The following is a 55,218-nucleotide window of genomic DNA, read 5'->3' as shown; positions in this document are numbered from 1 at the left end:
CCGTTCGCCGAAATCATGCGGCAGTGGACGACCCTCCATCCCGAGTTCGCGTTCCTGCCGCGCAAGTTCAAGATCGCGATCACCGGTGCGAGCGAAGACCGCGCCGCGACGGACTGGCATGACGTCGGCCTTCGTCTGCTGCGTAACGAAGCGGGCGAACTGGGATTTCGCGTCACGGTGGGCGGCGGCATGGGCCGCACTCCCGTGATCGGCACCGTGCTGCGCGAGTTTTTGCCGTGGCAGCACATCATGAACTACATCGAAGCAGTGGTGCGCGTCTACAACCAGTACGGACGCCGCGACAACAAGTACAAGGCGCGGATCAAGATTCTGGTGAAGGCGGAAGGCCAACGTTACATCGACGGCGTCGAGGAAGAGTTCCGCCAGATCGTCGAACACGACGGCGGTCCGCATACGATTCCGCTAGCGGAGCTCGAACGCGTCAGCGCGTGCTTCGCTCTACCCTCCAAGCCTTCCGTGGATGCGCCGATCGACCTCGCAGCGATCGCAACGTCGAACGCCGTAGCGCTCGAGACGCCGCAATTCGAACGCTGGCTCCAGCGCAATGTCTCGCCGCATAGGAACCAGCGCTTGCGGATCGTCACGCTCTCGTTCAAACGTCTTCTGCAAGCACCCGGCGATGCATCGGCGGAACAGCTCGATCGCGTGGCCGACCTGGCCGAGCGGTTCTCGGCCGGCGAAGCGCGTGTCACCCACACGCAGAACGTCGTGTTGCCGTGGGTGCATGTCAACGACCTCCTGCCGCTTTGGCAAGCCGCGCGCGAAGCAGGACTCGCGAGCGCCAACGTGAATCTGCTGACCGACATGATCGCCTGCCCGGGTGGCGATTTCTGTGCGCTCGCCAATGCCCGTTCCATTCCGGTTGCCGAGGCGATCACCGAGCGCTATCAGGATCTGGACGAACTCAACGACATCGGCGATATCGATCTGCATATCAGCGGCTGCATCAATTCGTGCGGCCATCATCATAGCGGGCACATCGGCATCCTCGGGGTCGACAAAGATGGCAAGGAATGGTACCAGGTGACGTTGGGCGGTTCGGACGGTTCGCGCGCCAGTGGCCGCGCGCAAGCGGGCAAGGTCATCGGCCCGTCGTTTTCCGCCGTTGAAGTGCCCGAGGTCATCGACGCGCTGCTGTCCGCCTATCTCGACATTCGCGTGACGGTTGGCGAGAAGCGCGAGTCGTTCGTCGAAACCGTTCGACGGGCAGGCATCGAACCGTTCAGGACGGCTGCGGATCGCGTGCGCACGCTGATGGAGACAACGGCATGAACGGCTCGACACGTATCAGGCTGCTCACTCTGGCCGAGCATGCGTCGGACGTATCGGACGCATCCCAACAGGTTGTTTTCCTGACAAACGACGCAGACCCGGCCGAGCAAAAGGAGCTGATCGCGACGGCTGCACGCGTGGAGTTGCACTTCCCCAATTTCACCGATGGACGGGCCTACAGTCAGGCGTATCTCCTGCGCCGCCGGCTCGGCTTCAAAGGCGATTTGCGGGCAACCGGCGACGTGCTCGTCGATCAGTTGGTTCAGATGGAGCGAACCGGATTTTCGAGTGCGGTACTGAAAGACGGTATCGATCCAGAGGACGCGCAACGCCAACTCGACCGCTTCCCTGCGTTCTATCAGGGCGACGTTATTCACGACGCGCCCTTTGCGCGCTCAGAAGTCGGGAATGAGGATGCGTGACGGCACCAGAGACACGCGTGTGGTGTCTACAACTCCGCGAATATCCGCGGACTGCTGCGTAAAGCAGGTTGTACCGCGAGATGGCGGATCGTCGCCAGATGCATTTTCAGGAGCTTGTCCGTCTCGACTCGCTCTCGCACGCCTCGGTCAGAAGTGGACCGTTCTGGCGATGATCGCGTTGCGAGAAAAGCATCTGCGCTTTGCCGAGATCAGGCGTCGCCTGGACGGCGTCTCGGACAAAATGCTTGCTCAGACATTGAGATCGATGGAAAGGGACGGGCTGGTCGAGCGATGCGTCGACGACCGGCATCCGGCGCGTATCGAGTATGGCTTAACCGTACTCGCTCGCACCGCGCTGCCAATGGTCACCGAATTGAAGCAATGGGCCGAACGTTCCATCGACTCCATCGCGGCCAGTAATCACGCATATGACCGAAAGATCGGACGGTCCACGTGTCAGGCCGTTTCTTAGGCGCTGGGATACCACGATCCAGCGCCCGCTACAGCTACTGCACACTGCGCGATTGATTAACGACCGTAATTAACAACCGGCGCCGAGTACGAGCTGTTCGTCGTGTCCGAACGGCTGCCTGCCTGCGACGAACCATTGGTGGCCGAACCGTAACCGCTCGTCTGAGCAGCGCTCTTTTGTGCGGCGACGCGCGCTTCAGCAGCCTGAATGTTGGACGGATAGTCTTCGTCGTTCGCGGTGCCCGGGTTGTAGCCGGCCTTTTCCAGTTGGATCAGTTCGGCGCGCACTTGAGCGCGCGTAACCGGCTGATTCGATTGAGCAAAAGCGGCGAGCGGAGCGGTGATGAGCGCGGCGATAACAACAGCTTCGATCAGGGACTTCATGATACCTACCTCCAGAGATTGTTTTTTGCCATGCTGCGAACCTGTGTTTGCAGCGTATGGGAACAGTCTAGGAGTCAACGTATATAGGGTAAACCCCAAATCGACGAATTCACTGTTGCGATAAACGGGATAACTGGAGTACGGACACAAGGTCTTGCCCCGCCGACGGCTCCAGTTCTCCGGCATTTCGGCCGCCCGTCCCTTGCCGGTCGCTTCTCGGGCTCGCGCCGAAGCGCGCGCGATAGGTCCGTGAAAAATGCGATGGCGACTCGAATCCGCATGCCACGCAAATCGACGTAATCGACATGTCGGTCTGTTGCAGCAATTCGCGCGCACGCGCGAGGCGCAACTGCTGATAGAAATGCGTCGGCGTGTCCTTCAGCGACGCGCAGAACAACCGCTCCAGTTGCCGACGCGTCACGCCGATTTCCTGCGCGAGCCGGTCCGGTGTAAGCGGCTCTTCCATATGCTGTTCCATCACGCCGATCACCTGAATCAGCTTGCGGTTGTGCACACCGTAGCGCGCCGCGATCTCCATGCGCTGATGGTCCGAGCGCTGCCGGATACGGCTCACCACGAATTGCTCCGAGACGGCCGAAGCCAACGCGGCGCCGTGTTCACGGCCGATCAGGTCGAGCATCATGTCGATCGACGCCGTGCCGCCCGCGCACGTAATGCGCCGCGCGCCGATTTCGAACAGCTCCTGGCTCGCATCGAGCGACGGATAGCGTTCGCGGAATGCCGACAGCGCTTCCCAGTGCACGGTCACACTTTCCGAGCCGCCGAGCAGCCCCGCTTCCGCGAGTACGAAACTGCCGGTGTCGATACCGCCGAGCGTCGCGCCCGCGCGCGCGAGGCGCTTCAGACAATCGCCCAGCACGCGCGTGTAGCACGCGAGCGGCTCGAAGCCCGCGACGACGAAGAGCGTCCGCGCCGCATCGACGTTGCCGATGGCGGCATCCGCGTTGATTGAAATGCCGTTGCTGGCGGCCACCGGCGCGCCGTCGAGACTCAGAATGCGCCAGCGGTACAGATCGCCGCGAAAGCGGTTCGCCACGCGCAACGGCTCCACCGCCGACATGAAACCGATCGCCGAAAAGCCCGGCAGCAACAGGAACGACATATCTTCGGGCATCGTGCTCGGACTCGATCGGGAGACAAAAAATACAGGCGGACGCGGGTTCCCGGCGAGCGTAGCAAGCAGGAGCCAAGCCGGCAAGGCACACCAAAAATCGCGCTTAAGCCGATGTTGCGTCGCAATGCGAACCAGACAGGTTTTCCCGCATTGTCGCGTGGGAGCAAGAACGGGTCGCTGACGGTCGCTTTAGCTGCAATATGGGGCATTAACGTTACGTCATTCGTTCATGCAGTTCAGGTATCACACAAGCCGTATCGCATTCCGGGGGCCGCTTTGCCCCATGTCGTTCGCTCAGGCGAAGCGGCCCGGTTCGAAACACGCTGTCATACGAGTCAGAAGAGGGAACTTCATGAAGTCGCGCATCAAAGCCCTGCTTGCCCATCTTGCGTGTCTCGCGGCCGCCGTCGGCGCCGCGGTTACCGCGCTGCCTGCCTTCGCCCAGGACCCCGCTGCCTGTCGCGCGGTGCATTTCGCCGATATCGGTTGGACCGACATCACCTCGACCACCGCGCTCGCCTCGACCGTGTTCGAAGGGCTCGGCTATCAGCCGGTGACGACGGTCGCCTCCGTGCCCATCTCATTCGCGGGTCTGAAGAGCAAACAGCTCGACGTGTCGCTCGGCTACTGGTGGCCGGTGCAGGAAAAAGCAATCGCGCCGTTCGTCGATTCGAAATCGATCCAGGTGCTGCAGCCACCTAACCTGACCGGCGCCAAGGCCACGTTCGCCGTGCCGAGCTACGAATACGACGCCGGCCTGAAGACTTTCGCCGACATCGCCAAACATCGCGATCAGCTCGACGGCAAGATCTACGGCATCGAGCCCGGCAGCAGCGCGAACGCGGCGATCCTGAAGATGATCGCCAACAATCAGTTCGGCCTCGGCGGCTTCAAGCTGATCGAATCGAGCGAAGCGGGCATGCTGGTCTCGGTCGACCGCGCGATCCGCGAGAAGAAATGGGTGGTCTTTCTCGGCTGGGAACCGCATCCGATGAACATCCAGATCGATATGAAATACCTCACCGGCAGCGACGGCGTATTCGGTCCGAACGACGGCGAAGCGCGCGTTTATACGCTGACGTCGCCCGACTTTCTGACGCGTTGCCCGAACGCGGGCAAGCTCGTGAGCAATCTGCGCTTTTCGACGCAGCTCGAAAACGTGGTGATGCAATCGGTGATGAACAAGGAAAAGCCCGCCGACGCCGCCAGGGCATATCTGAAGAAAAACCCGCAGGTACTCGACGCATGGCTTGCCGGCGTGAAGACCTACGACGGCAAGGACGGCTTGCCCGCGGTCAAGGCTTATCTCGGTCTCTGATCACGTCAGTCGCGCATCTCAACCCACAGGAACCCGTTCGCATGAACCATGAAGTCATCGTGACCTGCGCGGTCACCGGCGCAGGCGATACCGTCGGCAAGCACCCGGCCATTCCCGTCACGCCGAAGCAGATTGCCGAGGCCGCCATCGAAGCCGCGAAAGCCGGCGCGACCGTTGCGCACTGCCACGTGCGCGATCCGAAAACCGGACGCGGCAGCCGCGATCCGCAGTTGTATCGCGAGGTGGTCGACCGTATCCGCTCGTCGGGCACGGACGTGATCATCAACCTGACCGCCGGCATGGGCGGCGATCTGGAGATCGGTCCGGGCGAAGATCCGATGCGCTTCGGCGCGAACACGGATCTGGTCGGCGGCCTCACGCGCCTCGCGCATGTGGAGGAATTGCTGCCGGAAATCTGCACACTCGACTGCGGCACGCTCAATTTCGGCGACGGCGACTACATCTATGTGTCGACGCCCGCGCAGTTGCGGGCCGGCGCGCGGCGCATCCAGGAGCTCGGCGTCAAGCCTGAACTGGAGATCTTCGATACCGGGCATTTGTGGTTCGCGAAGCAATTGCTCAAGGAAGGCCTGCTCGACGCGCCGCCGCTGTTTCAGATTTGCCTCGGCATTCCCTGGGGCGCGCCCGCCGACACCACCACCATGAAAGCGATGGCCGACAACCTGCCGCCCGGCGCGCAATGGGCCGGCTTCGGCATCGGCCGCATGCAGATGCCGATGGTCGCGCAGGCGATGCTCCTCGGCGGCCACGTGCGCGTGGGCCTCGAAGACAACATCTGGCTCGACAAAGGCGTGCCCGCAACGAACGGCACGCTGGTGCAACGCGCGGTGGAAATCATCGAGCGGCTCGGCGCACGCGCGCTGACGCCCGCCGAGGGGCGCCGCAAGCTGGGGCTGCCCGCGCGTGGCGAGCGTCAGCTGGAGCGGCGCGCGGCGGGACAGTACGCTTGATTCACCCCGTTTGATTCACCCGCTCGATGCGACTCGCTTCGAAACCGGACAACACACAGGCAAAGGAAACATCAGCAATGGCAGTGATCGTCGATATCAAAACATTCGCGGCAATCGGCGTGGGCGTGATCGGCAGCGGCTGGGTGGCGCGCGCGCTCGCGCACGGACTCGACGTGATCGCGTGGGACCCGGCGCCCGGGGCGGAAAAGCAGTTGCGCGAGAACGTCGCGAACGCGTGGCCGGCGCTGCATCGCGTAGGGCTGGCCGCGGGTGCGTCGCCTGAGCGGCTGCGCTTCGTGGATACGATCGAAGCCTGCGTCGAGCCGGCGGATTTCATTCAGGAAAGCGCGCCGGAGCGCGAGGAATTGAAGCTCTCGCTGCACGAACAGATCAGCCGCGCGGCGAAATCCGATGCGATCATCGCTTCGTCGACGTCGGGCCTCTTGCCGAGCGATTTTTATGCTCGGGCGGTGAATCCGCAGCGTTGCATCGTCGGGCATCCGTTCAATCCGGTGTACCTGTTGCCGCTCGTCGAAGTGCTGGGCGGCGAGGGCACTGCGCCCGCAACCATCGATGCCGCGCTGCAGGTGTATCGCGCGCTGTCGATGCGGCCTCTGCGAGTTCGCAAGGAAGTGCCGGGCTTTATCGCCGACCGCCTGCTCGAAGCACTGTGGCGCGAGGCTTTGCATCTGGTCAACGAAGGCGTCGCGACCACCGGCGAAATCGACGACGCGATCCGCTTCGGCGCGGGCATCCGCTGGTCGTTCATGGGCACGTTCCTGACCTACACGCTGGCGGGCGGCGACGCGGGCATGCGCCACTTCATGCAGCAATTCGGCCCCGCGCTGGAGCTGCCGTGGACTAAACTGGTGGCGCCGAAGCTCACGGATGAACTGATCGACCGGGTTGTGGACGGCACCGCCGAGCAGGTCGGGCCGCGCTCGATCAAACAGCTCGAACGCTACCGGGACGATTGCATTACGAGCGTACTGACGGCGATTGCGGAGGCGAAGGCACGGCATGGAATGCAGCCGGCCGACTGAGGGCGATCACGTGGAGGCCTTCGGAAGAAACGGAGGCCGCCGAAGGCGCAGATGGCGCGCCATCCGGGCCAAGCTCCGGCTGCGCGCGGTTTGACTCATCGACGGTACCGCGTCTATCTCGCGAATCCGGTGCCGATGCGGTGAATCTCGCGTGGCCGTCCTTCGAACATCGCCACGGTCGGCGCGCGGTCAGCGACTTTGATACGAACAACGGAGACAACTTACCGATGCCGCAACCCGCTGCCCTGCCTTGCTATCGCGACACGGTGCGTGCCGAATGGGTCGATTACAACGGCCATCTGCGCGACGCGTTCTATATGCTGATTTTCAGCTTCGCGACCGACGCCCTGATCGACCTGATCGGCTTGCCGGACGCCGTGCGCAAGGAACGCCGGCGCTCGATCTACACGCTCGAAGCGCATATCAACTATCTGCACGAGATCAAGGAAGGCGCGCAGGTGCGCGTCGACATGCGCGTGCTCGGTCACGATGCGAAGCGACTGCATCTGTACCTCGAGATGTTCGCCGGCGATGGCGGCGAACCGGTGGCAGCAGGCGAGCAGATGTTGCTGCACGTGGATACCGGCGGCCCACGCGCCGCCGCGTTCGATCCGGACGTCGCGGAACACGTGCGGACATTGGCCGACGCGCATGCCGCACTGCCGCCCGCCGCGTTTGCCGGGCGAGTGATCGGCTTGCCCGCGAAAACGAAGCCGAGTGGAGGTGGACATGCTTGAGCCAGAGATGGCCGCGTTCATCGAAAGAGCCGCCGCGATTTATCCGGGGCATTCGACTTCATTGACGCCGGCTGAACAGCGCAAAATCTACGACCAGTACGCGGCGGCGGTCACACCCGCATTGCCCGATGACGTCGTGACTCGCGACGCCGAGTTCCACACCGGCGCGGGTCATTCGATCGCGCTGCGGCTGTACCGGAACCGTGCACGGCATCATGAGGCGACGCGTGGTGCCGTGCTGTATTTTCACGGTGGCGGCTTCGTGCTCGGCTCGCTGGACAGCCATCAGCTCGTGACCGCGCGCCTTGCCGCGGACACGGGTCTTGACGTGATCGCGGTCGACTACCGGCTGGCTCCCGAATATCCCGCGCCGGCCGCGCATGACGATTGCATGGAAGTCACGCTCGCCGCCTTGGCAGGGCGCTTGCCGTTCGAGTTGCATGCCGACGCACCGCTGCAGCTGGCGGGCGACAGCGCCGGCGCCACGCTCGCGGCCAGCGTAGCGATGCGGCTGCGCGACGACGCGGTTCAAGGCATAAGCGGCCTCGCGCTGGTTTATCCGATGCTCGGCACCGACCCGCAATTGCCCGCGCGCGACAGCGAAGCACACGCGCCGATGCTCAAGCTAACCGACGTCCATGCGTTCCGCGATTTGTATTGGGGTACCCACCCGCCCTACCCCGCGTGGACGATCCCGCTCGACACGACGCGCTACGACGGCCTGCCGCCGACGCTCGCGATCGGCGTCGAACATGACCCATTGAGGGACGATGCGCGCGTTTTCGCCGAGCGTATTAACGCGGCCGGTGGCGAGGCGCGGCTTCTGATCGGCGCCGGACTCGTACATGGATGCTGGCGCGCCATTGAATCAAGCCCGGGCGTACAGAGGCTCCACGAAGAGGTGTGCCGTTTTTTGTCTGCCCATGCGACGCCGGCGTCGTCCGCGGCCGGTCGCTAGCACGGGCTCAGGGTTCAGCGTTCAGAGTTCAGGCCGCCGGATAGTCAGTGGCAACCGCCATCGCTTTCAACCTGCGGGCCCCTTTCATTGGCCCTGACTCCAGCGAGGCAAACGCGCCGGCGTCTTGCGCAGTGCGCGATCGGCGGGCGTATCGGGCGCCGGCAAGCGCACGGTGAAGGTCGTGTGAATGCCGCGTATCGAACTGCACTCGATGCTCCCACCCAGCAGCTCCGTCGCGCGACGGCAGAACGCGAGTCCCATGCCCGCACCGCTGCCGTGCCGCTTGGTCGTGAAGAACGCGTCGAAGATATAGGGCAGGACGTCGGGCGCGATGCCGGGCCCGGTGTCGCGGAATTGCAGTACGCAGAAGTCCTGATCCTGAACGGCACTGATCGTAATCTCGCCGTCGCCGCCCACGCGAATGGCATGCAACGCGTTTTTCAGCAGGTTGAACAGCACGAAAACCACGACCGTATCCGAGCCCGAAAAAGACATGGCGAGGTCGATGGGCATCACCGTGACACGCTCGCGCTCGTCGCCGCTGAACGGATACCGTTCAAGCGCGGACATCACGCACTGATGCACCGAATGCCGGCTGAAGTCGCCGCGGTCCAGACGATCGAGCGTGAAAGACGCGAGCGCCATCTCGACCATCGCGCTAGTGCCGGACACTTCGCGCCGGATCGCCGTCGCGAGCTGACCGATGCGCTCGGACTGTCCAACCTCGTCGTGATCCTCATACAGCCCGTGCGTAACGGCTGTTCGGTATCCTTTGAACACATGTCCCCACACGCTGGCGATTTCGTCGGCGTGCATGCCGATGGTGGCGAGCGGCGTCGAGATTTCGTGCGCAATGGTCGCCGCCACGGCATACGGGTGAATCAGGTGATAGCGCACGATGGTGATCGCCAGAAGCCCGAGGCTCAGACCGATGAACAGGACGCCCGGCGGGTAGAACCCGAAGCCGTAGTTAACCGCGTAGTCCATCGCGGCAAACGAGTACAGACACAGGCTCGCCAGACACAGATCGAGGCGCCGCCGCGCGTCGCCCTCCGCCTTCTGGCGCGCGGCGAGCAGAAGCTGCGCGCTGCGGCCGGCCAGCAGCACGGTCTGCACCACGTGCAAGGGATGCAGCGGCCCGGCGACCGGATAGTAGCCGAAGAAGAAATGCTGATAGCCCGCCACCACTTCGTTACCGGGAAGCAGTATCGCGAGGACGAAACATAGGCCGTACGACGCCAGCAATATCGGCCGCTCGCGGCGCTGCGCCGCCACCTCCGTCACGAAGTGGTAGAACGTTGTCGGCAGAAAAAGAATGAATAGATAGCCTCCCCTGACCAGCAGGTCCGCGGTGTGCGGGTTGTCCGTCTGGAACAGCAGTGTCCATGCGCCTTGCCACGCGAAGGTCGAGACGCACATCAGGATGAACGGCGTGAACAAACGCGTCGCGCCTTGCGTAATCAGTACGTATAGGCCGAACACCACGAACATCGCGGACACGCAAGCAGTCGGAATGGCGTACATGTGGCTTGACGTCCCGGCAGACTTTAGCGAGTCCGGTCCTTCCGCCATTGCGCGAACGTCAACAGGTCCATGCCCACGTCGGCCTTGTCGATCGGGGTCCAGCAATAGAACACGTCGTCCCAGCCCGGAATGGTGCGCGGGGTCAGCGTCCTGACGGTCATGCCGGAGCGATAGGCCAGGTTCGGCCAGAAGATCGGCATCACCTCGCGCACCGCCATTTGCTTGAGAAGGTCGGCCGGGCCATCCTCGTCCGCGACGATTTCGCCCTGCGAGATCCAGTCGTTCTCGGCCCACGCGACGAAAACGCTCGGGTTGCCGGCGCGATCGAACATCAGAATGGCGTCCTGTTCCGGGCGCCAGTAATACTCGACGATACCGTTCGCGGCCACCACCTCGTCGATCACTTTACGCGTGCGCGGGTCGCAATACGTCAGGCCGTTCTCGCCCAACGCGAGCCAGCCCCCTTCCGAACAGTGCCTCGCCTTGGCATCCTTCAGGAAATGGGCCAGCCGGTTGGCGGAGTCGGTATCCGTCTTTCTCAGGTATAAATCGACGATTCCCGCATTGAAGGCTTTGACCGCGACGGTTTCGTCCGCGACGCCGGTCAGCAGCACTTTCGCGCAGCGCAGGTTGGAGATGGACGAGAGGAATTCCACGCCGTTCATGCCCGGCATGTCGAAATCCACCACCACCGCCGCGACTTCCGCGAAACGGGAGCCGCGGGCCAGAATATCCCGTTCCGCCGCGGTTTCCATGTAGCGCTCAAAACCCGTCTCGCTCACACAGGCCGACGCCGGCGCGAACTCCAGCGAATTCTTGCGAGCGTGCTGACGGATGAAGGCAAGCGCGGTTTGCGGCCGCGTAAAAAACAGATTGGTGGCGCTGTCCGGAAAGAAACGGCGCAGCGCGTCGAGATAGCTGTCGTTGTCATCCACGAAGACAACCGTCGACGGATGGAAAACAGGTGGTCGAATAAAATTGTTCATATTTTCACGTGGTTCGTCACGCCCCCGCTGGAGGACAACCGCGGCAGACCGCCAGCCGCAGGTCACAGCAACCCGCACGGCACGATGCGGCGCGGTGGCCCTCGAGCATACAGACCCGCTGCCTTCGCCATCGGCCGCATGGCCGCGCCATACTTTGCCGCTTCCGGGCCCGCATGTTCGCATATGGAACATGCAGCTGCGCCTCGCACTTGCTTATAGGCAGGATTCTCTCACGCCGGTCGCCAAGGCGGTTTTCCGCTGAACAATATAGTACAGGGCCTTGGCTTCGATCGCGCGAAGTCGCCGCGGCGATCAACGGCGGCGCTTATGCGTACCGGGCAATCCGCGATCAAGGACCGCGTTTCACGGCCGCGACGCCACCTCGTCCAGATGATCCAGCAGATCCGCCGGATCGTCGTAAACCCGCAGCGCGCCGGCGCGCTCGAGTTCCTCTGTGCCGTATCCGCCCGACAGCAAACCCACGCCCAGCGCCCGGCACCGCCGTGCCGCGAGCATGTCCCAGATGCTGTCGCCGACCACCACCGTGTGTTCGACCGGTACGCCGAGCCGCCCGGCGGCAGCGATGAACAAATCCGGATCCGGCTTTGCGTATTTGACGTCGTCGCGCGTGACGACCACGGCCTTCGCCGGATCGACCCCGAGGGCCTCCAGATTGAGCGCCGCCGTTTCCATGCGGCCGCTCGTCGCCACGGCCCAGGGCGTTCCGGCTTGCGTCAGCGCGTCGAGCAGCGCCCGCGCGCCCGGCAGCGGACACACCTGCGCGCGCAACCGCTGATAGGCCGCGGCGTGAGCTTGGCGAAGACGCTCGACCCGGTCGGCGCTGATTTCGCCGTGCGTTTCCCGAAGAAGTTGATTGGTGAAGAGCCCGCCGCTCATGCCGATCTTGCGGTGAATTCGCCAGACCGACAAGGGAATGCCTTCGCTGTCGAGCGCTTCTTTCCAGGCCAGCACGTGCTGGTAGACGCTGTCGACCAGCGTCCCGTCGAGATCGAAGAGGAAAGAGGTCTGGATTCGCATGGTGTGCTCCTGTTGATGACTGGCTTCGCCAATATGCCATGTCCGGAATGCGCGGGTCGCGCGAATGCCGCCTCGATTTCCACTGACCCTCACGTACCGTTGGAATTTATGGCCGGCGGATGGGTCGATGAAACGTTACTGGCGTTCATCCGCGAACGTAGCGCAGCCGCTTTGCTGCGGAGTGCCCGGACGCGATTTTCGAGCTGCGCTGTTCATGCTAGCCTCTTCGCTTCCTAAAACAGGATGTCGCATGAACACACCTCGATTGCGCCTTCATGGCCTGACCCGGCGACGCATGATCGCGATGCTCGCCGCAGCTTTTGGATTGTCGACGGGCGTGAATCACGCTGCCATCGCGCAGTCTGAAAGCACGAGCAGCGTGGATTATTCTGGCACGGTCGGTGAAGCGAAGGTCGGTATGACGCTCGTTTTGCACGGGAATGCGATAGGCAAAGGGCATTACTTCTACTACCGCTACCTCAAGGACATTGCACTGACCGGTCAGCGATCAGGCAGCGATGTGACGCTGCAGGAAGCGAATGGCAGGTTTAATCTGCACTTCGTCGGCAATGGATCGAACGGCGCCCAGCCGCTCGATTTTTCCAATAGCGTGGGACTTGCCGGCAGTTGGAACGGCGGCGGGAAGACTTTGCCGGTTAGATTCAACCTCGAAGGCATGTCGTTCGCGGACGCGAACACGGGACACCGCTACGGGATGATCACCAACGAAACGGACGACGCGTTTGAAGCACGCGCTCAAGGCTTCTATTTCGCCGCACTGAAGGGCGACGCGAAGCAGGCCGCGCGTTTTGTTCACTTTCCGTTGCGGGTGAACTGGAGCGCGACGCATCACGAAATGATAGGTTCGGCGAGTCAGCTTGCTGTCAACTGGAATCGCATCTTCTCGCCGAAGTATCTTGCGGCGCTACGCGATGTCGTTCCGCATGATATGCCGGTGATCAAGAGCCAATACGCAATGCTCGGCGCAGGCCTCGCGTTCTTTACGGATAAGGGTGTCGAGGTTTTGAACGCGCAACGGTAGGGCGTTGCGAACGGTAGAGGACGTCGCGGTGCGGGCCGCTCTCCTCGCCTTTACGCGCCGCGAGTGCGGGCGGATTTCATGCATGCGATCGACGTCGGCACACATTGCGCCACAACGTACCGATACCGACATGACCATGAATGCGTAATCGACGCGCCGCCTGTCATATCGGTGGCGCGTCGATCTTTTTCAGCGGTGGTTGAACCGCCTATCGAGCCAATTACTGGCCGGTGTAACCGAGCGGAACAGTCGCATTGGCCTTGGCAACTGTAGCGTTGTTCGACACGATGTACTGCGGCACTTCACTGAGCGTCAGCGCGACCTGACCGTTGGTGTACGCCACCGTGCTGACATTGCCGTAACCGTCGATCTTCGTCACATTGCCCGACGTGCCGGCGTTGTCGACCTGAAGCGAATAGCTGGTGGAATAGGTCTGGCTATACGTGCCGTTGCTCGCCGGCCACTGCGCATTGCTGTGCGTCCACGCGGCGGTCACGACCTTGCCGTTGCCCAGTTGCTGGAACCCATACGCAAAAACTCCCGCGGGCGCGCTTTTGATCCGGCCCAGCGTATTCGTGCCGTCGAGAACCCGCGTCATCGTTGCGAAGGCCATCGCTTCAGGCTTCGGCGACAGGTTCGATGCACCGAATGCGCCTTGTGCGTCGTTCAGGTCGAAGAACGAGCCGTATCCCACTTCGCCCGGATAGTCCGGACCGTAGAACAGCGTCGTGACCTGAGCACCGCCGCCAAGCACGATGATGTGCGCTCGCACGCCGACTGCCGCATGCGCGAACAACTGGTTCTGCGACGGCACATTCGGACCGTAGTTGAGGCCCGGGTCGTAGCTCACGCCGGCTTCCGTGAAGAAGAGCTTCATGTTCGGCTTGCCGGCCTGCATGACCGAACGCAGTTGCGCCATCTGGTTGTCGAGCGCGTTGGCCTGGTTCGCCGTGCTCGGATCGGAATCCTGCAGTTCAGGTGGATGAGCCGGGTACGTGCCCGCATTCCAGTAGCCGTGCGTCGCCACCGCATCGATGTAGTTCCACAGGCCGAGCGCGCCGAACTTCTGCAGATAGCCGGTCGTGCAGGTATCGCAATTGGAAGCGAACGGATTGCCTGTGCCCATCACGACCGCATTCGGATCGGTCGAGTGAATGCCCTCGTAGGCAGCCTTGTACATGGCGACGAAGTTCGCGTCGCTATCCGCCCAACCGAGGCTCGGTTCCCACGTTACCTGATAGTAGTTCTTTTGCTGATTCGGGTAGTTGGCGGCGCGAATCAGGCTCGTATCGGTGCCGACCTTGCTCATGAAGGTCTGGAACTCAGGCATGTTCGACGGCGCGTAATAGCTGTCGTTGAACTGACCAGTCTTCGAGTCCCACGCCGGCAGTCCGTCCAGACGCACGATACGCATCTGATCAGGATTGGCCTTGTAGAACGGATCGAGGTCGTTCACGTTCGGCGTGTACGTATTGGGACCGTTGGGTTCCATGGCCGATACCTGACGATCGTCGATCGTCCACGAGATACCCAGCGCGTGCAGCGCGGCGATGTTGCCGTTGAAGCCCTGCATACCGAAACGGTGCTGATCCTGGTGCGCATACGTCACGGTGCCCAGCACCGAACTGAGATTCGGCAACACACCGAACGTCGCGATGCCGACCGGACGCGTGCCGCTTCTCGGCAGCGTGCCGCCATTCGAACGCAGAGTGGCGGTGAGCGCACCATAGCCGGACCACGTCGACGTACACGGAATCGTGCTGGTTTGTACGCCGGCCTTAACTGCAAAACTGCCTTGCGTCTTGATCGCGCCATTGGAATCCGCAACGGACCAGACGACGGTATCCGCGCTCGGCGCGTTCGTCGTAATGGCCAGTTTGAACGGGGCGTTGTTCTGGAAAACGCGCAGGCCGTCGGTGGTCGGCGTGTCGGCGCTGATCACGCCGTTCGCGCTTCCGCCTGCCGTTTGCGTCGGTGTGCTGCACGACATGGTCGAGCTGCCCGGCGTGGGGGACGGAGTCGGGCTCGGCGTTGGCGTTGGCGTTGGCGTTGGCGTTGGCGTTGGCGTTGGCGTTGGCGTTGGCGTTGGCGTCGGAGTGGGTGTCGGCGTCGGAGTGGGTGTCGGCATCGGAGTGGGTGTCGGGGTCGGCGTTGCGGCAACCGCTTTAACCCAACAGGACTTGCCGTACCCATACGCGGGGTCCGACTGCGAGACTGCGCCGACATAACAGCCGACGCCGTTGCTAAACGTACGCGGCGCGGTCAACATCACCGACGGCGACGTGGGCGGAACCGCACCGAACACCACCGAGCCCGTTCCGAGGAATGAGCACTTGCCATTCTCCTGCGCGCACAACTTGTATTGCTGTCCTGAGACCGTGATGGTGCTTGCCTGGGCCTGCGCGCTTTCGGCGGCAAACGATGCCAACACTGTTGCTGATGCAACGCCCAATAGTTTCAAGTATCTCGTCATTGTCCGTATGTTTCGCTAAAGCAGGTTGTCCCCGAAAATTCAGCAAGATCGATCAGTCGTCCCGCCTTGACGTTATTGAGTCCAGAGAGAGGTGAACCTGAGAACGCGTTGACCGCGTTCATTGCTGATGAAGCTTTGATGTGCCGCTATCCAGTGGTGGACGCGCTGCCTTCCGCTCGCATTCCGACTTGTCACCGACCAGCGGTGTAGGCGAAATGTTTTCCTGGCGTCGGGCGAACATTCTATTTATTACGTCATGCTTACTATTTCATTGCGCCGCGATCGTTCGACAATCACAAACAATGACTACATCGATATCTTCCACAGCGGCCATCGAGCGCAACGCGCACCGATTGCGTGAGAGACTCAGTCGACGCCGGCATGAAGAATCCCGCCGATCGCAAGACCGGGAAAACGTCACAAGGAGTTAATGCACGCCGCTGACGCGACTCGAACATCTGGCGAGGTTCACACTGACAGGCCAGTGCACCTCAGTTTGATAAACAAATTTCGCACCAATATGCGCGAAGTAAAAAATTCAGGATGACGAAAAATTAATCCGGGTTTTTTCGCTTACCGTTGACAGCCACTTATTGATGTGAACCCGTCGGCTCGACAGTGATCGAGGTCGCCCTCGCTGCGCGAGTCGGGTGCGAAATCCAAAAAACGCTTGGTTCGCCAATTCGCTTCGCTCGCGGACAGCAGCTATCGCAGTGCAGCAATCGTGGGTGTAACTGTTACAGCCCCTCAGCACCTGATCGACCTCGCCGGTATTAGTTACAGAAGCTTTTGGCAGACGAATTATAAACGTTTCATCTGCGTAACGTGGGCAGTTGAGGGGCGATAAGTGATAATCGCAAAAAATTTCCGTAACATCCGGCCATAGTCTTTCCAAACGGTACAGAATGGAAAAGCCCTTCCTCATGGTACGCGAGAAAACGTAATTCTTTGATTTGTCAGTAGATTAGCTGCGTTTTCCCGGACCGGTTCGTCGCTCGCGCAATTTTTATAATGGTAGTACAAATGCGCGCAACTGCGTCTCCTCGCTTATCGGACGATATCGGATAATTCAAATGTAATGCAAAAAAATGGTGTCGCATCCTTTTTAAGAGAAAATCAATTCGCTTCAGCAAACAGACCGGCCCGCATTTTAACTCTCGATATCTCGCACTTACTTCGCATCACGAATTACATTGGCTTTTCGCAATGCCCACCATCTCTTCCAGCTAGCGAAACCACCTACGAAATTGCTGTGGCGTACTACCAAAATCGCGGCAGAACATCACCGCAAAGGTGAGCATCACGAAGCTGTCCTGACCGAAGACAGGCTATCCTCGCCACGCTGCTCGGCCGACGCCGCTGATCCGCGCTACGCGACGACGCAGCCCATGTCGTCGCCATAAAACTTTAATAGCAGGAGAAGACCACGCTTGCGGAAATGTTCACATTGCTCAGACGACTCTGGCCGATCATCGTGGCCGCCGACCAGCACCCGACTTTCCGCCGGATTTTCTATAGAGATATCCTGCCGGACCTGAAGCGCCAAGCCTAAACTCTGATCGTGATTTCGCAGAACGACCGCTATTCCAGCAGCCGCCCGTTATATACGACTGGGAAGACAGCCGCATCATCGAAAAAGTACACCTCGTGCGCGTGTCGACTCATGCGCCGCTATCGGCCAATGCGTCGCGACGCGCCTCGAGCGGCCACGACAGCGGCCACAGTCGAGACGGCAGCGGCGCATCGCCCCACGTCCTATCGCGACGCCGTCGCAAACAACACCGGATCGTTGCGATACAGATCCGGGAACATCCGCTTCAGATCGTTCACTTTCGGCAGATCGTTGATCGCAATGTACGGATAGTCCGGATGGAGCGCGAGGAAGTTCTGGTGATAACTCTCCGCCGGATAAAAGCCCTTGAAGTCTTCGACGCGAGTCACGACTTTCGCCGAGAACACATGGGCGCTATCGAGCTGCGCAATATACGATTGCGCGATGCCGCGCTGCGCCGCATTCACCGGAAAAATCGCCGAGCGGTATTGCGTGCCGTGGTCGGGGCCCTGATAGTCCAGCTCGGTAGGATCGTGCGCAACCGAGAAGAATATCTGCAGCAAGCGGCCATATGTGATCTGCGTCGGATCGTACGTGATCTGCACCGACTCCGCGTGTCCCGTATCGCCCTCGCTGACGGTTTCGTATTGCGCCGTGGATGCCGCGCCGCCGGTATAACCCGAGGCAACCTGCTTCACGCCGCGCACATGTTCGAACACGCCTTGCACGCCCCAGAAGCAGCCGCCGGCGAACACCGCCGTCTCGCTATGCGTCGCGGCGGCTTTCTCGTCCTGCACGGGCGCGGGGATCTTCGTGGCGGCTTCAGCGGAATGCGCAACGTGCTGCGCGGCCACGACGCCCAGAGCAACGACGACGAGGCCCATGATTCGTGTGACGGAGAAGCGCTTGCGCAGCGACGCTGTGCTGGTGGATATCGTACGCATGATCAATCCTTCAGGTCAGTAAGAGTTGAGTCGAGCCACTTGCATCGGCTCAGCCGAACGTGAAAGCAAATGCCTGCACGCCCGGGTCCAGAAACTCGATCGAGAACGTGTGATCCCCGACTTCGCCCGTTTGCCGCACCAGTTGATAGAGGCGCTGCCCGGTTACGGTGCCGCTGCCATCTGCGGCAACGTCGGTACCGTGCGACGCGCCGGGCGCGGCGCCGTCGACGCTTACGCGAAACCGCACCGGCTTGCCGTCCTTGCCCGGGCCGAGCACCAGATGCAGGTCACGTGCATGAAAGCGATACACGATGCGTCCCGAGGGCGCCGCGAGCGTGGCGTGCTCCGCGCCAACGTTCCATGAACCGGCGAGACCCCAGTCATTGACGCCGGGTTGCGACGGCGCTGCATACGTGTGCGTCTTGTCCGCCACTTCCCCGCCCGGCGACGCGAAGTTCTCCGCCCGCTGATAACCGACGTAAGTTTCCGGCGATTGCATATCGGCGTTGTCCGCCGCGGCCTGCACGCCCTGCGCGCCGCCGCTTGCAAGACCGAGCGCGACCTTCGACGCATTCGCGTGGCCCGCTTCGGTCAGCAGTTGCTGGATCACCTTTTCGGACTCCGCATAATCGCCTTCGCCAAAGTGGTGATAACGGATCTGCCCTTTCGCATCGACGAAATAGTGCGCGGGCCAGTACTGATTATTCAGCGCGCGCCAGATCGCATAGTTGTTGTCGATCGCAACGGGATAGTCGACGCCGAGGTCGTGCGTAGCCTTCTTCACGTTGTCGATATTGCGTTCGAAAGCGAACTCCGGCGCATGCACGCCGATCACGACCAGCCCCTGATCCTTGTACTTCTGCGCCCACGCTTTGACATACGGCAGCGAGCGCAGGCAGTTGATGCACGAGTAAGTCCAGAAGTCGACCAGCACGACTTTGCCACGCAAGTCCTGCGTGGTGAGCGGCGGTGAATTCAGCCATTGGACCGCGCCGTTCAGCGGGGGCAGCACGCCTTCCACGGGCAGCGGCGCCGCCTCAGCGGCGGTGCGCATCATCGCGCCGCCCTGCGCCGCATCGGCCGGATTGCCTGCAACCGGCGCTTTGCCCGGCGCCGCGTTCGGCGACAGCTTATCGACGAGCCTCTGTTCGAGTCCACCGGTCGCAACCGTCGAGACGCGAGCAAGCACGCCGGTGTCGAAACCGAGCGCGATCGCCGCCACGCCGCACAACATCAATGCGCCGATGCCGCGGCGGATCCATTCGCCCGCGCCCAGCGAGCGCTTCATCGCCGTGAACACCTTGCCGCCGATCAGCAGCGCCACCGCCAGCGAAGTCGCCGCGCCGGCCGCGTAGGCCACCAGCAACAATGTCGTGCCGACGCTTGCGCCGCGCAATGCCGCGCCTGTCAGCACGAGACCGAGAATCGGACCGGCGCATGGCGCCCACAACAGGCCGGTCGCAATGCCGAGCAGAAACGACGAACCAGCGCGGACTTGCTGACCATCGGCCTGCGCGAAGTTCGACAGGCGATTGCCGACGCTAACGAGCGGCCGCATCAGATGATCGGCGAAACGCGGGAACAGCAAGGTCAGTCCGAAGATCGCCAGCAGGGCGATCGCCACCCAGCGGCCGTACTGGTTAGCTTGCGTGACCCAGCCGCCGCCCACGGCGGCAAGCGTCGCGACGAGGGCGAAGGTCAGCGCCATGCCCGCCAGCAAGGGCAAGCCGCTGCGCACGAAAGGCTGGTCGGCGCGCGCGAACACAAACGGCAGCACCGGCAGGATGCACGGGCTGAGAATCGTAAGGGCGCCGCCGAGATAGGCGAGAACGATGAGTAACATGTCAGTTCCGAACGTTCGTATAGGTCGGTTAAAGTGGGTACGCTGACTCGGGCGGCAGCCGGCGTACAGTTCAGTCAAAACCTGATACTGCAGAAAGTGCCCACATCCTAGAGCGCCGCCGGTGTCGAAGTCCTCACGAAAAGTTAAATTAAATGTGATAACTCGCTGCCCGGAAATTTTGCACAATGGCGCATGGCCGCTTTTCCCGGCGGCCGCGCCCGGCCCTCCTCCTCAACCACGCCACCAAACGCGGCTCAAGCCCACCATGGACAATCCGAAGCGCATCCTGATCGTCGAAGACGACGTCGACATCGCCAACGTGCTGAGCCTGCATTTGCGCGACGAGCGCTATGAGGTGGTGCACAGCGCAGATGGCAATGAAGGCCTGCGCCTGCTGGAGCAAGGCGGCTGGGACGCGCTGATTCTCGATCTGATGCTGCCCGGCGTCGACGGACTGGAAATCTGCCGGCGCGCCCGCGCGATGACGCGCTATACGCCGATCATCATCACCAGCGCGCGGTCGAGCGAAGTGCACAGGATTCTCGGCCTCGAACTCGGCGCGGACGACTATCTCGCCAAACCGTTCTCCGTGCTCGAACTCGTGGCGCGTGTGAAAGCGCTGTTGCGGCGCGTCGATGCACTGGCGAAAGACTCGAAAATCGAAGCCGGCAGTCTGCGCATCGCCGGGTTGTCGATCGATCCGTTGACACGCGAGGCCGCCGTCGACGGCAAGCCGATCGAGCTCACCCCGCGCGAATTCGACCTGCTCCATTACTTCGCGCAGCATCCCGGCAAAGTGTTCTCGCGCATGGACCTGCTCAATGCGGTGTGGGGCTATCAGCACGAAGGCTACGAGCACACCGTCAACACTCATATCAACCGGCTGCGCGCGAAGATCGAGGCCGATCCGGCTCAACCCGAGCGCATCCTGACCGTTTGGGGACGCGGCTACAAGCTCGCCGTGCCCGGCGAGCCAGCCGGCGTACCGAAGGACCCATCGTGAATCTGACGCTGACCCAGCGGCTCTCGCTCGTTTTCTCCGTGCTGCTGCTGGCATGCTGCGGCGCGTCGGCCTTCCTGCAAATCCGTTCGAGCGATCTGCACGAGAAGGAAGTCATACAGAGCCTGTCGCGCAATCTCGCCGACCATATCGCTCATGGCAACTCGTTGATGGATGCCAACGGCTTGCGGCCGGACGCGGTCCGGCAGCTATTCGGCCAACTGATGAGAGTGAACCCGAGCGTCGAGGTGTATCTGCTCGACAATCAAGGGCACATTAAAGGCGACGACGCGCCCGCGGGACACGTCAAGCGCGAACAGGTCAATCTTGCGCCGATCCGGCAATTCATCGCGGGAGACGCGCTGCCGATTCTCGGCGACGACCCGCGCAGCGTCGACGGTAAGAAGGTGTTCAGCGCAGCACCATTGCAATTGAGCGGACAGGCGCCGTCCGGCTATATCTACGTGGTCCTGCTCGGTGAGGAACACGACGCGCTCGCCGCGCGCGTGGCGGCCAGTTCCGTGCTGCGCACCACCTTGTGGTCGATGGCGCTGGTCGCGCTGCTGGGATTGCTGGCCGGCCTGACCGCATTCGGCCTGATCACGCGTCCGCTGCGGCGCCTGACCAACGCCATGCGCCGTTTCGATGCCGAGGGCGAGCCCGACACCCAGCCGAGCGTGCCGCGTTCGTCGCCGGCCGGCCGCCGCGACGAGATCGCCGTGCTCGAAGCGACGTTCGCGCAGATGGCGAACCGCATCGGCGAACAATGGCGCGCACTGACGCGCCAGGACCAGCAGCGCCGCGAACTGATCGCCAATATTTCGCACGACCTGCGCACGCCGCTGACCTCGCTGCACGGCTACCTCGAAACGCTTTCACTGAAGTCCGACACGCTCGGCGAAACGGAACGCAAACGCTATCTGGCGATCGCGCTCGCCCAAAGCGTCAAGGTGGGCCGGCTCGCGCAGGCTTTGTTCGAACTGGCCAGGCTCGAACATGGCAACGTGCAACCCGCGCTCGAACAGTTCTCGCTGGTCGATCTGGTGCAGGACGTCTTTCAGAAATTCGAATTGCCGGCCGAGGCACGGCATATTCAGTTGCACGCGAATATTGCGCCACGTTTGCCGAACGTCAGTGCCGATCTCGGCATGATCGAGCGCGTGCTGACGAATCTGCTCGACAACGCAATTCGCCATACGCCCGCAGAAGGATCGATCGAGGTGGACCTCGCGCACAAGGACGGCAAGGTGTCGGTGACAGTCAGCGACACGGGCCCCGGCATTCCGCCCGAGCAGCGCGAAGGTCTGTTCGAGCGCCCGTTCAGCTCCGGCGGCGCACATCGGGGCGGCGGGCTGGGGCTGCTGATCGTCCAGCGCATGCTGCAATTGAACCAGAGCCAGATACGTTTGCTCGACACGGCGGGAACGGGCACGACCTTCCGCTTCGAGTTGCCGACGGCCGCGATCAGGTCGAGTGCCACAGGCGTCCTGATGTGACTGCTGACGCCTAACACTCCGCTGCGACCTGGTGGACTCAGCGGGACTAGGCTCAGACCAGCAAGTCCTCATAGAACGCGCCGAACGCTGGCGGATCAGATGGTCATCGTCGCCTTCCGAAGCCGCCGGCGTTCGCGCCAGTTGCGTAACTGCCCCGCGACAAAGGCGCCGATCAGCAACGCCAGATACAGCATCAGAATGTTGTGACGCCATGTATCGAGCGAAAGTTGATGCGCGACCAGCTTGGGATCGGTCTGCAATGGCCCGATGCAGAGTGCGAGGACCGCCTGCTTCATTCGAACGAAACCCGCGGCGGACAGCATGGGCAACCCAACGAGCAGCCCCAGCAGAAAAGGTTTCGCGCGCCGCGCCCCCGCGCGATGGCGCATACGCAGCCACAGTCCCAGACAACCATGCAGCCAGCCGGGCGCAAGCAGTGCAAGCTGCAAACCTTGCGTGCCGCTAGTGATGAGCGATATCACGATGCGCTCGTAGTTCGGCTCGAATCCGTACAGCGACGAGGCAAGCCGGGTGGATACCACATGACGGATCAGCAGCAGCGGCAAACTCAATCCCGCCCAAAGGCGCACCCATTCGGTGAGCGGCATTTTCCAGTGACGCCGCCCGTAGATCGTTCGCAGCGCCAGCGAAAAATGCAACAGCGACGCGCCATAAAGAAGCACCGTTCCCGGCGCACTGCGCCACACCCGCAACGCCAGAGTCAGACCGCGACCCGCAAGATCCAGCGACCAGATCCCGAGCGCGTGATTGACCAGATGCAGGAACAGATAGACCAGCAGCACCACGCCGGACACGAGTTGGCAGCGGCGCAGCAGAGTATGAACAGCCGATTCCCTCGCAGCGCGGCCAGCCATACTTAGCGACCGCCGAAAAGGCACGAGCGGCGCGCGCCCGGCGGCTCGCAGCATGTCTGCCGGATACAGCGGCTTCCAGGTCGCAATGCGCGTTCGATTCATTTCAGGCCTCGCGTGAGAGGCCGTTGCCGCCGTTCATTAGCCGTTTTGTGATTCACCCGTGTCTGGCGGATAGCGTCGGCAAATTTCTCCAGCGCCGACAGCGAACCGCATACGCTGTGGTATTCCTCCCGGCCGATCCGCGCGTCGAGGATAACGGCCATTCCCGATTCACGGGCCATATCGATGATGTTCATTTTGCTCACCCCAATTCGTGTCTTCACGCACTGCAAGACGTCGAATCCGGCGTGATTATTCCCGCGCTTTTTTCAACGCGTTAGCGGGAATAAGTCATCCACTCCCCTGGTTTAACTGTTCAGAGCGTGCTGATGCCGGCTCACGTCGAGTTCGAACATTACGCTCGCATATCGAGGAGTATTGACATGGAACTGACCTCTTTGAACCGTCTCATGGTCCGCGCCGCAGCCGGCGCACTCGTTGCAAGCGCCACCCTCCTGGCAACGGCAAGCGGCGCCTATGCGCAGACGTCGGCCACGCCCGGCACGCATCAGCTCACGCGCGCGGAAGTGCGCCATGAACTCGAGGAGTTGGAAGCCGCCGGATACGATCCGTCTCGCGGCGACGAAAGCGACTATCCCGCCGATATTCAGGAAGCGGAAAGAAAAGTAGCCGCCATGCACGCAGCCCAGCAGAGCGCGCTAAACAACAACCAGCCAGCCATGCAAGACATGCCCATGCATTGATGGCGCTCCGGTGTGTGTGAACCTGTGGACAGCGGGTTCTCCTTTTGAGCGTCGGTCTTCTTTGGATCGACGCTCTTTTTTTGCCGCGTTCAACGCAACGCGCGAGGGGTCCTCACGTCAAAATTCGTGAGGCCACGATCGTTTGAAATAGAAACTAGCCAGTGCAGGAGCTGTTGTCGTTCAACAGACAGCAGGTAGTTCGACTGTTGGGTTTACCGCATCACTTAAAGCTTCGCCGCAAGCTCTTCAAGCCGGCAACGCCTTTGCTATCAGCCCGTTGAGGATTTTCAAGCACGCATGGCACGTCCTGTGCAGTGTGAGTGTGCGAGCAAACACAAAAGTGCTCGCATACCCAGGTAATTTTCTCAAGGAGAACGTCATGAAAGACCTGAAGATCGGCGAACTGCATCGCAACGAAGAAATGACCTCTGCCGACATGGCACGCGTGGTTGGAGGAAAAGATAAAGAACCTGTCGGCAAGCCGACTCATATCGACGCCATTAATGGCGTGCTCACGTTCGGCGATGGCTCGAAGTGGTCGATGGACCTCAATGGCAAGCTTCATCCGCTTTAAATCAGCAAAGTTCGCCTGGTTCTCCGATGAGGCGCCGCGAAGCCGGGCGCTTCACCGGTGACCGGCGGGTCAACTCAATCCATCACATCTGAGTCACGATCAAAGTACTCAACTTACGCCGCACGATCGGCGCGAGCGACGCACCTAACCGCTCGCCCTGACGTACGTCGATCAGGCTCGTGAGAAGTTTGGAGAAACGCGGCTCTTCGACACCCGACACGATGTACTGCCATCGATACGCATCCAGCACCCCGGCTTTCACGCGTGCCTGTTCGTGATTGGTAAACGCGCGCCCGGCATTGGCGAGAAAGTACGCCGCATCCGCCTCGGCCTGCAATTGCAGCAAACCATCCACCGCGACGATCAATTCGATCAGGTCGCCAATCGCCGCATCGCGTGCCGTGGCGTCGAGCTTTGCATCGTCGCGCACCCATTCGAGTTCGTCGATGATCGCGTGCTGTGACTCTTCTTTCCAGTGAAACAGAAACACGTCCTTGAAGAGCGGCGACAGGCTGTCGTCGGTTTCCATGCTTTGGCGATAGTGCACTTGCGTCACGATCTCGATGCAGCAGGTGAAAGCGAGAATGGCCCACGTCGATTTGCCGAGAACGAAGTTCGCGACGTCGTCGGTCGGCGGCATGAAGCGGTAACCCGCCGGCATGTCTTCACCGGCCAGCAACTCCAGACGGCGGAACAGTTCCTGATGCTTCAATTCTTCTTCGGTGAAGCGCATGACCGCTTCGAGCGCGATCTGATCGCCCAGAGCATGATCGCGGCCGACTTCGAGCATCTTCGCGCCGACGAAACGCTCGACCAGCCGGAACATGTTCGCGTAGGTACGGCCCTGCACTTGCGACATCAAACGCCGTTCGTCCGCGTTCAGAAACGGCAGCCGGTCGACTTCCGTAAGGCCATCCGGCAGGAACTTGTGCGCGAGATCGAAGCGGCGTCCGCGAATCACGTCGCGGTCGATATCCCAACGGATACGGCGGGACACTTCAATACATTTGGCGTAACGCTGCGACGGCAACTCGGCCTGGATGGCATTCATGGCACGACTCCTCGATGGAAAAGAGATTCGAGCGGCGCAGCGAGAGTTCGCATGGGTCACCGTCTGAATCGAATTGTCCGTATCGAGGTCGCAGCGCGCATGAGGCCGCAGTCCCGGCGGAGAGCCGAATAGCGCGGAGTCGTGCGGTGCGAGGGGGACCTGTGTCCCGGATGGCCAGCCGGGCGCGGTGTCGTCAGGCCGCGGGCGAATCGAAGCCCGCCTTGCGGGCGAGCACGATGGCCTGTGAACGGTTTTCCACTTCGAGCTTCGCAAAGATGCTCGTGATGTGATTGCGTACGGTCTTCTCACTGAGCGCGAGCCGCGCGGCAATCTGCGCGTTATCGCGTCCACCCGCAATCAGTTCGACGATGTCGCGCTCACGCGGCGTCAGCGTGGCGAACACGGGATCGATGGCGACATCGGCCGACAGAAAGTTTCTGATTTCTTCGCGCCAGCGCAGCCACGCGGGCTCCGTATCGAGCAGCAGATGATTCTCGCTTTCGAGCGGCACGAAACGCGCATCCGGAATCTGTCCCGCAAGCAGGCGGCTTTCCTCGAAGGGCACGCGGGCATCGCCGCTTGCATGCAACACGAGCGTCGGGCACGTGACCTGTTCGAGCAGATCGACGACATCGATCTCATTGAAGACCCGCATGATTCGCGCGGCGTTGCTCGGCGTGGTGGTCATGCGTTCGAGTTCGTTGAACCAGCGGTGCTGCTCGGGCGTGCCGCCGGGGATGAACTGCGTCGTGAAAAATTGCCGGAAGGCCGGGTTCTGTTGACCCCAGCCGAGTTCGGCGAGTTTGACGAGCGTTTCGGCCTCGTCGCGCATCGAGTCGCCGCCTTGCCGCTTGAGCTTGCCGCGCGCATAGCCGCCGTAAAGTATCAGCCGCTTCACGCGCTCCGGATGCGCAACCGCATAAGCGACGGAAATCGACGCGCCCTGCGATATCCCGACCAGTGTGAAGCGCTCGACGCCACTCGCGTCGATCACGGCCTCGAGGTCGCGCAGCCAGGCTTCGAACGAAATGTCGGCCACGTCGCGATCGGACAGCCCGCAGCCGCGCTGGTCATAACGCACAAGCGTGTGCTTGCGGCTCAGTTCCTCGATCAGATGACTCCACACAGGACTCTTGAGATCGAGTTCGAGATGGCTCAGCCAGTTTGCAGCCTTGACGATAACCGGACCGGTGCCCGAACTCGCATAGGCGATGCGCACGCCGTCGCTGCTGGTACAGAAACGTATCTGCTGCCGGAGGCTGGGCGGACTGGCGGACATGAGGCGCGCAATGGAGTGGCGGACTCGAGACACCGTGATTTGTCGGAGGAAAAGAGAAAGAAACGCCGGCTATTCTCACGGGCTGACGTTATGAGCAGCTTTCAACATAGAAAGCCGCCGCGATGTAATCAAACACTGCAAACGTTAAAAGTGAACGCGAGACGTGCACCGGCAGCCGCGCAGGCAACCAATACCCATCCACGATTACCCCGTCGAGCTTCGCCTTTTCCGAATCTTTCCTTCGCAATTAGCAGGTTTATCCGATCCTGAACCTATTGCAGACTGGAGCTCATCTTCACTACGGACATCGTCCACCAAGGAAAAAATCATGCGAACCTACCCGCGTAACAGCCCGCAAGCCGCAGCACGCATCGTCGCGCTGGCCCTCACTTCGGACGGTCACGTGTGCAGTTCGGAAGAGCGTGTGCTGCAGAAATTGAATATTGCCGGTGAACTCGGTCTCGCGCCCGCGCAATTCGAGCAGATCGTGCAGACGCTGTGCGAAGACCACTCGGTCGCGCAACCGTCGTTCGCGCCGCCGGTGGGCCGCCTCGACCCGGCCATGCTCACGACCTTGATCGACGAGATCGACGATCCTACGTTGCGCCGCAAGGTCATTCGCCTATGTGTCGCCGTGACGGTCGCGGACGACTATCTGGCGGACGGCGAAATCGTCCTGCTCGCTGCCATGTTGAATGCGTGGGGGCCCGACCTGACGCCGGCCGCCAACCGTCACGGGCTGCCGTCGCGCGTCATGCGCGGTTATCAGCGCGCGCCGGCCACCACCTGAGAAGCGAGCCCGTGATGTTGCCCGCGACGCGAACGAATGGCGTGAATCTCCTCGATCACGCCATCGGCGCGGCCGAGCCAGCGCAGGCCCCGCAGCAGCGACAGATCTTCCGCGCCGAGTTCCGCGAGCGGAAACACGCCGAGGCCGCGCGCGGCGAACACCGCCATCAGCGCGCTGTCCTCGAATTCGCCGACGATGTGCGGCCGGATGCCCTGCGCGTCGAACCAACGGTCGAGCCGCGCGCGCAAAGCGGCGTGCCGGGTCGGCAGAAGCACGGGCACCTCGGCGAGGCACTGCGGAAAGCCCGCGCGCGCGGATTTGCGGACGATCCCAGCCGGGCCGTACCAGTCGACCGGCGAACCGGCCAGGCGCTGGCTCAGCACGCGCAGGTCGGCATTGTGCGGCGCCGGCTGGCAAGCGAGCACCAGATCGAGCCGATGCAGCGCGAGTTCCGACATCAGCTCCGCGTGCTCGCCCTCGTGACATAAAAGCCTGAGCGACGGCGTGCCGAGCACCGGCGCCAGCAGCGCATGCGCCGCGAGCTTCGAAATGCCGTCGGAAAGACCGACGGCGAGGCGCGCCACGCTTTCCCCACCGGCCTCGCGCATCTCGTCGAGGAGCGCCTCGCCAAGCTGAAAAATCTGCTCCGCGCGATTGAACGCCGTCTCGCCTGCTTCGGTCATCGTGACGCCGCGCCCCGCCGGCTTCAGCAATTGCCGCCCGATCGATTTCTCCAGCTCCCGCACCTGCGCGCTGATGGTCTGCACCGCCATATCGAGACGTTCGGCCGCACGCGCGAAGCCGCCCTCTTTCACTACTATCCAGAAGTAATACAGATGCCGGTAATTGAGCATGGCGTGACACTTCGAAAAAAACGATACGTCGCTCAGAGTATCACTGATTTATCCGAAGCCAAAAGATAGCGATCATGGTCGCTAATCCAACGTCACCCGCATTCATTCGCTTACGGACACCATGGACACTCTGCTTACACTCGTTGCCGACCCCGCCGCATGGGCCGCGCTCCTTATGCTGGTCGTGATGGAGATCGTGCTCGGCATCGACAACCTGATCTTCATCTCGATCCTCAGCAACAAGCTGCCGGAAGCGCAACGCGCGCGCACACAGCGCATCGGCATCATGCTCGCGCTCGTGATGCGGCTCGGCCTGCTCGGCACCGTCGCGTGGATCGCGCAGTTGACCGCGCCCGCCATCACGCTGTTCGCTCACGCGTTTTCGTGGCGCGATCTGATCCTGCTTGGCGGCGGCCTGTTCCTCGTCTGGAAGGCGACGCGCGAGATTCATCACCACGTGACGCATGCCGAAGAAGAACGCAGCAAAGCGGGCAGCACCGTCCAGTTGACCGTGGCGGCCGCGATCGGCCAGATCCTGGTGCTCGATATGGTGTTCTCGGTCGACAGCATCATCACGGCGGTCGGCATGACCGAACACATGCCGATCATGTTCGTCGCGGTAATTAGCGCGGTTCTCGCCATGCTATTCGCCGCGCGCCCGCTGTCACGCTTTATCGATCGCAATCCGACCATCGTCACGCTTGCGCTCAGTTTTCTGCTCGTGATCGGTATGACGCTGATTGCGGAAGGTTTCGGTTCGCACGTGCCGAAGGCCTACATCTACGTGGCGATGGCGTTCTCGGCGTTCGTGGAAGCGATGAACATGCTGGTGCGCCGCGCGAAATCGAAGCGCGTGCTCAACAGCGGGCAATAAGCGAAATGCGTGTAACGGTTTTCCCGGATCGGGCGGTCAGCATTCGCCCGGTCCAGCATTCGATGTCTTTCTACTCCTGAGGAGCGACGCCATGAAATGCCCGGTTTGCAAGACCACCGACCTGCTGATGACCGAGCGCCGCTCGATCGAAGTCGATTACTGTCCCGACTGCCGGGGCGTGTGGCTCGATCGCGGCGAACTCGACAAGCTGATCGCGCAGGACACGGCGAATTCAGACACGCCGGCTGCTCCGCGCTCAAGTCACGATCGCCACGATAGTCACGATCGCCACGATCGCCATCGGCAGCAGGATCATTCATACGACAGCCAGCGCGGTTACGACGAGCATCGATCGGGTTATCGGACGCAGAAGAAAAAGCGCTCGCTTTTCGACGTGTTCGATTTCGACTGAGCGCCGTCAGCCATGAAGGAAGGAGCGCCGGGAACGTTCCGGCGCATATTGCACTAGCGTGCTTTGCCGCGAGCACTCTTGCCGGTGCTGCCGGCGCGAGGCGCATCTTTACCGGCGGGCGCGCCGCCGCCGTTTATCTGCTCCATCCATGACAAGGCATCGACGTAGGACAGAAACTGCTTGAGGTAACCCGGCGAAACTTCGCGCATGAGCGAGAGCGCCCGATGCACGAGGCTGCTCGAGTTGAGCGGACCGGCATTACCCGGCACCTGCTCCAGCGACTGCCGCATCTGCTTTTCCGTGCGGACCTTCGACCAGACTTCCCTGAAGTAATCGAGCGCGGGCAGTTCGGGATAGGAAGCGGCGCGCGGCAAACCGATTGCCGCGAGCATATGATCCTGACTCGCAATGTAGTCGACCAGGCTCTTCAGCGTTGCGTGCGTAGGCTCATCGGCGGCTTGGGTACCAGTTTGATCGGCCAGAGGAGCCGCGGCGCGCTTGATATGCCCGGCGTAAGCGTCCAGCAGACCGGAAAGCCTTTCGTCCAGAATCCGCCGCGCTTCGCCGCTGTGGCCGGCCGCGCGCCGTTCGAGCGCGTCGATGAAATGGAAGCGAACAGGATCGAGGCGATCGTCGCCGCGCTCGCGCCATGCGTCTAGCGTCGCCCGGGCTCCGCTTGCCGGATCGTTATCGCCGCCGTTACTCACGAGGCTTCACCACTGCAGTCGATGGCCGAGGCACCGGTGCTATTTCCACGCGCCGGTTTTTGGCGCGTCCCTGCTCGTCGGTATTCGAACTGACAGGCTGACCCGAGCCGAACGCAGCCGCAAACAGCGACGACGCGGGCACGCCGTCGTCGATCAGCGCGCGCGTCACTGTCAGCGCGCGCTGCGCCGACAATTCCCAGTTGTCGGCGAAACGGCGATTGCCTTCGCGCAGACGCTGGTCGTCGGTAAAGCCGCTCACCATCAGGATTTCGTCATTGGCGCCGAGATACGCGGAGAGCGGCCCGGCCAGACTCTTCAGCAGATCACGGCCCTGCGGCTGCAACTGATCCGAGTTCAGCGCGAACAGCACATTGCCGCTGATGCCGATCCGCCCGTTCACGAGCGTCACGCGCCCAGCCGCGAGCGGACCCGCCAGCGCCTGCTCCAGCGTCTTGCGGCGCTGGGTTTCCAGTTGACGCTGCTTGACCTCCTGCTCCAGCTTGCTCGATAACTCCAGTTGCACGCCGATCACGCCGACGAGGATCAGCACGAAAGCGCCCAGCAGTACCGACATGAGATCGCCGAAAACCGGCCAGATCGGCGCGACCTGCTCCACGCCGCCGTCGATGTCCTCGCTCATGCCGCTTCAGCCCCCGCTGGCGCGCGCCGGCCGGCAAGCTGCTGCAGGTCTTCGACGATCTGCTTCTGCGACATCACGCTCAGATCGATCACTTCCCGCGCCTGCGCCACGTAATAGGCAAGCTGTTCGTCGCTGCGCGCGAGGGATTTGTCGAGCGCGGTTTCGATGCGTTGCAGGTGCGTCACCAGCTTGTCGTTCGACTCGCCGAACACTTGCACGGCGGTGCCGAATGCTTCGCCGAGACTTGCCACTTCGACCGCGCTGCCGGTGACCTGCGCGGCCACCGAGCCCAGTTTGCCGGTTTCGTGTTCGAGCTTGTCGGTGAAACGCGTGCCCACGCGCTCCAGCAAATCCGCCGACGTGGCGACGAGCGCGTCGACCGCCGTGCGCTGCTCCGTGGATGCGTGATTGACGGCGTCGAGCAGGGTTTCCAGCGTTTCCAGCAAGCGGCTGCGCTCCTGCAGCATCGCGGTATCGCGGACCATGCTGTCGGAGAGTTTCTGACGCAGTTCGGCGACGACTTCGGCCGCGGCTTTCGGCGCTTCCGAAGCGGCTTGCACGAGTTGGCCGATCTCGGCAATCGTCTCGCTGGCGTGGGCCTGCGTCTGGGCGGAGATGTCGCGCGCGGTTTGCGCCAGCGTCTCGCAAATTTCCTGCTGACGGCTCGCGGTACGTGCGCCCGCTTGCTCCCATTCCGCGCTCAAGGTGTTGGCCATTGCGCCGAGCGCTTCGGTCCAGGCGGCCAGACGCTGCTGATCGCGCGAGGCCAGTTCGGCTTGCAGATTTGCCGCGGCCTTCGGCGCTTCCGCAGCAGCCTGCACGAGCCGGTCGATTTCGGCAATCGTATTGCTGGCGTGCGCTTGCGTTTGGGCCGAAATATCGCGTGCCGTTTGCGCCAGCGTCTCGCAGATTTCCTGCTGACGGCTCGCGGTTTGCGCGCCCGACTGCGCCCATTCCTTGCTCAACGTGGCAGCCATCGCGCCGAGCGTGTCGGTCCAGGCCGACAGACGCTGCTGGTCCCGCGAGGCCAACTCAACCTGCAGGTTCGCCGCCGCTTTCGGTGCTTCGGCCGCGGCCTCGACGAGCCTATCGATTTCCGCAATCGTTTTGCTGGCGTGCGCTTGCGTCTGTGCCGAGATATCACGCGCCGTTTGCGCCAGCGTCTCGCAGATTTCCTGCTGACGGCTCGCGGTTTGCGCGCCCGACTGTTCCCACGCCTTGCTCAGCGTCCTCGCCATCGCAGCGAGTGCCTCGGTCCAGGCGGCGAGCCGTTGTTCATCTTTCGAAGCCAGCTCGGTCTGCAAGTCCGCGTGCGACTGACCCACGCCACGCAGCAGCGACGCCGCGTGCTGCTCGAAAGTCGCGGCGGCCGCCGCCAACGCCTGCTGGTTGTTCGCCGCGAGCTTTTCTCCGGCGTTCTCCTGACGCGCCAGCGCCTCGTTCCAGGCCTGCGAGACGTTGCCCGCCGTGCTTTCCAGCCGCGCGGAAACGCCGTCCAGCAGACCGGCCGAGCGCTGCTCGAAAGTGTCGGTGAAGCGATCCAGCGAGGCGCGCAGATGCTGCGCCAGTTCCTCGCTCGAACGCTGATGTCCCGCCAAGGCCTTGTTCCAGATATCCGCGACGGTCGTGGTGGTCGTCTCGAAGCCGCTCGACAGGCCGTCCAGTTGCCGCTGCACGGCGTGCGTGACGGCGTCGTGCAATGCGCTCGTCTCGCGCGCGAGGCCGGCCATGGTGGCTTGCATGACCGGCTGCAGCGCCGCGCCGGCGGCGCGCGTGCTGTCCGCCACGCTCTCCTTCAACGACTGCTCGACCGAACTCGCGAGGCGCGTATAAGCGGCCTCGGCCCTGCCGTGAAAAGCCTCCTGGCTGGCGATCTGCCGCTCGTTCAAGGCGAGGCTCTGTTGCTCGATGGCCGACATCATCGTCTGCAGACGGTCGACCAGCGTGGGCATCACCTCGGACTGACGCTGCAGGAGCCTGAAAGCCTCTTCGCGCTGATGACTCTGCGAGTAGATGCGCAGGGTCGTCGCGATCTTCACGTCGAGCATCTGCGCGGCCTGCAGGCGCTCGCGCCGGCACAGCGCGGACAGCAACCCCAGCATCGCGGAGGTTGCCACGCCCGCAATCGAGGTGCCGAACGCAAAGCCCAAACCCTTGACCGGCGCGGCGAGCGATGCGCGGATCGCCTGCAGGTCGGTCGCGCTTTCCAGCGCCATGCCGGTGCCGCGCAAGGTCACCACCATGCCGAGCAACGTGCCGAGCATGCCCAGCAACACCAGCAACCCGACCAGGTAAGGCGTGAGTGCCGGACCCGGCAAGGCCACCCGCTCGCCCTCGACGCGCAGGCGCGCCGCGTGGCGCAGGCTCGGATGCAAGGGCTCGAGCCATGTGCCGAGGCTCGGCGGCGGCCCGGACAGCCCGGCGACCGCCTGCGTGAGCGTGGCGGTCGCCTGGTTGTAGCGGTGCAATTCGAGCGAACCCGCCAGATAGCACCCGCCGATCAATAAGGTGACGGCCAACGCCAGCGGATTCGAACCGAGGTAGCCGGCGGCGATCCAGCACACAGCGGCCAGACCTGCCAAAAACACAACGAGATCAATACGATATCTGGACATAGTGTCCCAGTTAGCTGGCGCGAAGGGCGGCGAGCAACCCTTCGACCGGTTGTAAACGAATATCCAGTTCGGCAAGCAACACGCTCTGCATGTCCTTGCGGAACACATTCAGCCATGCGCCGGGTGCGAGCGCCGCTGCGTTGGCGGCGACGTTGCTGTCGGTGTCGCCAGTGGCTGCGTCCGAGGCTTCGGCGGCAGCCAGCGCCGCCTGCTCGGCCGCGCGCAAGCGCTCGAAGTGCCCGGCCAGCAGCGCGGGTATGGCGGCGAGCAGGTTGCGCTCACGCTCGCTCAGTGCGCGCTCCATTACCGCGTCCACCACGGCGAGGCGCGCCATGGCGGGTGTTCTGGTGGCCAGCATGCCTCGCAGGCGGCCGCGCAGATTGCCGATCGCCATTTCCATCGACTGCTGGATGGAGAGGTAGCGTTGACGGAACATCGCGTAATCGGCCGCCGGCTCCGCGGGCGCGCTCTGCAACGACGCATGCGCGGACACGCGCACGGGCCCGCGCCGCCTGTCGGCCGCGAACACGCTATCGCCCGTAATGGTCTTCGCCAGCGAACTGCGCGCGCGGACGTACTCCGATTCTTCGGCGCCGCCGAACCCGCGCGTGCCGGCGGAAACCGCGGGCGGATCGCCGTTCAGCACCGAGGACAGCGCAATGGCGTCGGTCCAGCCGAGCCATTGGCTGAGCCGGTCCGAGAGCGATTGCCTGGATTCGGGAACGTCGACATCCGCGAGGCGTGCCAGTAAGCGAATGAGCGCCGGGCCGCTGAGGGCGGTGCGCTGGGGGGCTTGCAACATACCACCGGAGGCAAAAAAGCCGCCAGTTTACACGCTGTCGACGTCTGGGCGGCTGCAAGTCGATTCGGGGGCCCTGCGCGGGGCGCATTTTACTTGAGCCGCGCGCTCACAAAAGCGACACACCCTCGCGCGCCAGAAGGTTCTCGCGCATCCACTGCTCCATGCCGCGAACCGCGATGCCGCGCTGCCCGTTGAACGTGCGCTCCTTGTCCCACGACACGCCCGCGCCTTGCGCGAACACCACGCGGTACTTCCTGATCGCGCTGTCGGGCTCGCCGGCCAGTTCGCCCTGCAATTGCGGCACGCTCCATTCGACGCGGCGTACCTGACGCCCGAGCACCGCATCGACCGCGTCCGCCAGTTGCCGGTATGTGACCGTGTCGCCGGCAACGAACACGACCTCGTCCGCGATACGCGGTTCGGCGAACGCGATCTCCACGGTGAGTCTGCCGATGTCGTCGGCCGTGGTGACCGTGACCGCGTTGTCCCAATTGCCGAGCGCGTGAACCGTGTTGTGCTCCAGATCCACCACGCCGAAGGAAGGCTCGAACAGAAAGCTCGTGAACATGCCGGTCGACACGATCACCCATTCGGTTCGATCTTGCGCGCGCAACAGATCGCGCACGTCGAGCTGTTCGTCGAACAGATCCTGCGCGCTGCCCCGGCCGATCACGTCGTAGTCCACCCCGAACTGCCACGGGAAATAACGCTCGACGCCGGCCTCGAGCACGGCACGCGCGATCTTCAGCTGCACGCCTTTTCCGCCGACGAACCCCGTGCACGATATGACCGTGTCGAAGCGCCGGAACAGCGCGGCGAGCGAGGCTTCGGACTGCCCGGCCAGATCGCCCGGCACGAGTTCGATGGAAAGCGAACGCAGTTCGGCGAGGTCCTTCTGTTTGGCGGCGTCGCTCGATTGCAGGGTGGACAGGCGCAGCAGCACCGCGACCGAGACGCCCGGCGACGCAGCGGCCCGCCGCGCGAGACTGCGCAATACGGCCATGCCGAGTTCACCGGCGCCGAGAACGAGAATGGATTGAGTGTGCGACATGGCGTGACCTTTTCGAAGTTCGTTAAATAGTTTCGGTTTTGCGATCCGCTGCCACCGGTAACACGCTGCTGCGCAGTCGGTTCGGGCGGACATCAACCGGACGATCTGGAGTCTAGGTGCGCAAGCCGTTGCCATTGTTCGCTCTCACGGAATTGAGAAAGCACCCGCGACGAACCTGCCGGCTCAGGTCGGATAAAGCGAACGACTCCATGTAAGATGAACGCCCGCTTCAACGCGCCTGTGGACGGCGCCGCGCGAACCCGGACAGGTGCCCGCTCATGGACAAACTTCAAGCGATGACGACCTTCGTGCGCATCGTCGAGGCTCAGAGCTTCAGCAAGGCCGCGGAAACGCTTTCGCTGCCGCGTTCGTCGGTCACTACGATGATCAAGAATCTGGAGCAGGAGCTAGGCACCGCCTTGCTCCGGCGCAGCACCCGCACGCTCAGCCTGACCGATGCGGGCGAGCGTTACTACGCGTCCTGCCGGGCGATTCTCGCGGAAATCACGCGCGTGGAAAGCGAGCTATCCGCCGATGCGGCGACCCCGCGTGGTCGTGTCCGCGCGGACATGCCGGGAGTCCTCGGGCGCGCGATGGTGTTGCCGCGGCTGCGCGAATTTGAGCAGCGCTTTCCCGGCATCGAGCTTGTGCTCGGTCTGAGCGACCGTCCCGCGGATCTGATCTACGACGGCATCGATTGCGTGATCCGCACCGGCGAACTGGCGGATTCGAGCCTGATCGCGCGACGGCTCGGAGAACTGAGCTGGATCACGTGCGCAGCGCCGCGATATTTGAAAGAATATGGCGAGCCCGAAAGCGTGAGCGCGCTCAACGAGCACCGTGCGATCAATTACATTTCGAACGCGACCGGCAGGCCGCTCGACTGGCGCTTTCACGTGCAAGGCGAAGATCTCGCCATGAGCATGCCGAGCCGCTTTGCGGTGAATGAAACAGAGGCCTATCTGCAATGCGGTCTCGAAGGATTGGGATTGATTCAGCTCTCCGAGTTCGTCGCGCTGCCGTATCTGAAATCAGGACGTCTGAAAGAAGTGCTCGCCGCTGCGCGATCGTCGGCGGTGCCTGTTTCAATTGTCTATCCGCACGGCCGGAATGCGAGCGGCGCTACCCGAACGTTTGTCGACTGGATTGCGGAACTCTTCGAACAAAGCGACTTCAAGCGAGGCCTATAAGCAGAATGAAATTCGATACCGTTGTGCTCGGGGCAGGCATTGTCGGCGTGTGCACTGCCGTCCATCTGCAAAAACGCGGCCGTCAGGTCGCGCTGGTCGATCGCAAGCTGCCCGGCAACGAGACCTCGTTCGGCAACGCCGGGCTAATCCAGCGCGAAGGCGTTTATCCCTACGCGTTTCCTCGCGGGCTCGGCACGTTGCTGCGCTATGCGCGCAACCAGTCGCCCGACGTTCGCTATCATGCCGACGCGATCGTCAAGACCGCGCCATTTCTTTGGCAGTACTGGCGCAACTCTCATCCAACGCGGCACGCCGCCATTGCGAAGTCGTACGCGACGCTGATCGAGCATTGCGTGAGCGAGCACCGCGCGCTCGCCGCCGAGGCAGGCGCGAGCGCGCTACTACGCCCTATCGGCTGGATAAAAGTGTTTCGCACAGCAGCGGCTCGCGACGCGGAAACCCGACTCGCCGAGCGGTGGCATCGCGAATATGAAGTCGAGTTCGAAGCCCTCAACGCCGCCCGTCTGCAACAGCTGGAACCCGATCTCGACAAGACCTTGCTGGGCGGCTTGCGCTATCCGGAATCCGATTCGGTGAGCGACCCGAACGCGCTCGTCACCGCTTACGCCAGATATTTCGAAGCACTCGGCGGGCGCTTTTTTATCGGCGATGCGGATACGCTGCGCGATGGCTGGCAAGTCGACACGCAAGCGGGAACGATCTCCGCGTCATCCGCGGTCGTGGCGTTGGGGCCGTGGTCGGAGCGCGCGAGCGTGCGCCTGGGTTACCGCTTGCCGCTCGCCGTCAAACGCGGCTATCACATGCACTACGCAGCGCAAGGCACTGCGCGCCTGAATCATCCGGTGCTCGACGCGGAAGGCGGCTACCTGCTGGCGCCGATGGCGCGCGGCATCCGCTTGACGACGGGCGCGGAAATCGCGGATCTGGAAGCGCCCAAAACACCGGCGCAACTCGCCGCGGTCGAGCCGGTTGCCCGCACGCTGTTCCCCTTGGGCGAGCGTCTCGATGACGAACCCTGGATGGGCCGGCGTCCTTGTACAGCGGACATGCTGCCGATCATCGGCCCTGCGAAAAAACATCCGGGCTTGTGGTTCGCGTTCGGCCACGCGCATCACGGGCTGACGCTCGGTCCGATAACCGGGCGGCTGATCGCCGAAATGATGACGGGCGAAGCAACGCTCGTGGACCCGCGGCCGTTCAGCGTGGAACGGTTCGCACGGCACGGTTAGCGCTTCGGAGCGCAACAAAAAAACGCCGCAGACAAACCAGCTCCGCGGCGTTGCTTTACTTCGACATCGATCGTTCAGGCCGTGGCCACCACCCTGCGCGGCGACAGAACCGACACGGCGAAGCTCACGACGATATTGACCGTCAGTGCGATCAGCCCGATATACACCGGATAGACCGCATCGCCGAGATGCAGGGCGAACACCGGCTTGAGGCCTTGCGAAATCGCCAGCCCGGTTCCGAGCACGATCCCGGCCAGCCAACCGAGGAACAGGCCCGGCGTGTTCAAACGACGCGTGTACAACGAGAACACGATTGCCGGGAATATCTGCAGAATCCACACGCCGCCCAGCAGTTGCAGGTCGATCGCGTATTGCGTCGGCAGGAACACGATGAACAGCAGCGCGCCGAACTTCACGACCAGCGAGACGATCTTCGCCGTGGAAGCCTCGCCTTCCGGCGAGAAATTCGGCGAAACGAGCGGACGCCACAAATTGCGCGTGAACAGATTGGCCGCGCCGATCGACATGATCGCCGCGGGCACCAATGCGCTGATCGCAATCGCCGCCGCCGCGAAGCCCACGAACCACGACGGGAACAGCGTGTTGAACAGCGCCGGCACCATGTCCGAGGCGGACTTCACATGCACGCCGGCCGCGATCGCCATATAACCGAGCAACGCGATCAGACCCAGCAGCAGCGTGTACGCCGGCAGGAAGATCGCATTCTTGCGCACGGTATTCGCCGACGAGGACGACAGCACCGCCGTCATCGTATGCGGATACATGAACGCCGCCAGTGCCGAGCCCAAAGCCAGCGATGCATACGCGGTGAACTGCGTCGGCTTCAGAATGATGCCGGTCGCGCCGCCCTTGGCCTTGAAATACGTATCGGCCGCGTCGAACACATGCGCGTAGCCGCCGAGCTTGGCCGGAATCAGCCACACCGCCGCGATCACGACGATATAGATCATGATGTCCTTGACGAACGCGATCATCGCCGGCGCGCGCAGGCCGCTGGCATACGTGTACAGCGCGAGAATCACGAAGGCGACGATCAGCGGCATTTCGCCGGTCACGCCGAGCCCCTTGATCACGACCTGCATGCCCACCAGCTGCAGCGCGATATACGGCATGGTCGCGACAATGCCGGTGATCGCGATGGCCGCCGGGAACCACTTGCCGCCGTATTCGCCCTGCACGTAGTCCGCTGCCGTAATGTGGTTTTTCGCATGCGCGATCTTCCACAGTTTCGGCATCACCGCAAACACGAACGGATAGACGATGATCGTGTACGGCAATGCAAAGAAGCCATATGCACCGACCGAATAGACCAGCGCGGGCACGGCGATCACCGTATAGGCGGTATAGAAGTCGCCGCCCACGAGGAACCATGAAATGATCGTGCCGAACTGGCGGCCGCCGAGGCCCCATTCGTGCAATTGCGTCAGGTCGCCCCGTTTCCAGCGCGCGGCAAAGAAGCCGATCACAGTGACGAGAACGAAGAAGGCGATAAAGACGGTCATCGCAACCGGATTCACGGGATTGACGTCGCTCATTTGACACCTCGGTACACGGCGTAAATCAGTAGCGAGGTCAACGGCACCCACAAGAACTGATACCAGTAAAAGAAAGGAAAGCCCGCGAACGACGGACGCGTGTCGTTATAAAACGGCAGCCACAGCAATGCGATGTACGGGAGCAGCAGGATCAGCCATAGCCATGAACGGCCGGCGGGTTGGGATGTCTCCACAATCATCTCCTAAGTCTATTATTGACACCACGCGCCACGACTTGTGGTCCGGCACGCGGAAACCGGTTAGCGGGTATGAGTCGGCAAACCGGGGTGCTTATTACTTCGCGCGAGGCGCGCGACGACGGGCGCAGCCGCCTGCAAGACGCACTATGCCGTGGGGATGTAGTATTCGCCTTCGTGAGCGTCCTCACAAGCGCGCAACTACGTAAGCCGGCTACGTAGTACTACGTAGCCGGTCAGCGGTCTTTTCAACCATGAAACTCAAAGCCAAGATTGTCCTGCTGGCGATCGTGCCCTTTCTGGCCGCCATCGCGAGCATCGAAGTCGGTGTGCAACGGCAGGCCACGGCGCTCGCCGAGACGCAACACGCGAGCACGCAGGCCGCGTATATGGCCAGCAAGGAGATCGAGCTCAAGCATTACGTCGAGCTCGCCACCACCGCGATCGAGCCGCTCTACGACGCCGGCCAGGACAATGCGCGCGACGACGCGACGCTGCGCGCACGCGCGCTCGACGTGCTGCAGAAAATGGACTTCGGCAAGGACGGTTACTTCTTCGTCTACGACATGCATGGCCGTTCGTTGATGCATCCGCGCGAACCCGACCTGGTCGGCCGCGACCTGTCGGAACTGCGCGATCCGCAAGGCGCGCTCACCATTCAGGAACTGCTCGCCGCGGCCTCGCGCGGCGGCGGCTATGTGCGGTACCTGTGGCATCGTCCGTCGACGGGCAAGGTGGCGTCGAAACTCGGCTACGTGGTGCCGCTGGAACGCTGGGGCTGGATGATCGGCACCGGCATCTATCTCGACGACGTGGATGACACGCTCGCGCATATCGACGAGCGCGCGGCCGCCAATATCGATCGTACGATGAAGTGGATCGACGCGATCGCCGTAGCCGGACTCGCCGTGATCGCGCTGTGCGCGCTCGTGCTCAACGTCACCGAATATCGCAGCGCGGACGCCAAACTGAAACGGCTCGCGCAGCAGGTGGTGGAGTCGCAGGAAAACGAACGGGCGCGCCTGTCGCGTGAATTGCACGACGGCATCAGCCAGATGATGGTCTCCGTGAAGCTGCTGCTCGAATCCGCGCTGGCGCGCTTCGAGCGCAGCGAAGTGCGCGTGCCCGCGGCGGAGGCCGCACTCACAACCAGTCTCACGCGGCTTGGCGACACCTTGCGCGAAGTGCGGCGCATTTCTCACGCGCTGCGTCCGTCCATGCTGGACGATCTCGGCGTGGCGGCCGCGCTGGAACAACTCTCGCGCGAACTCAGCGAGCAGTCGGGCATCGAGATCGGCTTCACGCAGATCGCGCACACGCACGCCGCGGCTTTGCCGGATGCGGTCAACACCGTGCTGTTCCGGATCGCCCAGGAAGCGTTGACGAATATCGTGCGCCACGCGCAGGCGACGAACGCGGCGCTCGCGCTGGAAATATCGAACGACGCCGTCACGCTGAACATCGCGGACAACGGGCGCGGTTTCGACGTGACGCATGCGTTCGTCGGCCGGCGCTCGGGCGTGGGTCTGCGCAATATGCGCGAACGGCTCGAAGCGTTGGGCGGCACACTGTCGCTCAGTTCACAAGCCGGCCACACTCTCGTCACCGCTCGCGTGCCGCTGGGATCGACCGAGCCGACATTGCAGGCCTTGCAGGAAACCTCACCATGAACGACGCCTCACCCGCTATCGCCCGCCTGATTCTCGTCGACGATCATCCGCTCGTGCGCGACGGTTTGCGCGCGCGTCTCGAAGCGGTGCGCCACCTCGAAGTGGTCGGCGAAGCCGGCAATGCGCACGAAGCGCTCGCCCTCGCCGCGAGTGAGGAGCCCCATCTCGTGCTGATGGATGTCGGCATGAACGGGATGAACGGCATCGCGCTGGCCGGCATGTTTCACGAGCGCTTCCCGGCGATTCGCGTGCTCATGCTGTCGATGCACGACAATCTCGAGTACGTGACCCAGGCGGTGCGCGCGGGCGCGAGCGGGTACGTGCTGAAGGACTCGCCTTCCACCGAAATCATCCAGGCAATTGGCGCGGTGCTCGAAGGCAAGCAGTTTTTCAGCGCGGGACTCGGCGCGCGTCTGATTCAGGCTTCCGCGATGCAGTCGCCCGTCGAACGGCTCACGCCGCGCGAGCGCGACATTCTCGACGCGCTTGCGGAAGGCTTGTCGAGCAAACAGATCGCTCAGCGCAACGATCTCTCCGTGCGGACGGTGGAAACGCATCGGCTGAATCTGAAACGCAAGCTCGATATCGAAGGCCAGGCCGAGTTGATCAAGTTCGCGGTCGAGAACCGGCGCACGAACCGGTGAAAACCTGACTGACGCGGTTCGGCGATCCGTCGCATAATCGGCGCTGCTTACACTTGAACCACCGCCATCGTTCCGTCCACTCTACTCAACGCCCGACACCTGGAGCTGATGAGGATGAAACGCTCGACCCCATTACGGCTAGCGAGGCTGCTGATCTGTTTCGCCGCTACTGCTATTCACGCGCATGCCGAACCGGCGCGCGTCAATCGCGGTCACGACCCGTTCTTTCAGATCTCCAAAGCGATCGGCGATTGTCCGGTGCCGTTGGGGCCGCTCGAAACCGAGAAAGAATGGCTCGACGACAGCCATTACCGGATCGAACGCGGCAATAGTTGCTGGGTGGAAGGTCGCTGCCGTTTATCGAACGCCTATCTGTACGACGCGGAAATCGCCGAGGCCGTGCAGCGTCGACTCACCAACATCAATTTCGCCACGCACTGGCGCGAACAGTCGACGCTCTGGCTGACGCTGCAACGCCGTTTCATCTATGTGGAAGGTTGCGTTGCACCAGGCTTCGACAAACACAGGTTCCTCACCGAGCTCGCGAAAACCGCGGACGTCGAGCGGGTGATCGACGACACCGTCACCAATCCGCGCGCCGCACAACTCCCCTACAAGACGCTTGCGGATCCGGATAAGCCAGTGCTCGATCCTGGCGACTAGCCATTTGCGTTTAAAGGTTGCGAGCGGCGCGCGGATACTCCACTACTGACTGCGGAAGGCCAGATAAAAGACGCGAATGCGAGGGACGCTTTGGCGCGTTGCCGCAGCGCGCTCGAAAGAGAACGTGAAGTGTGGGGCCGTGCCGTATTCGAATCGCTGCGCAAAGACCTGTTCGACTCGCCCGCCGCGCTGGCGCGCATTCCGCGCGGCGGCTTTCTGACGATCTCGATCGTGCCGGCGCTATTGGCCGGGGCGAGTACTTCCGCGCGTTGCAGACAGTTATGCCTTGACTATATCGACAGTCAACTCGCGCTGATCGACCACAATATCGAGCAAGCGCTTTTGCGACGCCGCCTGGATGATCGTGCGGTAACACAAGAGTTGCGCGGATTCGCACAGGCGCATCACCGCGCAAAAGCGCTTCTAAGCAAACCGCTTCCTGCTATGGACGTGGAGAGCAGCGCGCCCTCTTCTATGTCATCTATCGCAGCTTATCTCTCTGGCGCGCATCGATAATCAGAAGATTCGTCAAAGCTGCGTGTCCAGCAGCGGGACAAACTTTTCGATCAGCTTTTCCGTAAATGGCCGATGCATCCATGCGTCGAGCGTGATCTGTTGTGACTTCTTTATATCGTCGGCGAAAACAGCGGTTTGCTGCCTGGCGAAGTCACGGTCGTAGATGTTCAGGTTCGCTTCGTCGTTGAGCTTGAACGAACGGCTATCGAAATTGGTCGAGCCGACTGAAACCAGGTATTCGTCTACCACCAGCAATTTGCAATGAAACATGGTCGGCTGATACTCGTATATTTCCACGCCGGCTCTGAGCAGATCGCCCCAGCACGCACGCGATGCCTCCCGCACGGTATGGGTGTCGATCCGTTTTCCAGGCATGATGATCCGCACTTCCACGCCGCGTTTCGCCGCCTCGACGATCGCATTGATAGTCAGCTTGTCGGGAACGAAATAGGCACTCGCCAGATGAATGGAATGCGTGGCCGCGGTAATCGCCATCAGATACATTAACTGCATGTCGTCGCTGCCGCCCGAGGGCGAACTGCTGAACATATGCGCGAAGCCGTCGCCCATTGGCTCGACATCGGGAAAATAGTCCGGGCCGTGCAGCACATTGCCCGTTGCCTTGACCCAGTTGTCCATGAATACGGCCTGCATATGGCCGACCACCGGGCCCTCCACGCGGAAATGCGTATCGCGCCAATGCTTTTCATCCTGTGCGTGGCCGGTCCACTCCGGCGCGATACCCACACCGCCCGTAAAGCCGACATGCCCGTCGATCACCAGCAGCTTGCGGTGCGTGCGATCGTTCATGCGACCCAGACCGGTCCAATGGGGCTTGTGATACTGAATCACTTCCGCGCCGGCATCGCGAAGCAGATTCAAATAGCGCTTATCCATTTTCGACGAGCCGACCCAATCGAGCAGCACATGCACGGCAATGCCCTCGCGCGCTTCATCCGCGAGCGCCTGTGCAATCTGCTCGCCAATCTCGCCGGACCAATAGATAAAAGTTTCAAACGTGATGGTTCGACGCGCAGAGCGGATGCCTTCCAGCATCGAAGGAAAAATGCGGTCACCATTCAACAGCATCTCGAAGCGATTGCCCGAAATGACCGGCGGCCCGAGCAGCAAACCCATTGAGCGCAGGAATTGCGGATCGTCGCTCGCATAAAGGCGATCGATCTTATGCTCGATCTTCTTCTCGCCGCTCGATAAATTGGCAATCACCAGAATGATGACGAGCGTGACGAAAGCGGTAATCGGAATCGTCAGCATGCGTGGCCTCGATGCTAATCGGCGGGACGCGTCGCATGCGCGTCCTGCGGTTGACGAACACTCCGGACCTCGGCCCGGCTTTTACGACTAACGCAGGACGCACGGCGCGTGCCCATTGCAGGCCCGCACCTTGCTACTCAATGCCATCACCTGACCAGCGAAAACGCTTCCCGGCTGGCTATTTCACCCGCGCCGTAGACACCGACCACCGTATAGTCGGACGCCACGCATTCGAAAGTGGATGCCTGAAACGTGATGACGAAATGGCGCAGCGTCGGGCCCGTCGATGCCACCGCCGCAAGCTCGCTGGCCAGCGACGAATTCATGACTTCATGAACCGAATAGCCGGTGAGACCGTGCGAGGCGAGTGGGTGAATCTCGAGATCGGCGTCGCCGGGCGGACCCAGACGATGAAATACCGTGTCCGGAAATAGCACGGCGCAAAATGGATCGTCGTCGGGATCGAATGGTCCGAAGCTTTCAAAGTCGGACTCCGCAATCGGATAAGAAAGAATGACCCGGCGGTCACTCGCGACGATAAAGGGTTCGGCGGCATCTTCTGCCGGATGAGGAACGGAGTCCAGCAGGACGACCTGGTCTTCCTGCTGGGTTGATTCACGCGTACTGGTCATCTATTTCACGACTCGGTTGCGCTCATGCGCCGGCTGACGCCGGCGCGGCTGCCGGCGTGGCCGGGGCACTCGTCGCAACAGCTTTTTTGGCAGCGGCCTTACGAACCGGTGCTTTCCTCGCTGCTTTGGCCACGGTGCTTTTCTTCGCCACCGGCTTTGCGGCGCCTTTCTTTGCCGTTACTTTTCTGGCTGCCGCGGTGGCTTTCTTTGCAACCGTGTTTTTCGCCGCGCCCGCTTTCTTTGCCACGACTTTTCGAGCCGCGGCTTTCTTGCTCACTACACCGCCAGTTGCCGCCGATTTCACTTTGCCGGCCTTCTTCGCGGCTTTGTGACCCGCATCCGCCACGGTTGCCGAGGCGCTGTCGATCAGGAATCTGGTACGGTCCTTGACGCTGGCAAGCCATGCCGGCGCCGGGCCGCGGCCGCTCCAGGTCGCGCCAGTTTTCGGATTGATGTACTTGGGCGGTTGCGCGCCTTTCGGCTGACCTTTGCCGCCTTTCGCATGGGTGACAACAGCCTTTGCCGCCGACTTCAATTCGCTCGCGCCTTCGATCAGGAACTGGGTGCGGTCTTTCACACCGGCAATCCAACCCGGCGCGCGGCCGTGGCCCGTCCAGGTCGCGCCGGTTTTATGGTCGCGGTACTTTGCCACTGCCTTACCGGAGTTCACGGCTTTCGCCTTGCCGCCGCCATTCAAGCCTCTCGCAGCGCGCCGGGCTTTTGCCTTGGCTTCGATATCCGCGGTAGTCAGGCCATGCTTGAGCATCAGGTCACGAATCTGGTCGACCGCGACTTGCGCTTTCCTGGCCAGAAGAACGTCAGCTTGCGCCTGAAGCTTTTTAAGCTTTGCTTGGATTTGCTCTAACGTGGGCATTTGATTGCTCCTTATGTGGTAATCGATCGAACTATGCCACGAATGACGCGAGAAAGGCAGATCGGCGTGGCTATAAAAATACGGCTCTGAGTCGATCATGCATTCGGTGGAGTGCGAACTTTTTGGATTCTTTACTTCGTCGCCACACTTTTCCGGCTTTTTTCTTTGCCACTCTCCCTTTCCTTTTACTGTCTTTCCAATTCCTGGGCCGGCTTTGCAATTCCCGGCCGTCGGCCGCGACGGCTTTCAGTCGCATTGAAAGGAGCCGCCGCGCATTGCGGCATGAGCCGCTTCTACTATAGGCAAGCATTAGAAGATTCAAAGGCCGGCAGTACATTTTTTATTGCCTGAGTACGTTTGCGCGTCTACCGGCTCTTATAAAAACACTTTTTCGGCTCCGAGAGCCTGGACTTCCCGAGATGCAATGCGCTAGCCGGCACCTTCGTAACCCCACGTTACCAATCTCGCAGTGCTGTTTCACCTGTGTCCGGACCGCCCTTCTACACTCCAAACCGCAACTCGATGCAAAGCTCTGGAAAACCCGCAAGGGTGAAAGCTGAGGCAATCGGAAGCATCGCACTTCGATATGCAAGGAGAAGGCAATTGAACAAGAAGATCATCGGCGCGGTATTCGGTCTGGCAGTGCTGGCGGCATCGTCGGCGGCCTCGGCACACGTGGATGTGGCTGTCGGAGTCGGCATTCCAGTCGGCGTGGTGGCACCCCAGCCTGTTTATGTCGAGCGGGGTCCGGCTCCGGTGCCAGTTGTTTACGGCGGCTACGACGACTGGCGTGCACGCGAATGGCGCGAACGCCGTGAATGGCGGGAACGCGAATGGCGCCGTGAGCATTGGCGCGAACATGAATGGCGGGAACGGCACTGGAATGGCTATTGAAATGACGCCGTACAGCGCCATGTTAAAACCCCTCGTCAATTGAACGGTACTTTCAGATGAAAGCTGGTTACATCAGAGCCGCCCTCGCGGCGGTGGCGCTCACTTCTGCAGCGGTCGGCACGGCAAACGCCGCCGGCTGCATGAAGGGGGCGGTCGTAGGCGGAGTGGCGGGACACTATGCCGGACATCACGCGGTGGTCGGCGCGGTCGGCGGCTGTCTGGTCGGGCGGCATATGGCCAAAAAGCATGCGGAAGAGCAGGCAGCGCAACGCCAGCAAGCCAGAGTGGAATAACCCAGGGCCGGGGCGCCCGCGCCCCAGTCAGGCGATGCGCAATCCGTGCGTCGGCAGAATCTCCTGCGTGGTCACGAAGCGGTGCTGTTTGACCGCGTCGTGAAATAGACGGTAATCGCTTTTCTCGAAAGCGTTCGTCCATTCGGGCTTGTCGCCGGTATCGTCGTCGAACTTCAAACCGGTGGCCAGGTACTTCCAGGAGCCAGGACCTTTTGGCACATAGTCCGGAATCGACTCTTTCAAACCCGGAATACCGCCGGCCTTCACGACGCGGCAAATGTGCCGCAAGCGATCGTTGTCGTCCTCCAGCCGGTTCGTATTGAGCAGGTCCGTGAGCACGTCCGTCACATCGTCCGGCATGCCGGGAAGATTCTCGAAGTCTTGCCGCCCCGCCAGATAGGCGCGCACCGCGCGGCACGCCATCTCGGCCGCTTGCACGAATTCCGGCAGGTTGTGTCGCTGGACGAACTCGTTTCTACCGTCGATGTAATGCCATTTCGCCCACGGCTGGTCGGGATAGTGCAAGGCAGCACCGTGACCGACTGGCAGCGCGACGGTCAGCACATCCTCCTCGATGTGTTCGATCAGGTGCTCACTGGCGAGTCTGAGTTTGGCGAACCAGCCTTTGCGGGTACAGTCCTGAGCTTCCAGTAGATGAACCCGATTCCACGGACTTTCGATCCCGGCGAACCCTTGATGCGCCCATGTATCGACATACGTGTGAAGCGTCACGCCCAGCCGATGCAGTCCCGTTTCGGTGTCCCGGCGCAGGATCGCGCGCCGCACCACTTCGCGCGCGACCGCGCTATCGGGCCGGCACACGGCCTTTTCGTGCAACGTCGAGCCTTCGGCCGCCGGCAGAAAATGAAAGGGCGTCCACACCAGCCGGTTCTTGTCATCTTCGGTAGTAGCGTAATCGAACAGCTTGTGCGCGGTGGCGAAGCGTTCGAACGTCTCGCCGCCTTTGAAGCGCAATATGCCCGCGGTCGTCGCATCGTCCACATATTGGCAGGCGTGCGCCACGGTGATCGCGTCGCCAGCCGGCATCCCGGCCACGCGGGCGGCAATATAGACGACACCGTAATGAAAGTCGATATTCATGGCGGGCGCTCCTGAAGCGCGACGAATGACGGCGGGGGATTCCGGACTGCGCGGCGAGGTGGATGCCGCGTCGGCGCGTGAGTAGATAGTAGACGACCGAACGCGCGCGGACTTCAAAAAACCACTCACTACCCGGGTTCATGCCGGATCCGGTACGCGCGCGCCGCGCACTAAATAGACTTGCGACAATCTTTCCGCTTTTATTATTTGCACTGTCCGGTGGCTCCGCTATGCTGTGTGCCATTGAAAACCATTCGTAATGCGAAAGGGCATAACCGGTCGCACAACTCTGAAGTCCAAACCTTCGGGCAGTACACGCTAACGCAAAGGACAAATTCCGTGAAACTCGACAATTGGAAAGAAGGCGCCAGTCCGGAACGGCGCAAACTGATACGCAGCAAGCTTCATGTCTTGCTGGCCACGATCGGCACCCTGGCGTCCGTGGTGGGGATCTGCGTGGCCATTAACGGCGGACTGGAATTCAATCGCACCAAAGTCTTTATCGGAGTCGGCATTACCGTCGTCTCCACCATCGTTTATATCTCGATGCTTTTCGCGCCGTCCGATTGAAATCGGCCCTCCTCCGGTCGCGCAAAAACGCCGCCATCGAACGGATGGTTACGACAGGTGGGTAATTTTCAGGCGGCTATTCCAGCGCGAGTTCAGATATTCGAGCGCCAGCCGCCGGTGGCAATGGTGTGGTAAATGTTCACTGCAAAGCAGGCAAGCCGAGCGGAATAGATCAACGTCCAGATTGCTTTCCACGCGCCGCCTGGCGATCAGCTCGACGTAAGCCGCGGAGAACTCGTCCCACGTCAGCTCGTTGGCCTTGTATCGCTTGAACAAGTCGGGCTCCGGAGCCAGTTCGGGCATTTCCTGGTAAGCGGCGCCGCACAACTTGTCGAGAAAGAAAGGCAGGTCCTGTTTCTTCGCGAAGCCGGCCAGTTGCGAGGTGTTGCTCAGGCGAATGTCGAGCACCGTTCGCACCTGGGCGTTTTTCAGCAGATCGAAAAATTCCTGAGCTGTCTTGCCGGTAAATCCGATGCTGGTGACCTGCACGGCATTGTTTTCGCGTTTCATTGCGGGAGTACCTGGCAATGGGCAGACGCTGTGCCCGGAAAAAGAAAAGCCCCGCTGCGAAATGCGGAGCGGGGCTCAGTCTCAGTTCTCGTCGCGCTGCTTACTTGACGATACCGACCAGTTCAACCTCGAAGGTCAGGTCGCTGTTCGGCGGAATCACGCCAACGCCGCGATCGCCGTAAGCGGTCGCCGCCGGGCAGGTCAGTTTGGCCTTGCCGCCCACCTTCATCTTCTGCACGCCTTGCGTCCAGCACGGAATCACGCGATTCAGCGGGAACGTGGCCGGGCCGCCGTGTTTCGCCGAGCTATCGAACTCGGTACCGTTGGCGAGCGTGCCGCGGTAGTTGACCTTCACGACATCTTCGGCGGCCGGTTGGGCGCCTGTGCCTTGCGTCAGATGTTCGACCACGACGCCGGAAGGCAGTTTTTCGGTGGTGGGCGCGGCGGCCATCGCCGTCGAAGACAGAAGAGCTGCTGCGACCAATGCAACGATAGATTTCAAAGCGAGTCTCCAGATGGGTAGTGCGCCTCATTGTAACGGATCGCATGGGCCGCCTCGCCGCGCGCGCCAAAGTCCGCGAGCATCGTCTCGCGTTCGCGGACGTCGGCCAGCACGGCCGGATCGAGTAGCGCGGTAATCACTTCTTCACGCTCGCGGCTCGCTTGCGCCATGACGTCGCCAGATGGACTCCAGATCGCGCTCGCGCCGCACGTGGTCCAGCCGCCGGTCGTGCCGACGTGATTCGACAACAACGCATACATCGTGTTGTCGAAGGCCCGCGCGGGAAACCAGATGCGCGACTGGTGGTAGCCGGTCCGCACGCTGAAGAGCGCGCTCACCAGATACGCGTGCGCGCCGTTGACCGCCGCATGACGCGCGTGCTCCGCAAAACCCGAGTCGTAGCACACGCCGAGCGCGAGGCGCCATCCGTCGAGTTCAAGCATGCGGCCTTGCGTGCCCGGCTGATAGATCTTTGTCTCGCTGCTGTACAGGTATTGCTTGTGATAGGAATCGAGTTGCGCGCCGGAACGGCTGAATATGAGTGAAGAGATATGCAGGCCGCCCTCGCCGCGCGTCGCCGCGCCGACGATGACAGCGATTTCACGCTGCCGGCAAATGTCTTGAATCGGTTCGACCCGCGCGTCGTGTGCATCGAAAGCGTATTTCGCGGGATCGCCGGCGATCAGGTCGGGTTCGTAGCCGGTCAGGAATTTCTCGGGAAAAACCACCAGTTTTGCACCGGCGTCGGCAGCCAGAGCGGTCAATTCGACCGTTCTGGCGATGTTGCCCGTGACGTCGCCCGACACCGGTTGAGCTTGCGCAGCCGCGATTCGCAATGAGGTTTGCGGCAGCAATGGCTGTATGTGATTCAACGTGCGCTCCGTGATGAAAGGACCGTTGCGATATGGCTGCGTACTTTGAACCCTTGGGTCGAGGCAACCGAAGCCCCGGCATTTAAACACGAGCGGGACGCCGCGCGTAAGTGCGAAGATGCGTGGTGAACCACCTTCACGGTTTACCGGTCCACATACGTAATCCCCTCTCCGAGTTGTTCGCCGACACGCGAATCCAATGCTAAAGAGCGCTTTCGATGACCGAGCCGGCTGACTCCGACGAGACCACAATCCCGGCGCCTTCTGCGGTGCCGGAGCGGCGCCGCGCGCCGCGGCCGCGCCGGATTCCGCGCAGCCGCGAGCAGCAGGCGCGGCTCGACGCGCGCGAACCGGCGTTCGAGCCGCTGCCTTTTTCCATCGATGAAACCGCTGCGCAGCGCCCGTTTGCCGAGAAGCTTAACGAGTGGTTCGAGACGCGCCGTTGGCATCCATTCGAATTTCAACGCGAGGTCTGGCAGGAGATCGGCCGCGGCGCGAGCGGTTTGCTGCACGCGACGACCGGCGCCGGCAAAACATGGGCCGTCTGGTTCGGCGCACTGGCCGCTTTCGCCGGCACGCCAGGTGCGCGAAAGCGCAGCACGCTCCGTACGCAGCCGGAGCCGCTTACGGTGCTATGGATCACGCCGATGCGCGCGCTCGCCGCGGACACGGCGCGCGCGTTGCAAAGTTCGGCGGCGGAACTGGCCGTGCCGTGGAGTGTGGGATTGCGCACCGGTGACACGTCGTCGGCCGAGCGCGCGCGGCAGAACCGGCGCATGCCGTCGGCACTGGTCACGACACCGGAAAGTCTCTCGCTCATCCTCACTCGCCCCGATGCACGCGATGTGCTTGCACACGTGCGGCTCGTGATCGTCGACGAATGGCATGAGCTGCTCGGCAACAAGCGCGGCACGCAGACGCAACTCGCGCTCGCTCGTCTTGCGCACTGGCGGCCTGAATTGCAGGTATGGGGCTTGTCGGCGACGCTCGGCAACCTGTCCTTCGCCGGCAACGTGTTGCTCGCGCCCGTGAACACGCCACGCGTGAGCGTGCATGGCGCGCTGCCGAAAGCACTGATCGTCGATACGGTGATTCCTGAAACTATCGAGCGGTTCCCGTGGGGCGGCCATGTGGGCATGCGCCAGGTCGGCGCCGTGGCCGAGGCGATCGGCGAGGCTCAGACCTCGCTCGTGTTTACCAATACACGCTCGCAATGCGAAGTCTGGTATCAGGCGCTGCTCGAAGCGCGGCCCGAATGGGCCGGCCTGATCGCGCTGCATCACGGCTCGCTCGATCAGGAAGTGCGCGAATGGGTCGAGCGTGGCCTCAAGAGCGGCTTGCTGAAAGTGGTGGTGTGCACATCGAGCCTCGATCTGGGCGTCGACTTTCTGCCGGTGGAGCGCGTGTTCCAGATCGGCTCGCCCAAGGGCGTCGCGCGTTTGATGCAGCGCGCGGGGCGTTCGGGTCATGCGCCGGGGCGGCCGTCGCGTGTCACGATCGTGCCGACGCATGCGCTCGAACTGGTCGAAGCCGCCGCCGCGCGCGAGGCCGTCGAGAAGCGTCAGATAGAAGGCCGCGAAACGCCTGAGAAACCGTTCGACGTGCTGGTGCAGCATCTCGTCACCGTGGCGATCGGCGGCGGTTTCGACGCACGCGAACTATATGGCGAAATTCGCAGCACCTATGCCTATCGTCAATTGACGCAGGCGGAGTTCGACTGGGCGCTCGGCTTCGTCGAAGGCGGCAGTACGGCGTTGCGCGCGTATCCCGACTACCATCGCGTGGTGCGCGAAAGCGACGGCATGTACCACGTGCCGCGCGAGGATCTGGTGCGAAGGCATCGCAACAATATCGGCACTATCGTCGCGAACGGCACGCTGAATGTCGCTTATCTCTCGGGCGGCCGGATCGGCGCGATCGAGGAATCGTTTATTTCGCGGCTGAAACGCGGGGATATTTTTACTTTCGGTGGACGTGCGCTCGAATTGATCCGCGTGCAGGATATGACCGCGTGGGTGCGGCGCGCGACATCGTCGCGCGGGGCCATGCCGCAATGGGCGGGCAGCCGTATGCCGCTTTCGTCCGAACTCGCCGACGCCACGCTGACGATGCTCGCACGCGCCGCCACCGGCATCTACCACGAACCGGAAATGCGCGCCGTGCGGCCGCTGCTCGAATTGCAGCAGAAGTGGTCGGCCTTGCCGGAGCCGGGCGTGCTGGTGGTGGAGTTGGTGAAATCGCGCGAAGGCCATCATTTCTTTTGCTATCCGTTTGCCGGGCGCACGGCGCACATCGGTTTGGGCGCACTGCTCGCATGGCGCGTCGCGCGCGAAAAACCGGGCACGTTTTCTATTTCGATGAACGACTACGGCTTCGAGCTGTTGTCCGCGCAACCATTCGATTGGACGGCGCAACTCGAAAGCGGATTGCTCTCGCCGAAAGAACTGGATCACGACATACTCGCCAGTCTCAATTCGTCGGAACTCTCGATGCGGCGTTTTCGCGAGATTGCGCGCGTGTCGGGGCTGGTGTTTCAGGGGCATCCGGGGCAGCAGAAGAGCGCGCGGCAATTGCAGGCGTCCAGTGGTCTCTTCTACGAGATCTTTCGCAATCACGATCGCGGCAACCTATTGCTCAACCAGGCCGACGATGAAGTACTGCTGCAGGAACTCGACGCCCGCCGCATTCGCATTGCGCTCGAACGCATGAACGCGAGCCGGGTGGTCGTCACGCAGCCGAAAAAGCCGACGCCGTTTGCATTTCCGTTGATTGTCGGACGCCTGCGGGAGAAGGTCAGCACGGAGAAGCTCGCGGATCGGGTCGAGCGGATGCTGGCCGAACTTGAGAAGGCGGCTCGCGTATGAAGCCGGCTTCGTTGCCGGTGGAGATCGCCGGGCATCCTCTCGTGCTGTCGAGCCTGCGCGCGATGTTCGATCCGGCGCTGCGCTGCCTGTTCGTCGCCGATGCGCATTTCGGCAAGGACGCCGTGTTTCGCGCACGCGGCATTCCGGTGCCGATCGGTTCGACCGCCGACAACCTGATGCGCCTGGATATTCTGATCGCCGAGTTCGAACCGGCCATGCTGGTGTTTCTCGGCGATCTGCTGCATGCGCGCGAGGCGCACGCCAGTGAGACACTCGACGCATTGCATGCCTGGCGCGCGCGGCATGCGCGGCTGCGGGTTGTGCTGGTCGAAGGCAATCACGACCGGCATGCGGGCGCGCTGCCGGCGACGCTCGAGGTCGAGTGTGTGCAGGAGCCTTGGCGAGTGGGACCGTGGGCGCTGTGTCATTACCCGCAGAAAGTGGAAGGCGCGTACGCGCTCGCGGGACATGTGCATCCGGTGTATCGGATTGCGACGCGCAACGATTCGGTGCGGGTTCCGTGTTTCCGGTTCGGGACGGCGTGCGGTGTGTTACCTGCGTTTGGGAGCTTTACTGGAGGAACGCGTGAGGACGGTCGTGTCGCAGGAGAGAAGGTTTTTCTGGTGGTGCAGGAGAGGGTGATTGAAGTGGTGTGACGAGGGGTTTCGTACTGGTCTTGAGCGACCAGTTTGTGGAGGTTGACGATGGAAGCGAGCGGACGGTAGTCGTTCGCTCGCTCCGTTTAGCATCGGCAGGGAGGCCGGTCTCCCGGCCTCCCTGCGATGAAGAAGCGTTGCTCCGTTAGTGGTTGCCGCCGCCGTGGCCTCCGCCGCCACCGCCGTAGCCACCACCGTGGCCGCCGAAGCCGCCGCCGAAGCCGCCATGACCTGAGCCAAAGCCGCCGCCGAAGCCACCACCGTGGCCTTGGCCTCCGTTGCCGGCGCCGGGGCCGTTTCCGCCCTTGCCGCCGTCACCGCCGTGACCGTGGCCACCGTTGCCGCCGTTGCCGGGGCCGCCTGCGCCAGGGCCTCCGTTGCCACCGTTGCCGGGGCCACCTGCGCCGGGGCCACCGTTGCCGCCGTTGCCCGGGCCGCCTGCGCCGGGGCCTCCGTGGCCACCGTTGCCGGGGCCGCCTGCGCCAGGACCGCCGCTGCCCTTGCCGCTGTTGCCGGAGCCGCCGGAGCCGCC

Annotated in this window: 56 protein-coding genes (1 of these 56 cut by a window edge); 28 read left to right on the top strand and 28 right to left on the bottom strand. The window is 62.3% G+C overall.

Annotated features, from left to right (window positions below; genetic code table 11):
- The 3 genes in view from ACFSNN_RS07095 to ACFSNN_RS07085 are tightly spaced (each overlapping or abutting the next) and all read left to right on the top strand, a layout consistent with a single transcriptional unit that may run on beyond the window.
- A protein-coding gene (locus tag ACFSNN_RS07095) for a nitrite/sulfite reductase (protein WP_134459497.1) crosses the window boundary here: on the top strand, positions 1-1,293 show its 3' portion. The gene continues 498 nt to the left of window position 1, outside the view; only the last 1,293 of its 1,791 coding nucleotides appear in the window; its start codon lies beyond the left edge, outside the window; the stop codon is at positions 1,291-1,293.
- Positions 1,290-1,715: a DUF934 domain-containing protein gene (locus ACFSNN_RS07090; protein WP_134459500.1), complete on the top strand. Its 426-nt coding sequence runs from the start codon at positions 1,290-1,292 to the stop codon at positions 1,713-1,715. The genes ACFSNN_RS07095 and ACFSNN_RS07090 overlap by 4 nt, the downstream gene beginning before the upstream one ends.
- A complete protein-coding gene (locus ACFSNN_RS07085; protein WP_377689259.1) occupies positions 1,702-2,187 on the top strand; it encodes a winged helix-turn-helix transcriptional regulator in 486 nt (161 codons plus the stop codon). Before ACFSNN_RS07090 ends, ACFSNN_RS07085 begins: the two co-directional genes overlap by 14 nt.
- Before the next feature lie 56 nt (positions 2,188-2,243).
- Here ACFSNN_RS07085 and ACFSNN_RS07080 read toward each other — a convergent pair whose 3' ends face one another.
- Both ACFSNN_RS07080 and ACFSNN_RS07075 read right to left on the bottom strand, forming a co-directional pair.
- Positions 2,244-2,570 (bottom strand): DUF4148 domain-containing protein, encoded by a 327-nt coding sequence (locus tag ACFSNN_RS07080; RefSeq protein WP_134459503.1) that lies wholly within the window; start codon positions 2,568-2,570, stop codon positions 2,244-2,246.
- A 109-nt stretch (positions 2,571-2,679) separates the two neighbouring features.
- Entirely contained in the window at positions 2,680-3,705 is a 1,026-nt protein-coding gene (locus ACFSNN_RS07075) for a GlxA family transcriptional regulator (protein WP_134459506.1), read from the bottom strand.
- A 352-nt stretch (positions 3,706-4,057) separates the two neighbouring features.
- Here ACFSNN_RS07075 and ACFSNN_RS07070 point away from each other — a divergent pair, with 352 nt between their 5' ends.
- From ACFSNN_RS07070 to ACFSNN_RS07050, 5 genes are all read left to right on the top strand, one after another.
- On the top strand, positions 4,058-5,023 hold the full coding sequence (locus ACFSNN_RS07070) for a choline ABC transporter substrate-binding protein (protein WP_134459508.1): 966 nt from the start codon (positions 4,058-4,060) through the stop codon (positions 5,021-5,023).
- A gap of 41 nt (positions 5,024-5,064) precedes the next feature.
- The gene (gene cdhC / locus ACFSNN_RS07065) at positions 5,065-5,994 is read left to right on the top strand and encodes a 3-dehydrocarnitine:acetyl-CoA trimethylamine transferase CdhC (RefSeq protein ID WP_106277179.1); all 930 of its coding nucleotides are present in this window, start codon (positions 5,065-5,067) and stop codon (positions 5,992-5,994) included.
- Between the two features lie 77 nt (positions 5,995-6,071).
- On the top strand, positions 6,072-7,037 hold the full coding sequence (locus ACFSNN_RS07060; RefSeq protein WP_134459511.1) for an L-carnitine dehydrogenase: 966 nt from the start codon (positions 6,072-6,074) through the stop codon (positions 7,035-7,037).
- A 227-nt stretch (positions 7,038-7,264) separates the two neighbouring features.
- Complete coding sequence (locus ACFSNN_RS07055) at positions 7,265-7,774, top strand: thioesterase family protein (RefSeq protein WP_134459514.1); 510 nt, start codon at positions 7,265-7,267, stop codon at positions 7,772-7,774.
- Entirely contained in the window at positions 7,767-8,732 is a 966-nt protein-coding gene (locus ACFSNN_RS07050; protein ID WP_134459517.1) for an alpha/beta hydrolase, read from the top strand. Before ACFSNN_RS07055 ends, ACFSNN_RS07050 begins: the two co-directional genes overlap by 8 nt.
- Positions 8,733-8,816: 84 nt before the next feature.
- On the opposite strand, the gene ACFSNN_RS07045 is transcribed toward ACFSNN_RS07050, so the two are convergent.
- The 3 genes from ACFSNN_RS07045 to ACFSNN_RS07035 all read right to left on the bottom strand — a co-directional run bounded on the left by ACFSNN_RS07045 (position 8,817) and on the right by ACFSNN_RS07035 (position 12,280).
- Positions 8,817-10,256 (bottom strand): sensor histidine kinase, encoded by a 1,440-nt coding sequence (locus tag ACFSNN_RS07045; protein ID WP_134459520.1) that lies wholly within the window; start codon positions 10,254-10,256, stop codon positions 8,817-8,819.
- Between the two features lie 23 nt (positions 10,257-10,279).
- Positions 10,280-11,242 (bottom strand): response regulator, encoded by a 963-nt coding sequence (locus ACFSNN_RS07040; RefSeq protein WP_012426393.1) that lies wholly within the window; start codon positions 11,240-11,242, stop codon positions 10,280-10,282.
- A 363-nt stretch (positions 11,243-11,605) separates the two neighbouring features.
- The gene (locus ACFSNN_RS07035) at positions 11,606-12,280 is read right to left on the bottom strand and encodes an HAD family hydrolase (RefSeq protein ID WP_134459523.1); all 675 of its coding nucleotides are present in this window, start codon (positions 12,278-12,280) and stop codon (positions 11,606-11,608) included.
- 250 nt (positions 12,281-12,530) lie between these two features.
- Between ACFSNN_RS07035 and ACFSNN_RS07030 the strand changes: the two genes are divergently transcribed.
- Positions 12,531-13,322 carry a hypothetical protein gene (locus tag ACFSNN_RS07030; protein WP_134459526.1) on the top strand — a complete coding sequence of 264 codons (792 nt, stop codon included), beginning with the start codon at positions 12,531-12,533 and terminating at the stop codon, positions 13,320-13,322.
- A gap of 220 nt (positions 13,323-13,542) precedes the next feature.
- Here the strand turns inward: ACFSNN_RS07030 and ACFSNN_RS07025 are convergent, their stop codons facing one another.
- On the bottom strand, positions 13,543-15,312 hold the full coding sequence (locus ACFSNN_RS07025) for a glycoside hydrolase family protein (protein ID WP_244322872.1): 1,770 nt from the start codon (positions 15,310-15,312) through the stop codon (positions 13,543-13,545).
- A gap of 250 nt (positions 15,313-15,562) precedes the next feature.
- Here ACFSNN_RS07025 and ACFSNN_RS07020 point away from each other — a divergent pair, with 250 nt between their 5' ends.
- Positions 15,563-15,814, top strand: coding sequence for a hypothetical protein (locus ACFSNN_RS07020; RefSeq protein ID WP_244322873.1), 252 nt, complete (start codon positions 15,563-15,565; stop codon positions 15,812-15,814).
- Between the two features lie 1,736 nt (positions 15,815-17,550).
- On the opposite strand, the gene msrA is transcribed toward ACFSNN_RS07020, so the two are convergent.
- Positions 17,551-18,291: a peptide-methionine (S)-S-oxide reductase MsrA gene (gene msrA / locus ACFSNN_RS07015; RefSeq protein WP_134459532.1), complete on the bottom strand. Its 741-nt coding sequence runs from the start codon at positions 18,289-18,291 to the stop codon at positions 17,551-17,553.
- Between the two features lie 49 nt (positions 18,292-18,340).
- The gene (locus ACFSNN_RS07010) at positions 18,341-20,134 is read right to left on the bottom strand and encodes a cytochrome c biogenesis protein DipZ (protein ID WP_134459534.1); all 1,794 of its coding nucleotides are present in this window, start codon (positions 20,132-20,134) and stop codon (positions 18,341-18,343) included.
- A 265-nt stretch (positions 20,135-20,399) separates the two neighbouring features.
- Between ACFSNN_RS07010 and ACFSNN_RS07005 the strand changes: the two genes are divergently transcribed.
- Positions 20,400-21,137 (top strand): response regulator transcription factor, encoded by a 738-nt coding sequence (locus ACFSNN_RS07005; protein ID WP_134459537.1) that lies wholly within the window; start codon positions 20,400-20,402, stop codon positions 21,135-21,137.
- Positions 21,134-22,630 carry a HAMP domain-containing sensor histidine kinase gene (locus ACFSNN_RS07000; RefSeq protein ID WP_134459540.1) on the top strand — a complete coding sequence of 499 codons (1,497 nt, stop codon included), beginning with the start codon at positions 21,134-21,136 and terminating at the stop codon, positions 22,628-22,630. Before ACFSNN_RS07005 ends, ACFSNN_RS07000 begins: the two co-directional genes overlap by 4 nt.
- Before the next feature lie 95 nt (positions 22,631-22,725).
- Here ACFSNN_RS07000 and ACFSNN_RS06995 read toward each other — a convergent pair whose 3' ends face one another.
- Together ACFSNN_RS06995 and ACFSNN_RS06990 are read right to left on the bottom strand one after the other, a co-directional pair.
- The gene (locus ACFSNN_RS06995) at positions 22,726-23,505 is read right to left on the bottom strand and encodes a hypothetical protein (RefSeq protein ID WP_134465464.1); all 780 of its coding nucleotides are present in this window, start codon (positions 23,503-23,505) and stop codon (positions 22,726-22,728) included.
- A 98-nt stretch (positions 23,506-23,603) separates the two neighbouring features.
- Positions 23,604-23,801: a hypothetical protein gene (locus ACFSNN_RS06990; RefSeq protein WP_134459543.1), complete on the bottom strand. Its 198-nt coding sequence runs from the start codon at positions 23,799-23,801 to the stop codon at positions 23,604-23,606.
- A 186-nt stretch (positions 23,802-23,987) separates the two neighbouring features.
- Here ACFSNN_RS06990 and ACFSNN_RS06985 point away from each other — a divergent pair, with 186 nt between their 5' ends.
- Both ACFSNN_RS06985 and ACFSNN_RS06980 read left to right on the top strand, forming a co-directional pair.
- The gene (locus ACFSNN_RS06985; RefSeq protein WP_134459546.1) at positions 23,988-24,308 is read left to right on the top strand and encodes a DUF4148 domain-containing protein; all 321 of its coding nucleotides are present in this window, start codon (positions 23,988-23,990) and stop codon (positions 24,306-24,308) included.
- A gap of 379 nt (positions 24,309-24,687) precedes the next feature.
- Positions 24,688-24,882 carry a hypothetical protein gene (locus tag ACFSNN_RS06980; protein ID WP_134459549.1) on the top strand — a complete coding sequence of 65 codons (195 nt, stop codon included), beginning with the start codon at positions 24,688-24,690 and terminating at the stop codon, positions 24,880-24,882.
- 82 nt (positions 24,883-24,964) lie between these two features.
- On the opposite strand, the gene ACFSNN_RS06975 is transcribed toward ACFSNN_RS06980, so the two are convergent.
- Positions 24,965-25,933, bottom strand: coding sequence for a hypothetical protein (locus ACFSNN_RS06975; RefSeq protein ID WP_134459552.1), 969 nt, complete (start codon positions 25,931-25,933; stop codon positions 24,965-24,967).
- A 193-nt stretch (positions 25,934-26,126) separates the two neighbouring features.
- Positions 26,127-27,212, bottom strand: a complete 1,086-nt coding sequence (locus ACFSNN_RS06970) for an alpha/beta fold hydrolase (RefSeq protein ID WP_134459555.1) — start codon at positions 27,210-27,212, stop codon at positions 26,127-26,129.
- 328 nt (positions 27,213-27,540) lie between these two features.
- Between ACFSNN_RS06970 and ACFSNN_RS06965 the strand changes: the two genes are divergently transcribed.
- Complete coding sequence (locus ACFSNN_RS06965) at positions 27,541-28,002, top strand: TerB family tellurite resistance protein (RefSeq protein ID WP_134459558.1); 462 nt, start codon at positions 27,541-27,543, stop codon at positions 28,000-28,002.
- On the opposite strand, the gene ACFSNN_RS06960 is transcribed toward ACFSNN_RS06965, so the two are convergent.
- Complete coding sequence (locus ACFSNN_RS06960; RefSeq protein WP_134459561.1) at positions 27,978-28,856, bottom strand: LysR family transcriptional regulator; 879 nt, start codon at positions 28,854-28,856, stop codon at positions 27,978-27,980. The genes ACFSNN_RS06965 and ACFSNN_RS06960 overlap by 25 nt on opposite strands.
- Positions 28,857-28,977: 121 nt before the next feature.
- Between ACFSNN_RS06960 and ACFSNN_RS06955 the strand changes: the two genes are divergently transcribed.
- Both ACFSNN_RS06955 and ACFSNN_RS06950 read left to right on the top strand, forming a co-directional pair.
- Entirely contained in the window at positions 28,978-29,730 is a 753-nt protein-coding gene (locus tag ACFSNN_RS06955; RefSeq protein WP_134459564.1) for a TerC family protein, read from the top strand.
- Positions 29,731-29,821: 91 nt separating this feature from the next.
- The gene (locus ACFSNN_RS06950) at positions 29,822-30,142 is read left to right on the top strand and encodes a TFIIB-type zinc ribbon-containing protein (RefSeq protein ID WP_134459567.1); all 321 of its coding nucleotides are present in this window, start codon (positions 29,822-29,824) and stop codon (positions 30,140-30,142) included.
- Positions 30,143-30,195: 53 nt separating this feature from the next.
- Here ACFSNN_RS06950 and ACFSNN_RS06945 read toward each other — a convergent pair whose 3' ends face one another.
- The 5 genes from ACFSNN_RS06945 to ACFSNN_RS06925 form a co-directional block, all read right to left on the bottom strand.
- Entirely contained in the window at positions 30,196-30,849 is a 654-nt protein-coding gene (locus ACFSNN_RS06945; RefSeq protein WP_134459586.1) for a DUF2894 domain-containing protein, read from the bottom strand.
- Positions 30,842-31,489 carry an OmpA family protein gene (locus ACFSNN_RS06940; RefSeq protein WP_134459589.1) on the bottom strand — a complete coding sequence of 216 codons (648 nt, stop codon included), beginning with the start codon at positions 31,487-31,489 and terminating at the stop codon, positions 30,842-30,844. The genes ACFSNN_RS06945 and ACFSNN_RS06940 overlap by 8 nt, the downstream gene beginning before the upstream one ends.
- Positions 31,486-34,104 carry a DUF802 domain-containing protein gene (locus tag ACFSNN_RS06935; RefSeq protein ID WP_134459592.1) on the bottom strand — a complete coding sequence of 873 codons (2,619 nt, stop codon included), beginning with the start codon at positions 34,102-34,104 and terminating at the stop codon, positions 31,486-31,488. Before ACFSNN_RS06935 ends, ACFSNN_RS06940 begins: the two co-directional genes overlap by 4 nt.
- Positions 34,105-34,114: 10 nt before the next feature.
- Positions 34,115-34,906: a DUF3348 domain-containing protein gene (locus ACFSNN_RS06930; protein WP_134459598.1), complete on the bottom strand. Its 792-nt coding sequence runs from the start codon at positions 34,904-34,906 to the stop codon at positions 34,115-34,117.
- A gap of 106 nt (positions 34,907-35,012) precedes the next feature.
- Positions 35,013-35,957, bottom strand: coding sequence for an aromatic alcohol reductase (locus ACFSNN_RS06925; RefSeq protein WP_134459601.1), 945 nt, complete (start codon positions 35,955-35,957; stop codon positions 35,013-35,015).
- Between the two features lie 278 nt (positions 35,958-36,235).
- Here ACFSNN_RS06925 and ACFSNN_RS06920 point away from each other — a divergent pair, with 278 nt between their 5' ends.
- The gene (locus ACFSNN_RS06920; RefSeq protein WP_134459604.1) at positions 36,236-37,147 is read left to right on the top strand and encodes a LysR family transcriptional regulator; all 912 of its coding nucleotides are present in this window, start codon (positions 36,236-36,238) and stop codon (positions 37,145-37,147) included.
- A 5-nt stretch (positions 37,148-37,152) separates the two neighbouring features.
- A complete protein-coding gene (locus ACFSNN_RS06915; RefSeq protein WP_134459607.1) occupies positions 37,153-38,397 on the top strand; it encodes an NAD(P)/FAD-dependent oxidoreductase in 1,245 nt (414 codons plus the stop codon).
- Between the two features lie 74 nt (positions 38,398-38,471).
- Here ACFSNN_RS06915 and mctP read toward each other — a convergent pair whose 3' ends face one another.
- Positions 38,472-39,953, bottom strand: coding sequence for a monocarboxylate uptake permease MctP (mctP, locus tag ACFSNN_RS06910; protein WP_134459610.1), 1,482 nt, complete (start codon positions 39,951-39,953; stop codon positions 38,472-38,474).
- Entirely contained in the window at positions 39,950-40,147 is a 198-nt protein-coding gene (locus ACFSNN_RS06905; RefSeq protein WP_012426370.1) for a DUF3311 domain-containing protein, read from the bottom strand. The genes mctP and ACFSNN_RS06905 overlap by 4 nt, the downstream gene beginning before the upstream one ends.
- A 257-nt stretch (positions 40,148-40,404) precedes the next feature.
- On the opposite strand from ACFSNN_RS06905, the gene ACFSNN_RS06900 reads away from it, so the two are divergent.
- From ACFSNN_RS06900 to ACFSNN_RS06885, 4 genes are all read left to right on the top strand, one after another.
- Positions 40,405-41,820, top strand: coding sequence for a cache domain-containing protein (locus ACFSNN_RS06900; RefSeq protein WP_134459613.1), 1,416 nt, complete (start codon positions 40,405-40,407; stop codon positions 41,818-41,820).
- Positions 41,817-42,464 carry a response regulator gene (locus ACFSNN_RS06895; protein ID WP_134459616.1) on the top strand — a complete coding sequence of 216 codons (648 nt, stop codon included), beginning with the start codon at positions 41,817-41,819 and terminating at the stop codon, positions 42,462-42,464. The genes ACFSNN_RS06900 and ACFSNN_RS06895 overlap by 4 nt, the downstream gene beginning before the upstream one ends.
- Before the next feature lie 114 nt (positions 42,465-42,578).
- Positions 42,579-43,127: a hypothetical protein gene (locus ACFSNN_RS06890; RefSeq protein WP_134459619.1), complete on the top strand. Its 549-nt coding sequence runs from the start codon at positions 42,579-42,581 to the stop codon at positions 43,125-43,127.
- Positions 43,128-43,256: 129 nt separating this feature from the next.
- Positions 43,257-43,643, top strand: coding sequence for a hypothetical protein (locus ACFSNN_RS06885; RefSeq protein ID WP_208949531.1), 387 nt, complete (start codon positions 43,257-43,259; stop codon positions 43,641-43,643).
- A gap of 12 nt (positions 43,644-43,655) precedes the next feature.
- On the opposite strand, the gene cls is transcribed toward ACFSNN_RS06885, so the two are convergent.
- The 3 genes from cls to ACFSNN_RS06870 form a co-directional block, all read right to left on the bottom strand.
- Positions 43,656-44,918, bottom strand: coding sequence for a cardiolipin synthase (gene cls, locus ACFSNN_RS06880; RefSeq protein ID WP_134459622.1), 1,263 nt, complete (start codon positions 44,916-44,918; stop codon positions 43,656-43,658).
- 146 nt (positions 44,919-45,064) lie between these two features.
- Positions 45,065-45,550: a hypothetical protein gene (locus ACFSNN_RS06875; protein ID WP_134459625.1), complete on the bottom strand. Its 486-nt coding sequence runs from the start codon at positions 45,548-45,550 to the stop codon at positions 45,065-45,067.
- 22 nt (positions 45,551-45,572) lie between these two features.
- Complete coding sequence (locus ACFSNN_RS06870; RefSeq protein ID WP_134459628.1) at positions 45,573-46,424, bottom strand: H-NS family nucleoid-associated regulatory protein; 852 nt, start codon at positions 46,422-46,424, stop codon at positions 45,573-45,575.
- Between the two features lie 603 nt (positions 46,425-47,027).
- Here ACFSNN_RS06870 and ACFSNN_RS06865 point away from each other — a divergent pair.
- The gene (locus ACFSNN_RS06865) at positions 47,028-47,318 is read left to right on the top strand and encodes a hypothetical protein (RefSeq protein WP_134459631.1); all 291 of its coding nucleotides are present in this window, start codon (positions 47,028-47,030) and stop codon (positions 47,316-47,318) included.
- Positions 47,319-47,374: 56 nt separating this feature from the next.
- Complete coding sequence (locus ACFSNN_RS06860; RefSeq protein WP_134459634.1) at positions 47,375-47,611, top strand: hypothetical protein; 237 nt, start codon at positions 47,375-47,377, stop codon at positions 47,609-47,611.
- Positions 47,612-47,638: 27 nt separating this feature from the next.
- Here ACFSNN_RS06860 and ACFSNN_RS06855 read toward each other — a convergent pair whose 3' ends face one another.
- Positions 47,639-48,712 (bottom strand): DUF6765 family protein, encoded by a 1,074-nt coding sequence (locus ACFSNN_RS06855; protein ID WP_134459636.1) that lies wholly within the window; start codon positions 48,710-48,712, stop codon positions 47,639-47,641.
- A 339-nt stretch (positions 48,713-49,051) separates the two neighbouring features.
- Between ACFSNN_RS06855 and ACFSNN_RS06850 the strand changes: the two genes are divergently transcribed.
- Positions 49,052-49,282 (top strand): DUF2964 family protein, encoded by a 231-nt coding sequence (locus ACFSNN_RS06850; RefSeq protein ID WP_041759097.1) that lies wholly within the window; start codon positions 49,052-49,054, stop codon positions 49,280-49,282.
- Positions 49,283-49,330: 48 nt separating this feature from the next.
- On the opposite strand, the gene ACFSNN_RS06845 is transcribed toward ACFSNN_RS06850, so the two are convergent.
- The 3 genes from ACFSNN_RS06845 to ACFSNN_RS06835 form a co-directional block, all read right to left on the bottom strand.
- The gene (locus ACFSNN_RS06845; protein WP_134459639.1) at positions 49,331-49,792 is read right to left on the bottom strand and encodes a DUF488 domain-containing protein; all 462 of its coding nucleotides are present in this window, start codon (positions 49,790-49,792) and stop codon (positions 49,331-49,333) included.
- Between the two features lie 100 nt (positions 49,793-49,892).
- Entirely contained in the window at positions 49,893-50,294 is a 402-nt protein-coding gene (locus tag ACFSNN_RS06840) for an FKBP-type peptidyl-prolyl cis-trans isomerase (protein ID WP_041759096.1), read from the bottom strand.
- Positions 50,291-51,166, bottom strand: coding sequence for a carbon-nitrogen hydrolase family protein (locus ACFSNN_RS06835; protein ID WP_134459642.1), 876 nt, complete (start codon positions 51,164-51,166; stop codon positions 50,291-50,293). Before ACFSNN_RS06835 ends, ACFSNN_RS06840 begins: the two co-directional genes overlap by 4 nt.
- A 218-nt stretch (positions 51,167-51,384) precedes the next feature.
- Here ACFSNN_RS06835 and ACFSNN_RS06830 point away from each other — a divergent pair, with 218 nt between their 5' ends.
- The gene (locus tag ACFSNN_RS06830) at positions 51,385-54,030 is read left to right on the top strand and encodes a ligase-associated DNA damage response DEXH box helicase (protein WP_134459645.1); all 2,646 of its coding nucleotides are present in this window, start codon (positions 51,385-51,387) and stop codon (positions 54,028-54,030) included.
- A complete protein-coding gene (gene pdeM, locus ACFSNN_RS06825) occupies positions 54,027-54,686 on the top strand; it encodes a ligase-associated DNA damage response endonuclease PdeM (protein WP_134459648.1) in 660 nt (219 codons plus the stop codon). Before ACFSNN_RS06830 ends, pdeM begins: the two co-directional genes overlap by 4 nt.
- Before the next feature lie 145 nt (positions 54,687-54,831).
- Here the strand turns inward: pdeM and ACFSNN_RS06820 are convergent.
- Positions 54,832-55,218, bottom strand: a 387-nt coding sequence (locus ACFSNN_RS06820; protein WP_377779164.1) for a hypothetical protein, incomplete at its 5' end; no start/stop codon positions are given.

Source organism: Paraburkholderia dipogonis, assembly GCF_042680985.1.
Taxonomy (GTDB): Bacteria; Pseudomonadota; Gammaproteobacteria; order Burkholderiales; family Burkholderiaceae; genus Paraburkholderia; species Paraburkholderia phytofirmans.
This window is presented reverse-complemented; position numbering and strand designations above follow the sequence as displayed.

What these genes read in the sequence shown, in the direction of transcription:
- ACFSNN_RS07085 (WP_377689259.1), top strand. Translation starts at nt 1,702, where the DNA reads ATGAGGATGCGTGACGGCACCAGAGACACGCGTGTGGTGTCTACAACT.
- ACFSNN_RS06830 (WP_134459645.1), top strand. Translation starts at nt 51,385, where the DNA reads ATGACCGAGCCGGCTGACTCCGACGAGACCACAATCCCGGCGCCTTCT.
- ACFSNN_RS07035 (WP_134459523.1), bottom strand. Translation starts at nt 12,280, where the DNA reads ATGCGAATCCAGACCTCTTTCCTCTTCGATCTCGACGGGACGCTGGTC.
- ACFSNN_RS07070 (WP_134459508.1), top strand. Translation starts at nt 4,058, where the DNA reads ATGAAGTCGCGCATCAAAGCCCTGCTTGCCCATCTTGCGTGTCTCGCG.
- ACFSNN_RS06960 (WP_134459561.1), bottom strand. Translation starts at nt 28,856, where the DNA reads ATGCTCAATTACCGGCATCTGTATTACTTCTGGATAGTAGTGAAAGAG.
- ACFSNN_RS07055 (WP_134459514.1), top strand. Translation starts at nt 7,265, where the DNA reads ATGCCGCAACCCGCTGCCCTGCCTTGCTATCGCGACACGGTGCGTGCC.
- ACFSNN_RS06990 (WP_134459543.1), bottom strand. Translation starts at nt 23,801, where the DNA reads ATGAACATCATCGATATGGCCCGTGAATCGGGAATGGCCGTTATCCTC.
- ACFSNN_RS06890 (WP_134459619.1), top strand. Translation starts at nt 42,579, where the DNA reads ATGAAACGCTCGACCCCATTACGGCTAGCGAGGCTGCTGATCTGTTTC.
- ACFSNN_RS06940 (WP_134459589.1), bottom strand. Translation starts at nt 31,489, where the DNA reads ATGAGCGAGGACATCGACGGCGGCGTGGAGCAGGTCGCGCCGATCTGG.
- ACFSNN_RS06855 (WP_134459636.1), bottom strand. Translation starts at nt 48,712, where the DNA reads ATGAATATCGACTTTCATTACGGTGTCGTCTATATTGCCGCCCGCGTG.
- ACFSNN_RS06875 (WP_134459625.1), bottom strand. Translation starts at nt 45,550, where the DNA reads ATGACCAGTACGCGTGAATCAACCCAGCAGGAAGACCAGGTCGTCCTG.
- ACFSNN_RS07090 (WP_134459500.1), top strand. Translation starts at nt 1,290, where the DNA reads ATGAACGGCTCGACACGTATCAGGCTGCTCACTCTGGCCGAGCATGCG.
- ACFSNN_RS06995 (WP_134465464.1), bottom strand. Translation starts at nt 23,505, where the DNA reads ATGGCTGGCCGCGCTGCGAGGGAATCGGCTGTTCATACTCTGCTGCGC.
- ACFSNN_RS06955 (WP_134459564.1), top strand. Translation starts at nt 28,978, where the DNA reads ATGGACACTCTGCTTACACTCGTTGCCGACCCCGCCGCATGGGCCGCG.
- ACFSNN_RS06985 (WP_134459546.1), top strand. Translation starts at nt 23,988, where the DNA reads ATGGAACTGACCTCTTTGAACCGTCTCATGGTCCGCGCCGCAGCCGGC.
- ACFSNN_RS06965 (WP_134459558.1), top strand. Translation starts at nt 27,541, where the DNA reads ATGCGAACCTACCCGCGTAACAGCCCGCAAGCCGCAGCACGCATCGTC.
- ACFSNN_RS06870 (WP_134459628.1), bottom strand. Translation starts at nt 46,424, where the DNA reads ATGCCCACGTTAGAGCAAATCCAAGCAAAGCTTAAAAAGCTTCAGGCG.
- ACFSNN_RS06980 (WP_134459549.1), top strand. Translation starts at nt 24,688, where the DNA reads ATGAAAGACCTGAAGATCGGCGAACTGCATCGCAACGAAGAAATGACC.
- ACFSNN_RS07060 (WP_134459511.1), top strand. Translation starts at nt 6,072, where the DNA reads ATGGCAGTGATCGTCGATATCAAAACATTCGCGGCAATCGGCGTGGGC.
- ACFSNN_RS07050 (WP_134459517.1), top strand. Translation starts at nt 7,767, where the DNA reads ATGCTTGAGCCAGAGATGGCCGCGTTCATCGAAAGAGCCGCCGCGATT.
- cdhC (WP_106277179.1), top strand. Translation starts at nt 5,065, where the DNA reads ATGAACCATGAAGTCATCGTGACCTGCGCGGTCACCGGCGCAGGCGAT.
- ACFSNN_RS06970 (WP_134459555.1), bottom strand. Translation starts at nt 27,212, where the DNA reads ATGTCCGCCAGTCCGCCCAGCCTCCGGCAGCAGATACGTTTCTGTACC.
- ACFSNN_RS06930 (WP_134459598.1), bottom strand. Translation starts at nt 34,906, where the DNA reads ATGTTGCAAGCCCCCCAGCGCACCGCCCTCAGCGGCCCGGCGCTCATT.
- ACFSNN_RS07075 (WP_134459506.1), bottom strand. Translation starts at nt 3,705, where the DNA reads ATGCCCGAAGATATGTCGTTCCTGTTGCTGCCGGGCTTTTCGGCGATC.
- ACFSNN_RS06935 (WP_134459592.1), bottom strand. Translation starts at nt 34,104, where the DNA reads ATGTCCAGATATCGTATTGATCTCGTTGTGTTTTTGGCAGGTCTGGCC.
- ACFSNN_RS07030 (WP_134459526.1), top strand. Translation starts at nt 12,531, where the DNA reads ATGAACACACCTCGATTGCGCCTTCATGGCCTGACCCGGCGACGCATG.
- ACFSNN_RS06900 (WP_134459613.1), top strand. Translation starts at nt 40,405, where the DNA reads ATGAAACTCAAAGCCAAGATTGTCCTGCTGGCGATCGTGCCCTTTCTG.
- msrA (WP_134459532.1), bottom strand. Translation starts at nt 18,291, where the DNA reads ATGCGTACGATATCCACCAGCACAGCGTCGCTGCGCAAGCGCTTCTCC.
- ACFSNN_RS06975 (WP_134459552.1), bottom strand. Translation starts at nt 25,933, where the DNA reads ATGAATGCCATCCAGGCCGAGTTGCCGTCGCAGCGTTACGCCAAATGT.
- ACFSNN_RS07010 (WP_134459534.1), bottom strand. Translation starts at nt 20,134, where the DNA reads ATGTTACTCATCGTTCTCGCCTATCTCGGCGGCGCCCTTACGATTCTC.
- ACFSNN_RS06950 (WP_134459567.1), top strand. Translation starts at nt 29,822, where the DNA reads ATGAAATGCCCGGTTTGCAAGACCACCGACCTGCTGATGACCGAGCGC.
- ACFSNN_RS06845 (WP_134459639.1), bottom strand. Translation starts at nt 49,792, where the DNA reads ATGAAACGCGAAAACAATGCCGTGCAGGTCACCAGCATCGGATTTACC.
- ACFSNN_RS06915 (WP_134459607.1), top strand. Translation starts at nt 37,153, where the DNA reads ATGAAATTCGATACCGTTGTGCTCGGGGCAGGCATTGTCGGCGTGTGC.
- ACFSNN_RS07080 (WP_134459503.1), bottom strand. Translation starts at nt 2,570, where the DNA reads ATGAAGTCCCTGATCGAAGCTGTTGTTATCGCCGCGCTCATCACCGCT.
- ACFSNN_RS06920 (WP_134459604.1), top strand. Translation starts at nt 36,236, where the DNA reads ATGGACAAACTTCAAGCGATGACGACCTTCGTGCGCATCGTCGAGGCT.
- ACFSNN_RS06925 (WP_134459601.1), bottom strand. Translation starts at nt 35,957, where the DNA reads ATGTCGCACACTCAATCCATTCTCGTTCTCGGCGCCGGTGAACTCGGC.
- ACFSNN_RS07025 (WP_244322872.1), bottom strand. Translation starts at nt 15,312, where the DNA reads ATGTCGTGCAGCACACCGACGCAAACGGCAGGCGGAAGCGCGAACGGC.
- pdeM (WP_134459648.1), top strand. Translation starts at nt 54,027, where the DNA reads ATGAAGCCGGCTTCGTTGCCGGTGGAGATCGCCGGGCATCCTCTCGTG.
- ACFSNN_RS06860 (WP_134459634.1), top strand. Translation starts at nt 47,375, where the DNA reads ATGAAAGCTGGTTACATCAGAGCCGCCCTCGCGGCGGTGGCGCTCACT.
- ACFSNN_RS06895 (WP_134459616.1), top strand. Translation starts at nt 41,817, where the DNA reads ATGAACGACGCCTCACCCGCTATCGCCCGCCTGATTCTCGTCGACGAT.
- mctP (WP_134459610.1), bottom strand. Translation starts at nt 39,953, where the DNA reads ATGAGCGACGTCAATCCCGTGAATCCGGTTGCGATGACCGTCTTTATC.
- ACFSNN_RS07045 (WP_134459520.1), bottom strand. Translation starts at nt 10,256, where the DNA reads ATGTACGCCATTCCGACTGCTTGCGTGTCCGCGATGTTCGTGGTGTTC.
- cls (WP_134459622.1), bottom strand. Translation starts at nt 44,918, where the DNA reads ATGCTGACGATTCCGATTACCGCTTTCGTCACGCTCGTCATCATTCTG.
- ACFSNN_RS07005 (WP_134459537.1), top strand. Translation starts at nt 20,400, where the DNA reads ATGGACAATCCGAAGCGCATCCTGATCGTCGAAGACGACGTCGACATC.
- ACFSNN_RS07040 (WP_012426393.1), bottom strand. Translation starts at nt 11,242, where the DNA reads ATGAACAATTTTATTCGACCACCTGTTTTCCATCCGTCGACGGTTGTC.